This is a genomic window from Oceanimonas sp. MB9 (assembly GCF_011319775.1).
Lineage (GTDB): Bacteria > Pseudomonadota > Gammaproteobacteria > Enterobacterales > Aeromonadaceae > Oceanimonas > Oceanimonas doudoroffii.
The window spans coordinates 1,241,593-1,297,974 of the sequence record NZ_VFBE01000005.1; the positions used below are offsets into that span (position 1 = coordinate 1,241,593).

A 56,382-nucleotide genomic window follows, 5' to 3' on the forward strand; every position below is an offset into this window, starting at 1 on the left:
TTTTTCTGTCTGGCAATTTCTACGGTTTCAATCAAATAATCGGAGTGAGGATTTGCCCGGCGACCAAAACTGCCCCCCGCCAGCAGCATGTGTATGGTCACCTGCTCTGGCTTTATGCCCAGCAACTGAGCGATGTTCATCTGATCCACGGTCTGGAATTGTTCACCATTCCAGATTTCGCAGCCTTGTTCGGTGACCTGTGCAACACAGTTCATTGGCTCCAACGCCGAATGGGACAAAAAAGGAAACTCGTAGTGGTTGTCGATGACGGTTGCCGCTTGTTGCAAGGCAGACACCACGTCTCCTTCACTGCGGGCAGAGAGGCCATTATTTTTAGCCAGCTCTTTGTATTCCGCCATAATTTGCGTCGAGCTTTTGGTAAAAGCGTCACTTTCATCCCAGGTCACGGCGAGCTGCTCTCGCCCTTTTTTGGCACTCCAGTAATCCCTGGCCAGTACCGCCACCCCCGTTGAGATAGTCAATACGTCCACTACTCCGGTAGATGCTTTCGCTTGGGCGGCATCCAGCGTTTTCAGCCTGGCGCCAAATTTTGGTGCGTGTAACACCACGGCCGTTAACATGCCCGGCAACTTGATGTCCTGGGTGAATATGGCCGTACCATTGTTCTTGCCGATGTCCTTGCGACTCAGTGTTTGCTTGCCGATAAATACAAACTGCTCTGGCGATTTCAGTGTCACGCTGGCTTCATCGGGTATCGCTTGGCCGGCCGCCGCTTCTGCCAGCTCTCCGAAGGTGGCTTGCTGGTCTCCGTGACTAACAATGCCTGCCTTCACCTGAATTTGGCTGGCATCCACATTCCAGCGTTGGGCTGCAGCGGCAACCAGCATGGCTTTGGCAACCGCGCCTGCGGTACGCATCTGAAGATAGGAGTTGGCAATTGCCGTGCTGCCGCCCGTTCCTTGCATCGGCCCCCAGAAGGTATTGTTGTAACGATTGGCGTCCGCAGGCGCCCCTTCTGCGACCATTTGATCCCAGTCGGCATCCAGCTCTTCGGCGACTAAGGTGGTCAACCCGGTATAGGTTCCTTGACCCATCTCAACGTGTTTGATCATGACGGTTACCTTGTTATCGGTACCGATACGTACAAAGGCATTGGGTTCAAATAATGCCGTCGCAGGGGCGGCTTCCGTCGCCCGGGCACTTAGTGATACAGGTAAAGAAAATCCCAAGGTGAGTCCAGCGCCTATGCTACCTATGATTTTGAGAAACTTGCGGCGGTCGAGCGCGATGTTTGTGGCCTCACTCGGTAAAGAGATTCTACGCATGATTGATCACTCCTTAATCAAACAATTTACAGCTGTGCAGCGGCATTCTTGATCGCTTTACGAATACGCACATAGGTGGCGCAGCGGCAGATATTGCCGGACATGGCCGCATCGATGTCGTCATCGGTCGGGGCCGGGTTATTCTCCAGCAGCGCAATCGCAGACATGATCTGCCCAGACTGGCAATATCCACACTGTGGCACCTGCACGTCGTCCCAGGCTTGCTGCACCGCTTTCGCAACCTGACTTTGTACGCCTTCAATGGTCGTAATTTTCTTGCCGACGGCGGATTGAATGGGAGTGACACAAGAACGAATCGGTTGGCCGTCCAGGTGCACGGTACAGGCACCACACTGCGACAGGCCGCACCCGAACTTGGTGCCGGTCATTTCCAGATGATCACGCACTGCCCAGAGGATGGGCGTATCCGGCGATGCATCAATGTCATGGTCAACACCGTTTACATTCAAGCTTACTGGCATGTGGCTTCTCCTGCGTTTTGGATGTTGCTAGCGGCTCCTCTCTCCGAAGAGAAAAAGAGCCATGATTCTCTCTTGGTGAATCATCTTGAGGGCCAATAATTATAACAAACATGAAGTTTGTGTGTGGAATGACTCTTAGAGACTGCTTGTGTAAAAATGTAACTTGTTGACGTGAATGAATAAATCTGTTGGGTGTTGGAGGATGCCACTGTTTATCAATGCTTTATTCAATTTTCGCCCGCTTTAAGGTAATTCCAAATATTCATAAGGAAACAGAGCTTGTTTAAAATGAATGACATTAAAGGCATGGTTAGGGAGTTGGCTTCATGTTTTTGTGGGGTTAATGCCAATGAGCTTTAATAAAGTTGTAATTGAACCTGGTGGCGTTACATTTAGTTGCGCTCAAATTACTTTATGAAGATGGCGTTCCGCGAAGGTGGTAGAACCTGTCTATACAGTCTGTTGGCAACCCAGGCCAGCCTGACGAAAGGGCCTTTAAGGCATATAGAATGCTATCATAATACACCTGATTGAAATGGTGGCTAAGCAGAGGTGTATCGTGGGTTTTCCTTGTATTTCATGTTTCTATGCCATTTTTTGAGTTATGCTGCAGGGCTCATCAGAACTGCTATTTATATGAAAAATCCCCCCGAAATAGCCAGCAACCCAGGGGGTAATCGTTATTTTTGTTCATTAACCTCAAAATAGGTATTGGAATGACTGATGAAAAACTAAAGCATGAGGCTAACCTTGCCATCCTTATGGTCTGCATGGGCAATATTTGCCGCTCACCCACCGCCGAGGCGGTGTTTCGTCACAAGGCGACCCAAGCCGGACTGAATCTCACCATCGATTCGGCGGGCACCATCGGCTACCACGCCGGCTCCGGACCCGATGCTCGAGCCCGGGCGGCGGGAGAGGCGAGGGGCTATGACTTTTCCGGCATGCGGGCTCGGCAGGTGACGGTGGAGGATTTTGCCCGTTTTGACCTGGTGCTGGCGGCGGATCGCAGTAACCTGGAAGATCTATTGCGGCTATGTCCGCTGGAGCACCAACACAAGGTGAAACTGCTGCCGAGCTATGCGAACGGCCCCGAGCAGGAAGTTCCGGACCCCTACTATGGCGGTGAACAGGGCTTTGAGCATGTGCTGGATCTGGTGGAAGCGGCGTGTGACGGGGTATTGAAGACGTTGCGGGTGCCGTAGGCCAAGCTGCGGCGTTAAGTGATGCAATAAAAAAGGCTCCCGAAGGAGCCTTTTTACGTTTGCGCCGTAATCAGGGCTTGGCCATGGGAGCCGAGGCCTGGTTGCGGGCGTTGACGGAGCCTCCCTGACGGCCGCTGGTGGCGATCGGCTGGCGCACCAGGGGCGGGTAGTCCGGTTTCACATAGGGCACGGCTTCCACGACCTCAGGCTTGGCCATGGGGGCTGATGCCTTGCGGGCGGCAAGGTAACGGCCGGCAGCGGCCTCGGGTTGGGCTTTGGCAACCACTTCCGGCTGTTTGGGCTCCTCGGCCTTGGCTGCAACGGCCACTTCCGGCTGCTTGGGCTCCTCGGCTGTGGTTGCTACGGGCACTTCCGGTTGCTTGGGCTCCTCGGCCTTGGCTGCAACGGCCACTTCCGGTTGCTTAGGCTCCTCGGCCTTGGCTTCGACGGCCACGTCCGGCTGCTTGGGCTCCTCGGCCTTGGCTTCGACGGCCACTTCCGGTTGCTTAGGCTCCTCGGCCTTGGCTTCGACGGCCACGTCCGGCTGCTTGGGCTCCTCGGCCTTGGCTTCGACGGCCACTTCCGGCTGCTTGGGCTCCTCGACCTTGGCTGCAACGGTCACTTCCGGCTGCTTGGGCTCCTCGGCCTTGGCTTCAACGGCCATTTCCGGCTGCTTTGGCTTGGCTTCGGGCTGCGGCTCGCTGGCCACCCACTTTTCGGCGCCCTGCTCGGCGATCAGGGCCGCAATGCTTTCCTCACGACGCTGACGACGGCTGTCTTCATTGATGCGCTTGCGCTTGGGGGCACGCTGGTGTGTACGGGGCTGCTCCTTGCGCGTCGGGGCCTCGGCCTGTTCGGTAGCCTGGCTTTCTGCCGGAGCGGCAGCCTGCTCCTGAGGGCGGCCTTCGCTGTCCAGGCGTACCTTTTTACGCAGCTGACGACGCTGGCGGCGCTCGGCCACGGCCTGTTCGCGAGCCTGCTCTTTTTGGGCTTCCGGCTGGGTGGTCACCTCGGCGGGGCGGGGCGTTTCAACCTCGCGGACCGGCTGGGATTGCTCCTGCTGCTGGCGGGCGGCGCGCTCGGGTTGTTGCTGCTCGCGACGGGGCTTGCGACGCTCACGACGCGGGCGCTCAGGCTTCTGCTCACTGCTTTCCTGAGTGGCGGCGACCGGGGCCGGCTTCTGGCTGCGCTCTTCGTCGCGGGGCTTGCGGTTACGGTTGTTGGAGCGGCGATCGCCACGCTCGCGGCGATCCCGACGTTCGCCGGAACGCTGGTTGCGGTTGCCACGCTCGGGCTTGGCCGGGGCCGGCTCAGACGCGGTGGTCTCGGCCTGCTCCGGGGCCTTGAACCAGCCGGCAATGGCACAGAACAGGCGGCTCAGCAGACCGGGCTGACGAACCTGAGGCTGGGCTTGCTGCGGCTCGGGACGGCTGGGGGCCACCGGTGCCGGGGCCGGGGCAGAAAAGCCCTGCAGGGCCGGCTGTTCGCTCTTGGGCTTGGCCTGATGCTGGCGGGGCTGGTAAACCGGCTGCTCCACCTCGGTCTTCAGCTCAAAACTGGTGACCTCTTCCACGTCGCTGCTGCGTACTCGGGTCACGTCGAAGTGCGGCGTTTCCAGCTGCTCGTTGGGAATGATGAAGATGTCGACCTTGTAGCGGTTCTCCAGATTGGCAATGGACTTGCGCTTTTCGTTGAGCAGGTAGGCGGCCACGTCCACCGGCACCTGGGCGTGGATCTGCCCGGTGTTGTCCTTGAGGGCTTCTTCCTCGATCAGGCGCAGAATGGCGAGGGCAAGGGATTCGTTGTCACGAATGGTGCCCTGACCCAGACAACGGGGGCACACATGGGTGCTGGACTCGCCCAGCGACGGACGCAGGCGCTGACGGGACATTTCCAGCAGGCCGAAGCGGGAGATACGGCCCAGCTGAATGCGGGCACGGTCCTGGCGCACGGCGTCGCGCAGGCGGTTTTCCACTTCGCGCTGGTGGCGCACCGGGGTCATGTCGATAAAGTCGATGACCACCAGGCCGCCCAGGTCGCGCAGGCGCAGCTGACGGGCAATTTCCTCGGCCGCTTCCAGGTTGGTCTGCAGCGCGGTTTCTTCAATGTCGCCGCCCTTGGTGGCGCGGGCGGAGTTGATGTCGATGGAGGTCAGTGCCTCGGTGGGATCGATGACAATGCTGCCGCCGGAGGGCAGGCGCACTTCCCGCTGAAAGGCTGACTCGATCTGGCTCTCAATCTGGTAGTGGCTGAACATGGGCACGTCGCCCTCATACAGCTTGACCCGGTTGATAAAGTCGGGACGTACCAGCTGAATGTGCTGTTTGGCACGTTCAAACACGGTGGGGTTGTCGATCAGGATCTCGCCGATGTCCCGGCGCAGGTAGTCGCGAATGGCGCGCACGATCACGTTGCTTTCCTGATGGATCAGGAAAGGAGCGGGGCGGCTTTCTGCAGCCTCCTGAATGGTGGTCCAGTGGGTCTTGAGTACGTTCAAATCCCACTCCAGCTCTTCGCCGGACTTGCCCACACCGGCGGTGCGCACAATCAGGCCCATGCCGTCGGGCAGCTTGAGGCGGGACAGGGCTTCCTTCAGTTCGGTACGTTCGTCACCCTCGATGCGGCGGGAGATGCCACCGGCGCGGGGGTTGTTGGGCATCAGTACCAGGTAGGAGCCGGCCAGGCTGATAAAGGTGGTGAGGGCTGCGCCCTTGTTGCCACGTTCTTCCTTGTCGATCTGGACGATGACTTCCTGACCTTCCTTGACCACTTCCTTGATATTGGGGCGGCCCTGATAGGTGTAACCGGAGGGAAAATAGTTGCGGGCGATTTCCTTGAGGGGCAGAAAGCCGTGGCGTTCGGCGCCGTAGTCAACAAAGGCGGCTTCCAGACTGGGTTCGACCCGAGTGATTTTGCCTTTGTAGATGTTGGCTTTTTTCTGCTCGTGGCCGGGGCTTTCAATATCGAGATCATACAGCCTTTGCCCGTCCACCAGGGCAACGCGCAACTCCTCTTCCTGGGTTGCGTTAATCAACATTCTTTTCATTGAGTACTCTTTTTATATGTTTTTACTGTTTTTTACAGTGGTCGTGTTACCCGGATTGACCATCCGGCTCCGACTGACACCGGCCTCGAGTCTGTCAGCGTAGTCATTACAGCCTCCCGGCTGGCTACGCATGAGGCGCATTTTTCAGGTGTATCACGTCATAAGGGAGAGAGCCCAAAGGTCGCGAACCAAACGGTTATACCGGGGTTTGGGTGTGTGTCCCCCCAACCGGGAAGACACGAAAAACTCACGCATTATCACACTTTACCCACAGCCTTAGCAAGGCACCATTTTTGCAGCAAAAACACCGGCTTCGGTGGTAGAATCACCGCCATGAAACAAGACCATCAAAGCGTGCGGCTGCTCACCATCGAGGCTGAGCATGAAGGGCAGCGCATCGACAACTTTTTACGGACTCAGCTCAAAGGCGTTCCCAAAAGCCTGATTTATCGTATTTTGCGCAAGGGTGAGGTTAGGGTTAACAAAAAGCGCATCAAACCGGAATACAAATTGCTGGCCGGCGACGTGATCCGCGTGCCGCCGGTGCGGGTGGCCGAGCGGGAAGACGTGCTGCCTTCGGCCAAGCTCGACTCCGTGCAGGGGCTGGAAAACGCCATTATCTATGAGGATGACGCCCTGCTGGTGCTTAACAAGCCCTCGGGCATGGCGGTGCATGGCGGCAGCGGGCTCAACTTTGGCGTGATTGAAGGGCTGCGCTCCCTGCGGCCCCAGGCCAGGTTCCTCGAGCTGGTGCACCGACTCGACCGCGACACCTCCGGGATTTTGCTGGTGGCCAAAAAACGCAGCATGCTGCGCAGTCTGCATGAGCAGCTGCGGGAAAAGACCATGGACAAGCACTACCTGGCGCTGGTGCGCGGCCAGTGGCAGCCGCATCAGAAGGTGGTGAAGGCGCCGCTCAAGAAAAACGAGCTGGCTTCGGGCGAACGCATCGTCAAGGTGGATCGGGAAGGCAAGCCGTCGGAAACCCGTTTTCGCATCGTGCAGAAGTTTGATGGCGCCACCCTGGTGGAATGCAGCCCGGTGACCGGTCGTACCCACCAGATTCGGGTGCATACCCTGCATGCGGGCCACCCCATCGCCGGCGACGACAAATACGGCGATCGCCAGTTTGACGAAAAAATGAAGGGCGAGGGGCTGGGGCGGTTGTTCCTGCACGCCTGCCGCATTCATTTTTATCATCCGGGCAGGGAAGAAGCCATGACGCTGGAGGCGCCCCTGGAGCCGGCCCTGAAAAAACTGCTGACGAGAATGGCGACCTCATGAAATACGAGCTGGTGATCTTTGACTGGGACGGCACCCTGATGGATTCGGTGGCACGCATTGTCTCCTGTATGCAGGCGGCGGCCCTTGACTGCGAGCAGCCGGTGCCCACGGACGAGGCGGTGCGCCATATTATCGGCTTGAGCCTGTACAAGGCATTTCCCATTCTCTTTGGTGAGCTGTCCCAGGCCGAGAGCGATGCGTTGTTGCTGGCCTACCGCCGCCATTATCTGGAGCTGAACACCACGCCCTCACCGCTGTTTGCGGGGGCCGCCGACACCCTGGCCGGCCTGCACCAGGGCGGTTATCGGCTGGCGGTGGCCACCGGCAAACAGCGTGTGGGGCTGGACCGGGTACTGGATGAAACCGGCCTCGGCCATTTGTTCCATGCCCTGCGGGGCTCGGATCAGGCCCGTTCAAAGCCGGATCCGCTGATGCTGGCCCAAATTCTGGACGAGCTCAGCCTGGCCCCGGAGCAGGCGGTAATGGTGGGAGATTCCAGTTACGATCTGGCCATGGCCGAAGCCATCGGCATGGACCGCATCGGCGTTACCTACGGCGTGCATAACCGCGACCAGCTCGGCGCCCACGCGCCGGTGGCGCTGATCGATGATATTCGTCATTTGCCGAAGTGGCTGTGAAGTAACAACGCCATGTTTGGCATCAACCCTGGTAGGTTGTGATGAGCGCAGCAAACCACAACAAGAAGCCGCCGGCGGGTTGTTGGAATTCGCTGCGCTCATTGCCAACCTACGGCCCAAAATGTGGCTTGGTGATGATTCAGTCGAACAATTATGACTCCGCGTTATTCTCCGTATTGGCGGGTTGCTTGCTCTGCCGACAACCCCGCCCAGTCTTCCGGTAACAGCCCGGCCCGCACATAACGGTGAAAACTGGAGTAGGGCCAGTCTTTTACCGCATTCACATAACCGTGTTTTACCGGGTTATAGTGAATGTAATCCACGTGATGGCGGAAATCCCTTTCGTTACGGATCAGATGTTCCCAGTAACGACGTTGCCAGATCCCCCGTTCCCTCCTGCGCTGGCGGCTGTCACTGCGCCATTCCGTGGTGGGCAGGCGACGGGAAAAACCAGACTTGATCAGGTGCCAGCGCTTGGCGTAATCGGTGTCGCCCTCGGGCAGCGTCATAAGGGCGTGCAGGTGCTCCGGCAACACGACGATGGCGTCAAGTTCAAAGGGGTGGCGGCGTTTCACCTGGCGAAAGGCTTCGCGTAATAGCGTGATGTGCTCGGTCAGCAAGGCCCGGCGCCGATCCGCCAGAGTAACGGTAAAGAAAAAGGTGCCACCTTGTCGCCACATGCGCCGGTACTGCATATCCAGACCTCAGGATGGGGTCAGACAAGCATAGTTGGTTGAAGCGAACCACAACATGAAGTCGCTGGCGGGTCGTTGGAATTCGCTGCGCTCATTGCCAGCCTGCGGTTCACCTCCGGCGAATATTCCTTTGTGCAAGTGTAGGTTGTGATGAGCGAAGCGAACCACAACAAGAAGCCGCCGGCGGGCTGTTGGAATTCGCTGCGCTCATTGCCAACCTACGGTTTACCTCTGGAGAATATTCCTTTGTGCAAGCGTAGGTTGTGATGAGCGAAGCGAACCACAACATGAAGCCGCCGGCGGGCTGTTGGAATTCGCTGCGCTTATTGCCAACCTGGCCCTTCCGGCGTTAAGGCACTTCCACTCCGAATTCCGCCAGCGCATCCACCAGGGCGATCAATGGCAGTCCCACCAGGCTGTTGGGGTCACGGCCGTCCATGCGCTCAAACAGGCTGATGCCAAGGCCTTCGCATTTGAAGGCACCGGCGCAGTCCAGGGCCGGCTCCTGCTCGAGGTAACGATCAATCTGTGCGGCGGTGAGTGGGCGAAAGTGCACGTGAAAGGGCTCAACCAATGCGCGGCTTTGGCCCGAGCCGATGTCGTGCAGACACAGGCCGGTATAAAAAGACACGCGCTTGCCGGCGGCGGCCAGCAGTTGCTCCCGGGCCTTTTCGATGGTGCCGGGCTTGCCCAGTAATTTGTCGCCATTCACACAAACCTGATCCGAGCCAATCACCAGGCCGTGCTGATAGTGGGCGGCCACCGCAGCCGCCTTTTGTTGTGCCAGGCGCAGGGCAAGGGCGTCGCCGCGTTCGCCGGGCAGGGGGGACTCATCGATGTCCGGGCTGTGACAGTCAAAGGTGAGCCCCAGACGTGTCAGCAGGGCGCGGCGATAAGGGGAGGAAGAGGCGAGGATCAGGGGCGGCATGGTAGCACTCCGCAGTAAATTAAAGGAAAGCGCCGATTCTAGCCCCGCAGGGCCCGGTGAGACAAATCACGGGCGGGGGAATGGCCACATTTTCCCTTTGACTCCGGGAGAGTGGCGCTATAATATGCGCGCCTTATGGAAAAGGTAAAGTTGCCCATCAAGGTAGACCCCGCTCGCTGCGCCAATAAACGCCTGGATTATCAGGGTGTTTATGCCGCAGAACTGATGCCCAGACTGGCGGAGTCGACCCAAGGTATCCATGGTGATATCGACGCATCTCTGAGCTTTGGCACCGATGCCCAGGGGCTTCGTGTGATGACGGGTCATGCCCGCGCACAGGTCGCCCTTCAGTGCCAGCGCTGTAACGAGCTGTTCGACACCACCATAGAGTCCGAGTTTACGTACACGCCTTTGCGTCGAGACGCCGAGGCGCCGGAGCTGCCGGAAGCGTACGAGACGTTCGAGGCAGATGAATTCGGGGAAGTTAACCTGGTTGAGATCATTGAGGATGAACTCATTCTCGCCCTGCCGCTGGTGCCGGCTCATGAAAATGAGCACTGTGCCGAAGGCAAGTATGATCTGAGTTATGGCGACATTCCCGAAGCCGAAGAACGTCCGAATCCTTTCGCGATTCTGGAAGAATTAAAACGCAAGTAACTGATTTAGGAGTAGGTCAAATGGCCGTACAACAGAACCGTAAAACCCGTTCCAAGCGTGGTATGCGTCGTTCACACGATGCCCTGAGCACTGCCAACCTGTCTGTAGACCAGACCACTGGCGAAACTCATCGTCGTCACCACGTGACTGCCGATGGTTTCTACCGTGGCCAGAAGGTAATCGCCAAGTAAGGGTTGCCTCTTGCCGCAGCTGACCGTTGCGCTTGATATGATGGGGGGCGATTTCGGCCCTTCAGTTACAGTGCCTGCCGCCGCGCAGGCACTGTCGCTTCTGCCCGACCTCAAGCTGATGTTGTTCGGGTCCCGGACGGCGCTTTCCCCCTGGCTTGAACGCCACCATCTGAGCTCCCATCCTCGAGTGCAGGTGCACTATTGCACCCAACAGGTCACCAATGAGCACAAGGCCGGTTACGCCCTGCGTCACCTGACCGATTCGTCCATGCGACAGGCCCTTGAGGCCCTGGCCCGGGGCGAGGCCCAGGCGTGCGTGAGCGGCGGCAATACCGGCGCCCTAATGGCGCTGGCGTTGCGGGTGGTGCACACCCTGCCGGGCGTGGCCCGGCCGGCCCTGATCACCCGTCTGCCCCAGGCCGGCGGCGGTCATGCGTTGTTGCTCGATCTGGGCGCCAACGTGTGCTGTGATGCCGGTCAGCTGGTGCAGTTCGCGCTGATGGGCGATGCGGTGGCACGCCATGTGCTGTCGCAGTCGCGTCCTCGCGTGGCGCTGCTGAATGTGGGCGCCGAGGCGAACAAGGGCAACGATGCCGTGCGCCAGGCGGCCCGCCGCCTGAAGGAGTTGCCCGAGCTGCACTATACCGGTTATGTGGAAGGGGATGATCTCTTTACCGGCAAGGCCGATGTCATTGTCTGTGACGGTTTCGTCGGTAATGTGGCGCTCAAAACCAGCGAGGGTGTGGCCCGGCTGCTGCTGGGGGCGGGTAAAAAGCGGGGCTTCTGGTGGAAACTGCTCGCTTTCTGGGTAAAACGGCGACTTTCTCATCTGAACCCAGACCAGTATAATGGCGCCAGTCTGATAGGATTGCGTTCCAGTGTGGTAAAAAGCCACGGGAGTGCAGGATCACCCGCCTTCTTGAATGCGATTCTGCAGGCCGTTGCCGAGATCGAGCACGGGCTACCTGCCAGAATTGCGCATCGTTTCGATACTGCCCCTCAGGACAGTCACGCAAGATAACGCCTATGAACAGTAAAATTTTGGGAACCGGCAGCTACCTGCCACAGGATGTGCGTACCAACGCCGACCTGGAACGCATGGTTGAAACCAGCGACCAGTGGATTGTAGAGCGCACCGGCATTCGCGAGCGCCGCATTGCCGGTGCCGAAGAAACCGTGGCCACCATGTCTTACGGCGCCGCCCTGCGCGCCCTGGAAGCCGCCGGTATCGAAGCCGGCCAGCTCGACATGATAGTGCTGGCCACCACCAGTGCCGACAATGCCTTTCCGGCCGCCGCCTGTGAAGTGCAGGCCATGCTGAATGTGCCCGGTATTCCGGCCTTTGACCTTGCCGCCGCCTGCGCCGGCTTCAGCTACGCCCTGAGCGTGGCGGATCAGTTCATCAAGAGCGGTCAGGCCCGTCACGTGCTGGTGATCGGTGCCGACGCCCTGTCGCGCATGTGCGATCCGGAAGACCGCTCCACCATTATTCTCTTTGGCGACGGCGCCGGTGCCGTGGTGCTGGGTGCCAGCGAAGAGCCGGGCATTCTGTCCACCCACCTGCATGCCGACGGCGCCTACGGTGAGCTGCTCAAGCTGCCGCACCGTCAGCGTGGCGTGACCGGCACCGAAATGGATGCCTACATGCACATGAAGGGCAACGAAGTGTTCAAGGTGGCAGTAAGCCGTTTGAGCGACATCGTGACCCAGACCCTCGCAGCCAACGGCATCGACAAGTCGGAACTCGACTGGCTGGTTCCACATCAGGCCAACTACCGTATTATCAACGCCACCGCCCGCAAGCTGAACATGCCCATCGAGCGCGTCATACTGACCCTCGACAAGCACGGCAACACCTCGGCGGCCAGTGTGCCCATCGCCCTGGATGAAGGGGTGCGCGACGGTCGCATTCAACGCGGCCAGCTGGTGCTGCTGGAAGCCTTTGGCGGCGGTTTTGCCTGGGGCTCCGCCCTGGTACGTTTTTAAGAGGAATTACCATGTCTTTTGCCATTACCTTTCCCGGTCAGGGCTCCCAGACCGTGGGCATGCTGGACGATGTGCTGGCCAATCACGACATCGTGAAAGCCACCTTTGCCGAGGCCTCCGATGCCCTGGGCTATGATCTGGCCGCCCTGGTGCTGAACGGCCCGGCGGAAGAGCTGAACAAAACCTGGCGCACCCAGCCGGCACTGCTGACGTCCTCCGTGGCCCTGTACCGCCTGTGGCAACAACAGGGTGGGGCAGAGCCCGCCATGATGGCCGGGCACAGCCTGGGCGAATATTCCGCCCTGGTGTGCGCCGGTGTGCTGAGCCTGGCCGACGGCGTCAAGCTGGTTGAGCTGCGCGGCAAACTGATGCAGGACGCCGTGCCCGAAGGCACCGGTGCCATGTCCGCCATTATCGGTCTCGACAATGACACTATTATTGCCAACTGCGAAAAGGCCGCCGAGGGCGACGTGGTGTCTGCGGTCAACTTCAACTCCCCGGGCCAGGTGGTGATCGCCGGCAACAAGGCCGCGGTAGAGCGGGCCAATGCCCTGATGAAGGAAAGCGGTGCCAAGCGTGCACTGCCGCTGCCGGTGAGCGTGCCCTCGCACTGCGCGCTGATGAAGCCCGCCGCCGACAAGCTGGCCGAGACGCTTGGCGCCATGAGCTTTAACGCCCCGGCCGTGCCCGTGATCAACAACGTGGATGTCAAGCCCGAGACCGATCCCGCCGCCATTAAAGACGCCCTGGTGCGTCAGCTGTACAGCCCGGTGCGCTGGACCGAAACCGTGGAAACCATGGCCGAGCAGGGCGTGACCCTGGCGCTGGAAGTGGGGCCGGGCAAGGTGCTTACCGGCCTGGCCAAGCGCATCGACAAGCGGGTGGAAGGCCTGGCGGTCAACGACGACGCCAGCCTGGAAAAGGCCCTGACCGCAGTTAACGGTTAATCGCTTTATGACGTGAAGCACGGCTTCATGTAAAACCCCTGGTAAAGAGTGGCGGGCGTCACTAACCTGACCCATCGTTAATGCCCGCCCTGTTTGCAGTCTAAGGAGTGAATATGAGTTTTTCCGGTAAAGTAGTCCTGGTGACCGGTGCCAGCCGTGGCATCGGCCGGGCCACCGCCGAACTGTTTGCTGAGCGTGGCGCCACCGTGATCGGCACCGCCACCAGCGAAAAGGGTGCCGAGGCGATCAGCGCCTATCTGGGCGACAAGGGTGCCGGCCTGGTGCTGAACGTGACCGATTCTGCGTCCCTCGAAGCCACTCTGGCCACCATCAAGGAGCGCTTTGGTGACATCGACGTGCTGGTCAACAACGCCGGCATCACCCGGGACAACCTGATGATGCGCATGAAGGACGAGGAGTGGCAGGACATTATCGACACCAACCTCACCTCGGTATTCCGCCTGTCCAAGGCGGTGCTGCGCACCATGATGAAAAAGCGTTTTGGCCGCATTGTGACCATCGGCTCAGTAGTGGGCACCATGGGCAATGCCGGCCAGGCCAACTACGCCGCCGCCAAGGCGGGCCTGATTGGCTTCAGCAAGTCCCTGGGCCGCGAAGTGGCTTCCCGTGGCATTACCGTGAACGTGGTGGCCCCCGGTTTTATTGAAACCGACATGACGCGCGCATTGAATGACGAGCAACGAGCCGGTATCTTGTCACAGGTTCCGGCTCAGCGCCTGGGCGACCCCAAAGAGATTGCATCCGCCGTTGCCTTTTTGGCGTCGGATGAAGCCGGCTATATTACCGGCGAAACGCTGCACGTTAACGGCGGCATGTACATGGTGTGATGAAAATCACGGCAGTTGGCACCTGTTTGGCGGAAAATGCGGCGTTTTTCGTATGAATTCTGGTTAGACCAGCCCCAAACAGGCTTGCAAACCACCGTTATTTTAATACACTACCGCAACGACACGCACTTGCGTATTTCTAAAGGAAAATACTGGTCATGAGCAACATCGAAGAACGCGTAAAGAAAATCATCGTAGAACAACTGGGCGTTAAGGAAGAAGAAGTAAAGTCTGAAGCTTCCTTCGTTGATGATCTGGGCGCGGATTCCCTGGACACCGTTGAACTGGTAATGGCTCTGGAAGAAGAGTTCGATACCGAGATTCCTGACGAAGAAGCGGAAAAGATCACCACCGTTCAGGCTGCGATCGACTACATCAACGCCAACCAGGAATAACAAACCTGTACCGGAGTGGCGCCCGCCACTTCGGTTTTTTTCTTGTTTCAAATCCCATTCGGAGGCGCTCCTGTGTCCAAACGCAGAGTCGTGGTGACTGGCCTCGGTATGCTCTCTCCTGTTGGAAACTCGGTCGATGCCAGCTGGCAGGCCCTGCTGGCAGGTCAAAGCGGCATTTCCAATATCGAGCACTTTGATACGACCGATTACACCACCAAGTTTGCCGGCCTGGTCAAGGATTTTGACCCGGAAGCGCATGGCATTGCCAAGAAAGAAGCCCGCAAGATGGACCTGTTCATTCAGTATGGTATCGCGGCAGGCCTGCAGGCCTTTGCCGACTCCGGACTGGAGATCAACGACACCAACGCCGATCGCGTGGGTGTATCCATCGGCTCCGGCATTGGCGGCCTCGGTCTTATCGAGCAGAACCACACCAGCCTGATGAACAGCGGCCCGCGCAAGCTGAGCCCGTTCTTTGTGCCGTCCACCATCATCAACATGGTGTCTGGCCATCTGTCGATCATGAAGGGACTGCGTGGTCCCAACATCGCGGCCACCACTGCCTGTACCACGGGTACGCACAGCATTGGTCTGGCGGCACGCATGATCGCCTACGGCGACGCCGACGCCATGCTGGCCGGCGGCACCGAAAAGGCCTCCACGCCCATGGGCATGGGTGGCTTTGCCGCCGCCCGCGCGCTCTCTACCCGCAACGACGATCCGCAAAAGGCCAGTCGTCCGTGGGACAAGGAGCGTGATGGCTTTGTGCTGGGTGATGGTGCCGGTGTGGTGATGCTGGAAGAATACGAGCACGCCAAGGCCCGTGGCGCCACCATTTATGCCGAGCTGGTCGGTTTTGGCATGAGTGGCGATGCGCACCACATGACTGCGCCGCCCGACGACGGCAGCGGTGCCGCCGCCGCCATGGCCAACGCCCTGCGCGATGCCCAGCTCGATCCGGCACTGGTGGGTTACATCAACGCCCACGGCACTTCCACCCCCCTGGGGGATGTAGCCGAGCTGAAGGCGGTGAAGAAGGTGTTTGGCGAGCACGCCGGCAAGGTGCTGGTGAGCTCCACCAAATCGATGACCGGTCACCTGTTGGGTGCCGCCGGTGCCATTGAAGCCATCATTACCGTGCTGGCCCTGCGTGATCAGGTTGCGCCGCCCACCATCAACCTGGACAACCCGGATGATGAGTGCGATCTGGATCTGGTTCCGCACCAGGCCAGAAAGGCCGACTTTGAGTATGCGCTGTCCAACTCCTTCGGGTTTGGCGGCACCAATGGCTCATTGATCTTCAAACGCATATAATGGCCTTTTGGTCAGACAAAGCCCGGCCATGTGCCGGGCTTTTTTTTATGAAATAACCATGCACTACATTCATCATTCACAGGAGCCGGCGCTGGCCCGGGGCTGGCAGCTCGGCGACGGCCACTTCACCACCATGCATGCGCGGCGGGGCCGCGTACGCTTGTGGTCGCTGCACAAGGCGCGGCTGGTGGAGGCCTGCCGCCGGCTGCACATGGCCGAGCCCGACTGGGCCGCCATTGACGCCGAGCTGGCGGCGCTGCCGGACGAGGGCGATCGCGTGGTGCGCCTGACCCTGTTGCGCGGACCCGGCGGCCGGGGTTACGGTATTGCCGGCTGCGGCGCCACCACGGTGGCGCTGAATGTGTCGCCCTTTCCCGCCCACTATGTCACCTGGCGCGAGCAGGGCATTGCCCTCGGCCTGTGTGAGGGACGCCTGGGCAGCTCACCACTGCTGGCGGGGCTGAAAACCGTTAACCGGCTGGAGCAGGTGCTGCTCAAGGCCGAGCTTGACGCCCAAGGGCTGGCCGAGGGGGTGGTGCTGAACGAGGCGGGCAGGGTGATGGAGGCGGTGACCGCCAACCTGTTCTGGCGCCGAGGCGACGATATTTATACCCCCGAGCTGGCCATTGGCGGTGTGCACGGCACCCTGCGCCGCTGGGTGATGACCGAACTGGGCGAGCGGGTACAGCAGACAAGTGCGCCCCTTGCGGCGCTGCAACAGGCCGACGAAGTGTGGCTGACCAATGCCCTGATGGGCCTGGTGCCGGCACGCTCGGTGGCCGGGCACGACCTGGGCGGCGACTTTTCCATGACGAGAGCACTGCAACAACGATATGAGCAAATTGATTAAAGGGCTGAAGGCCGCCGTGCTGGCGGCCACCCTGGCGGGTGTTGGGCTGGCCGGATATGGCTACCACCAGTGGCAACGGCTGGAAAGCCTGACCATCACGCCGGGGGAGCACCCGCTGTTTGTGGTGCACCGCGGCGAAACCGCGCTGCAACTGACCGGCCGGCTCAGCCCGGAGCTGCCCCTGCTGCACCGCCGGCTGTGGCTGAAGCTGCACCCGGAGCTGGCGGCGGTGCGTCAGGGTACCTACAAGCTGGATGAAGACACCAGCCTGCGTGAGGCGCTGACCAAATTCGTGAACGGCGACGTTTATCGCCTGAACGTGACCCTGGTGGAAGGCCTGCGTCTGTCCGACTGGCAGGCCCGTCTCGCCGGGGCGGAATATCTGGAGCAGACCCTTGAGGGCGTGAGCGAGGCGGAGCTGGCCGAACGGCTGGGCGCCAAGCGCGACAAGCTCGAAGGCCTGTTCCTGCCCGAAACCTACAACTACACCCCCGGCGACAGCGACCTGGACGTGCTCGAGCGCGCCTATGGCCATATGCAGGATTTTCTGACCGAGGCCTGGGAAAACCGTGAGCCCAATCTGCCCATCGACACGCCCTATGAGGCGCTGATCCTGGCCTCCATTATTGAAAAGGAAACCGGTGTGGCCGACGAGCGGCCCATGATCGCCTCTGTGTTTGTCAACCGGTTGCGCCGGGGCATGCGGCTGCAGACCGATCCCACGGTGATTTACGGCATGGGGGAGGACTATGACGGCAATATTCGCAAACGCGATCTGCAGACCCACACGCCCTACAACACCTATGTGATCAGCGGCCTGCCGCCCACGCCCATTGCCATGCCCAGCAAGGAGGCGATTCGTGCGGCGCTGAACCCGGCCGAGAGCAAATATTACTATTTTGTGGCCATGGGCGAAGACGGCCGCCATTACTTTTCCAAAACGCTGCGCGAGCACAACAACGCGGTGCGTCGCTACATATTGAACAGATAAGGTAAGCCATGAGCCGTTTTATTGTGATTGAAGGCCTGGAAGGCGCCGGCAAAAGCACGGTGCAGCGCCACGTGGTGAGCTGGCTCGAGGCGCGCGGCCATACCGTGATGACCACCCGTGAGCCGGGCGGCACCCCACTGGCGGAGAAAATGCGCGCCCTGGTGAAGGAAGTGCATGACGAGCCGCTGACCATGGAAGCCGAACTGCTGCTGATGTATGCCGCCCGGGTGCAGCTGGTGAAAAACCGCATTCAGCCGGCGCTGGCGGACGGCATCTGGGTGGTGGGAGACCGGCACGATCTGTCTTCCCAGGCTTATCAGGGTGGCGGCCGGGGCATTGATGCCGGCCTGATTGCCCAGATCAAGCAGGCGGTGCTGGGGGAGTTTAAACCGGATCTTACCCTGTATCTCGACATCGACCCCGCCCAGGGGCTGACTCGGGCCCGTAGCCGAGGCGAGCTGGACCGCATTGAGCTGGAAAACCTCGACTTTTTCGAGCGCACCCGCGCCCGTTACCTCGAACTGGCCAAGGCCGATCCCAACTGCGCGTTGATTGACGCTTCCGGCAATGAGCAGGAAGTGAAAGACCGCGTGCTGGCCTGCCTGGAGCAGCGACTGTGCACCACTGGCTGATCCCGATGTGGCAACCGTTGCTGCAGGGCGTGCGTGAGCGTCGGCTTGGCCATGCGCTGCTCATAAAGGGCATGGCCGGGCTGGGCAAGCGCGAGCTGGCCGGCAAACTGGCCACCGCCTTGTTATGCCAACATACAAATAATGCCCCTTGTGGCATGTGCCACGCCTGTGAGCTGACCGCCGCCGGCAGCCATTCCGATCTGCATGTAGTGGGCCGGGAAGGGCGCAGCATTGGCATTGACGCCATTCGCGAACTCGGCCGCATCATGAGCGAAAGCGCCCGCCTGGGCCACGGCAAGGTCGCCATTATCGAGCGGGCCGAGCTGATGACCGAGGCCGCCGCCAATGCCCTGCTGAAAACCCTGGAAGAGCCGGCGGGGCAGGCCACGCTGATTCTGGTGTCGTCCCAGCCCGAGCGGTTGCTGCCGACGCTGACCAGCCGCTGCCAACAGTGGCTGGTGCCGCTGCCCGACACGCACTCCGCCCTTTCCTGGCTTAATGAGCAGGGAGTAACCGCCACCCCGGCGGCGCTGAGCGTGAACCAGGGCTCGCCGCTGCAAACCCTGGAATACCTACAGGCCGGTGCCGACGACAAGCGCCTGACCCTGCTGGGTGAGCTGGTAAGCCTGGGCGAAGCGCCTGCCGGCTTGCCTCAAGTGCAGGCCCGCCTGTTGGAGCAGCCGGTGCACCTGGTGTGGGTGCAACTGTTGTTGCAGGATGCCCTGCAAACCGCCCTGGCGGTACACGCGCCGCTCAAGCTGGATGATTGCCGCGAGCAAAGTGTACGCCTGGCGCGGCTGGGGCCGATTGCACTGCATGAGCTCGGTAGTGAATTGCTGGAGCTGCGCCGGCGGTTGCAGCCGGCGCAGGGCAGGCCGATGAATGCCGGGCTGCAACTGGGCCAGTGGCTGCGTCGCCTGCAGCAGGCCTTAACCCATTCCTGACATGACTGAACACGTTTTACTGGAGCCGATTTTGCTGGTTGATTCCCATTGCCACCTCGACAAACTTGATTACGGCAAGAAACACAAGAACATGGACGAGGCCATTGCCAAGGCCGCCAACCGTGGCGTAAACCACATGCTGTGCATTGGCGTGGGGCTGTCGTCCTTTCCCGACATGCTGAAGGCCGTTGCGCCTTACCCTCAGGTGTTTGCATCCTGCGGCGTGCATCCGCTGCATCAGGGCGACGAGCAAAACGATCCGGCGTTGCTGCGGGAACTGGCATCGCACCCGTCCGTGGTGGCCATCGGTGAAACCGGGCTGGACTACTTCTACGCCCCGGAAAGCGCCGAGCTGCAAAAGCGCTCCTTTGAGCAACATGTGCAGGTGGCGGTAGAGCTGAACAAGCCGTTGATCATTCACACCCGCAGTGCCCAGGAAGACACCCTGGAGATTTTGCGTAAGGGTGGCGCCGACAAGGTGGGTGGTGTGCTGCACTGCTTTACCGAATCCCTGGAGATGGCCGAGGCCGCCATGGAGCTGGGCTTTTACATTTCCATCTCCGGCATTGTGACCTTTCGCAGCGCCGACGCCCTGCGGGAAGTGGTCAAGGCCCTGCCGCTGGAGCGTCTGCTGGTGGAAACCGACTCTCCCTGGCTGGCCCCGGTGCCGTTTCGTGGCGAAGAAAACGAGCCCGCCTACACCCGCACCGTGGCCGAATTTGTGGCCGAGCTCAAGGGCGTGCCCTATGAAGACGTAGCCCGGCAAACCACCGCCAACTTCTTTGAGCTGTTTAAGCTGGCAAAGCCGGTGAAGTGAAGGGTAAGGTATTCCCCGTTCCCATGCCCAGCGTGTGAACGCATACCGCCAAACGGGCATAACGGCGGTTTGACCGTAGGTTGTGATGAGCGAAGCGAACCACAACATCAAGCCGCCGGCGGATTGTTGCAATTCGCTGCGCTCATTGGCAACCTACTGCCGCTTCTAATCCCCGAGCCTACGCTTCCAGCTTCACTCCCGCTCTTCTATAGTAAGCTCTGTTCCATTTGTATCTGAGGTGAAACACGTGCTTGCCTGGCATCTTTGGCTGATTGCCGCCCTAATTCTGTTACTTGCCGAGCTGCTTGGCACCGGTTTCTTCGCCTTTGCCATGGGGCTGGCTGCCCTTGCCGCCATGGTGGCGGCCCTGTTAGAGGTGGGCGCCACCGGCCAGTGGTTTGCCTTTGCCCTGGCCACCGCCGTGCTGGCCCCGCTGCTGAAAAAAGTCTTTCGTGAATTTGCCCCGTCACGCCGGCAAAGTGGCCTGGCCGGGGAAAGCCGTCATCAAACCGGCACCCTGGTGCGCCATCATACCGGTGAGCTGCGCCTGAAGCTGGAAGGGGATCTGTTTATGGTGCGCAGCCAGAACGGTGCCGAGCTGAAAGAAGGCGAGCAGGTCGAGATTGTCCGTTTCGACGGCATTACCGCCATCGTCAAACGGCCGGAATAACGCCAACCAACAAGTTTCAAAAACCATAAGGGGAGTGTGCTCATGGATGTGATGTTGATAATTGCCCTGGTGTTTACCGTGCTGGTACTGGCACTGGTGATAAAGGGCCTGATGATAGTGCAGCAGTCGGAAGCGGTGGTGATTGAGCGTCTGGGCAGCTACCAGAAAACCCTGAGCCCGGGCATCAACTGGATTATTCCCTTTGTCGACAAGCCCCGCTCGATCAAGGTGCGCCGTTACCAGCCCATTGACGGCGAGAATGTGGCGGTAGTGATGGAAGAAACCCGCATCGATCGCCGTGAAACCGTGCTCGACTTTCCCGGCCAGTCGGTGATCACCGCCGACAACGTGAGTGTGACCGTGAACGGCGCGCTGTATTTTCAGGTGATTGACCCGGAGCGGGCCGTGTATCAGACCGAGAACCTGATCCAGGCCATTGAAATTCTGGCCAAGACCTCGCTGCGCTCCGAGGTGGGCAAGATGGAGCTCGACAAGCTGTTTGAATCCCGTCAGGAGATCAACGACAAGCTGCAGATCGTGATGGATGAAGCCGGCAACAAGTGGGGGGTAAAGGTGACCCGGGTCGAGATCCAGGACATCATGATCCCCGCCGAAGTGGAAGACGCCATGCGCAAGCAAATGGCCGCCGAGCGGGAGCGCCGTGCCCTGGTGCTGCAGGCCAACGGTGAGCGGGAAGCCGCCATCGCCCGGGCGGAAGGGGAAAAGCGTTCCAACATTCTGGTGGCGGAAGGCGAAAAGGAAGCCGCCATTCTCATGGCCGACGGCCAGCGCCAGGCCATTGATCAGGTGCTTGCCGCCGGCGGCGACCGGCTCGACCCGCAAATGGTGGTGGGCTACCTGCTCGGTCTGGAATACCTGAAAACCCTGCCCGAGATCGGCAAAGAAGGTGATCGCATCTTCCTGCCCTATGAGGCCAGCAGCGTGCTCGGCGCCGTGGGCAGCATAGAGGCCCTGCTCAAGGGCAAGGTGCAGTAAGGAGAGGTGATCATCATCACCCCCGCGAAGGCTTCTGAATACGTCCCCCCCGCGAAGGCGGGGGGCCATGGCAGATGGCACGGTTGCGCGATGGCGTAAGGGACCACAAACAAGGCAAGAAATTGTCTGCACGATATAACAGCAGTTTTTCTCCACACGGCAGGGAGAGAGACCATGAAATGGGCATTTATCGATTACGAAAATGTCGGCTGCCTGAGTAAGGTGGACTTGTCAAACGGGTGCCGCGAGTGAGCTGAACTGGCCCCTGAGCCGAATAATTCGCATATTCGGCTCACAACCTGAGCCGATTAGTACGTTTTATTCGGCTCAGCCACTCGCTTTCTTCAATTCGTCATTCAAACTTTACCTGCCTTTCACTTTTGTTTTCTACAGTGGACCTTTTTCAATGGAATGCAGAGGGTGGAATGAAACGACGCGACTTTCTTCAGGGCATGGCGGTACTGGGTGGTGGCCTGCTGCTGAGCAAAACCCCGGCCATGGCGGCCGGCGGTCGGCCCAGCCAGCAAAGCGGCATTCAAATTGGCGACGTGCTTGCCAACAGCGCCATTGTGTGGGGCCGCAGCGATCGGCCGGCGCGTATGTGGGTGGAGTGGAGCACCGCCCCGGGCTTTGACCAGGCCAACCGGGTGCGCGGGCCCTGGGCGCTGTCGCCCAGCGACTTTACCAGCCGGGTGGAGCTTACCGGTTTGCCCGCCGGCCGCCGCATTCATGTGCGGGTGGGCTACAGCGACGCCGGCAATGGCGAGTTCTCGGAGTGGGTAACGGGTAGCTTTATGACCGCTCCCGTGGCCGCCGGGCCGGTGCGCTTTTTGTGGTCCGGCGACACCGCCGGCCAGGGCTATGGCATTAACCCCGAGATGGGCGGCATGAAAATCTACCGCACCATGGCCGAGCAGCAGCCCGACTTCTTTGTTCACAGCGGCGACAACATCTATGCCGACGGCGCCATTCCCGAGCAAATTGAGGTGGAAGACGGCAAGATCTGGAAAAACCTGGTTACCCCCGAGGTGAGCAAGGTGGCTGAAACCCTCAACGAATTCCGTGGCCGTTACCGCTATAACCTGATGGACGAGAACGTGCGGTTGTTTAACAGCCAAGTGGCGCAAATATGGCAGTGGGACGATCACGAAGTGGTGAACAACTATTCCGCTGCAAAGGATCTGAGCGGCGACGCCCGCTACCAGGTTAAAAGCACCACGCTGTTGCAGGCCCGTGCCACCCGCGCCTTTTTCGATTACGCCCCCATCCGTCGCAGTGGCCCCGAAGGCAGCGAGCAGATCTATCGCAGCCTGCCCTTTGGCCCGCTGCTCGACCGCTTTGTGCTCGACATGCGCTCTTACCGTGGCCCCAACAGCGCCAACCTGCAAACCCGGGAAGGGGAAGACACCGCTATTCTCGGCGGCACTCAGGTAGACTGGCTGCTGGCCCGGCTCAAGGCCTCCAACGCCACCTGGAAGGCGGTGTTCTGCGACATGCCCCTGGGCCTGCAGGTGGCCGACGGCGATAAGTGGGAAGCGGTAGCCAATGGCGATCACGGCCCTGCCAAAGGCAGGGAGCTGGAGATTGCCCGGCTGCTCAAGGGCATTAAAGATGCCGGTATTAACAACGTGGTGTGGTTTACCGCCGATGTGCACTACACCGCCGCCCACTATTACGACCCGGCCAAGGCCAGCTTTAACGACTTTGCGCCCTTCTGGGAGTTTGTATCCGGCCCGCTGAACGCCGGCAGCTTTGGCCCCGGCAAGCCGGACGACACCTTTGGCCTGCAGGTGGTATACGAGAAATCACCCACCACCCAGAACCAGTCGCCCCTGGCCGGCCTGCAGTTCTTTGGCCAGGCAGACATAGACCCTCAAAGCCGCGCCATGACCGTTACCCTTAAGGATCTCAATAACCAAACCTTGTTCACCAAGGTGCTGCAACCCGCCTGATGCTACCTTGAAACACACCGGCCCATATAGTGGGCCGGTGTCCTGCATAAAGTCGTTCGCGCTGCTGACCGGGACGTGAAACACTATCCTTGTCTGGCCCTGTAACACCGTCAGCAAGGAGGACGACATGCATATCGGGTTGCTGAGCACCACCTTTTCTCTGCCGGGCTGTGGCTCGTTAAAGGAAAAACGCCAGCGCATGGGCGGCATGCACGAACGGTTCGGGCGCAACCCGTCGGTGGCCGTGTGCGAAAGTGGCGAACACAACAGTCACGATGTCAGTGAATGGTCATTTGTGGTGGTGGCGGCCTCACGCCGGGAGGTGGAGTCGCTGTGCAGCCGCATTGAAGACAAGATACAGTGCACCGTGGAAGCGCGCATCATCAGCGTTACCCGCGAATTCCTGTAGGAGCCTTATGAAAAAGATACAAATAGATATTGTTTCCGATATTGCCTGCCCCTGGTGTGCCATTGGCTATGCCCGGCTGGCGCAGGCCATGGAACGGCTGGCGCCCGCGTATGAATTCAGCGTGCAGTGGAAGGCATTTGAACTGAACCCGGATCACACCGGGCAAGGGGAGCCCATTTTGCCTGCCCTGGCCAGAAAATACGGTCGCAGCGAGCAGGAGATGCGAGACAACCAGCAGCGCATGCAGGCCATTGCCACCGATCTTGGCCTTAACTTTGAAAAAATACAGGAACGGTTAACCTGCAATACCTTTGATGCCCACCGGCTAGTGAAGTGGGCAGGGGAGCTGGGCCGGCAAACCGCCATGAAACAGGCGCTGTTTGAGGTGTATTTTGGCAAGGCGATGGATGTGTCTGATCACGCCGTGCTGCTGAGTTGCGTGCAAGCACTGGGGCTGGACCCGGCAACAGCCAGACAGGTGCTGGACTCGGATCAATACGCCGACCTGGTGCGGGAAGAAGAAGCAACTTACCGGCAGGCAGGGGTAACTTCCGTGCCCGCCTTTATTATCAATAACCAGTATCTGATTGCCGGCGCCCAGGAGCCCGATGCCCTGGTGCAGGCCCTGCAAGAGATTGGCGCCGAATTCGCCTGAATACGCTCGTTATACAAAAACGGCCCGCACTGCGGGCCGTTTTTGTATAGGTCTCAATTGAAATAATCTGCCAACGCGTCAAAATAGGTCGCAAATTTACAGAGCTGCAATCAGGATGACCGCCTGCAAGGTCCGGCGGTAGCGTGGATGCCGTTCGGAGTGTGTATCTGGTTACTGTTTATCTGCACCGGCAAGAAAGTCGAGCGGGCTGTGTGTGCCGGCAAAGTGCTGACCGATCACATGGGTGTAAATCTGAGTGGTACGCACATCGCTGTGGCCAAGCAGCTCCTGTTAGCCAGCCCCGGTAACGGGATGTTTGCACAGGCTGACGGATGGGAAAACAAACATCCAGGCCGGTTGACGATAGGCATTGGGGTATTTTTTGCCAATGGCGTAAGGCAGTGACGGGCCAACACCTTTCAGGTTATCTGCTTGTTGAATCGACAAGGCACTTTCTATCTGCCGGTGCAGCATGCCGTGAAGCCGCTGGCTTAACATGGTTTTTCTGTCTTTGTTGCCCTTGCCATTACGCACGGTAACAGAGCCGTCGTTAAAGCCAATGTCCTGCACTCTGAGCCGCAGGCACTCGGTGATTCTGAGGCCGCTGCCATACAGCAATGAAAAGATCAGCCGGTTGCGTTCATCCAGTTGTTTGAGGATTAAGGCGACTTCAGCCTGAGTAAGCACAACGGGAAGGCGGCGATACTGATTGGCGCGATGAAAATCCAGCTCGCCAAGCTCGATGTTCAGTACCTTGTGATACATAAAGGCCAGAGCATGGAGAGCGGTTTTCTGCGTGTTGACGGCAACATGATAATCGGCGGCCAGCCAGGTAAGAAAGCGGCGCACTTCTGGTGCACCCATGTCGGCTGGATGTCGCAATCGATGAAAGCGAATAAACCGTTTGATCCAGTGCAGGTAGGTTTTTTCGGTGCGCAAGCTGTAGCCACCCAGGCTCAGCTCCCGGCGAATGCGATTCAAAAACGGACTGGTAGCCATGCTGTTACCTATCCCATGTTTACTGTGTAAACATGGCTCTGTTCGTGTTCATTGTTGGTGATCTAGTCTTAAAGAGGTTCCGCTGTAAGAGAGCCTGAACATGGACAACAACAACTTCTTCGATTTACTTCGTTCTTTGACACATCTGACTCCTCCACAACTGGAGCGAGCGAATGAGCATATTGCCAGCCACCTTCGGCGTGATCTGCTGATACAAGTGCTTGCCGAGAGACACGAACGGATCCCAGAGTGCCCTCATTGTTGCTCTAAGAAAGTCATTCATTGGGGACATTACAAGAACATACCGCGTTATCGTTGCAAAGAATGCTTACGTACTTTCAATCAGTTACACAATACATCCTTGGTAAGACTGAAGCATATGCTGAGTAAAGGCTCCGTTCTTTGTACTGATGGCAACCCGAGCTATATACGCATCGCCAAGAAGTCGACGGGTATTAACCACAAGAGGTTGATCTCACTTGATAAGTGCCGAGTGATAGATGGTGTTTTCCACATTCAAACACTGAATAGTTACGTAAGCCGATGGCGCCTCTGGATGGGACGTTTTTATGGTGTTGGAACGGCTTACCTACAGAACTACTTGGCGTGGTTCAGAATCATCGAGCATCAACAGAGTTCTTGTTCATCTTGATTGAGAGGAGGAGTAACTCCATTGACCAACAGCCAATAAGAACAGAGCCGTAAACATACAGTATGTTTCAGACTGTGAGATTTGCATGCGCGTTATCAACAGAGCGTGCGCGTGTATAGCAGAAAGATGGACTAAAGGTTATTAAAATCAATGAATTATATCGCGGTGACGAAGATAACGAGCAAAGCTGTGTAGATATTGAGCATGCTTAGTTTGATCACGGAGTAATTGCTCTAAGAGAGATAAAATGATTGTATAGTCAGGATTTTATAAAGTTTACTGAGAGTGGGTGTCTGAACATATATGAGCACGCTCACTATTAAAATGTTAGGCAGATAGAATATCGACTGGGGATTTTGATGTCGAATGAAATAGAAAGTTATGCAAAAGAGCTAAAGGTACCTTGTTTGCTGCATTTTACGCAGCTTTCCAATTTGGAAAGCATATTGACTGAAGGCTTGTTATCCCGGGATAGGATTGCGGGCTTAGCAAACTCGCCAGCAATTAATGATGAGCTAAGATTGGATAATCATACGAATACTATCTCGTTATCTATCGCTCATCCAAACAGTCAGATGTTTTATAAATATAGAATGGAAAAAGGTGGAGATTGGTGTGTGATCGGTATCCACCCCAGAGTCCTTTGGAGTCAAGATAGCCTGTTCTGTAAACACAATGCCGCGGATGCCCGAATAAGTGGAATACCGATTAGTGATCTAGCCGGAATATCTGCTTTTAGGGGGATGTATGATGAGATTCCGGGGCATGAATCAAGATCTGATCAGTGTTTAAAGGCCTATGATCCGACAGATGTACAGGCAGAAGTTTTAGTAATCGATTCTATCGATTTGTCAAATTTTATCGGCGTAGTATTTCCCAGTCGTCAAGCCAAGAAAAATTATTCAGAACTATTCGGTGATATGCAGGCAAAAATTCATGCCGAAAATAAAGGATACTACGCTGCAAGATCTTACAAACGGAAATATCAGTAATGGCTGTTCGACCTCTTTTCATTCCGAATGAAGACTTTGTCGGAGTCACTGAAAAATCAATTGATTTTCAGTGGTTTCCAGGTCTCTCCGCTTCACAGAAGAAAAGGTCAATTGAATCCCTGCATTCTGTAGTTCAGAAGTTGGGCTACGAGAGAATACTCGAAATATCAAGCAAGTCCGAAATAGATCTGGGTGTTAACCTAAGTGCCTTTAACCTGAAAATAAAGACTAAAAAATATGGAAACGAGTTCACCGTGGAAACCGCTTTCCAGGGGAGCAAAGTGTTTGAGCGAGGAGGTCCATATAAAGATCTCTTTGGCCTAGACTCACTCGCTGCGAAAAAAGACATCCGGCTTAAGGAATCTGGAAACTTAGTTGAGTTTGAGTTTTTTGGTAAGAAATTTCCGTTGGTTCCTCGAACATATTTTTATGATTGGATATATATTAATGCTCTTCACCAGAATGTATCACTATCAGATGGGGTTAAAAGCTATCAGTGTTTTACGGACATCGAGTTTAATCCAAAAAAATCAATAAACTGCCAAGCTCACGCAGTTGCTTTGTACCTAAGCCTTCTTAAACTTGGATTGCTAGAGGATGCATTGGAATCACCAAAGTCTTTTTTAAAGTTCACTAAAGAGCACTATGATAATCAACGAAGAAATATAGGTGTTCAAGATAGTCTTGTATAAACTGCCTAACAATTTGCAGCAGTTCGCGCCTACGGCGCCGGACGCTCGTACCTCGCGCCGCTGTGCAAGGCGTTATGCAATTGTAACTAAGGAGGATATCTAAATGGAACAATCATGTCTTTTCGGGCCCAATTTTTTAGAAAAGCTCGTTGGAAAAGCGATCTTGCATGACCCAAAGATTGCGATAGTTGAATTGGTTGCAAATGCTTGGGATGCAGGTGCAAGTGAAGTAAGAATCACCTGGCCAACTAAAGAGAATGAGCAATTCTTCTCTATCGAAGACGATGGCTGTGGATTAACTGAGAAAGAATTCAGCTCTAGATGGCGGACGCTTGCTTACGACAGAATCGACAACCAAGGCAGTACTGTTATCGTAAATAGCAGAAAACGAACAGTATTTGGTAGAAATGGTGTTGGTAGATTTGCCGGCTTTTGCTTTGGTGGCTCATATTATGTTTCCTCCAATAAAGATGGAGAGCATATTGAATATGAGATAAAACCGGGAAGTGGCGAATCGCCGTTTTCATTAGTAAAGCACCCTCCAGTCACATATATTAGAGAGAGAGGTACAAAAATATTTTTGCGGGAAAGTTCATCGACTCGGATAGGCGAAGAAGCGGTGCGGTCTGAGATTGGCATGCGCTTCCTGACAGATCCGTCATTTACTTGTTTTGTAAATGGTACAGCCGTAAATTTCTCTCATATCCCAGAGGAAAATATTGCACGACATAGCATTTATTTGGATTCAGGTGATGTAATTGAAATTGTAATAATAGATACCAACGAAGCAGATAAAACAACTAAGCAACATGGTATCGCGTGGCATGTTAATGGTCGATTGGTTGGGGAAGCTGATTGGAAAAGCTACGGTTTTGATCAAATCATCGATGGCAGATCGTCTGAGGCTAAGCGCCATACCTTCATAGTTAATGTAGATTTTCTGGCCAACACTGATTCGGTTAAGAAAGATTGGACTGGCTTCAATATGACGCCTGAATTTGAATTGGCTAGGGGTAAAGTATTCGAGTTTGTAAGGTCTCATATACTTGGACAGACGAAGCAAAAGCGAGAGCGTATGTTTTTAAATGTTAAGAAGGCCCATGAAGGAGAATTAGGTAAACTGACGCCTCTCCGAGTGGAACGTTGGGAAGAGTTTGTAGCTGAGATACAGCGTGAATGTACGGGCTTAAATGAGAAAGACCTTCTTAAACTCTCGGGTGTCTTAATAAAGATGGAGCAGTCGGACACCAAGTATTCACTTATTAATAAACTACACGAGCTCAATCCGGATCAGATCGATAATCTTCATAATATTTTGTCTGATTGGAGCTTAGATCTTGCAAAGGAAGTGCTGGATGAACTTCAAATGAGGTTGAAGCTTCTAGACGAGCTAAGGGAACGTGTTTTAGATGTTAATACGAGGGAGGTCCAAGATCTTCAGCCGCTTTTTTATCAGGGGCTATGGATATTTGGTCCAGAATACGAAACTATCGAATTTACTTCGAATGAAGGGATGACCAAGGTAATTCAAGGGCTCTTTAAATCTGATATTAAAGGAACTAGGAATAGGCCCGATTTCGCAATATTGCCTGATAGCACAGTTGGCAGTTACTCGTACCACCGATATGACGATGATGGGGGTGAAATTGGGATTGATAGACTTGTCGTAGTAGAACTCAAAAAACCTGGAATACCGATTAGCACTGATGAAAAAGGCCAGTGCTGGAGGTATGTCAGCGAGTTGCTTAGAAAAGGCTTGATTAGCCGGGATACTAAAGTAACGTGCTTTGTATTAGGCAGCGAAATTGATCCGTTTGAACGTGATGCTAGAAAAGAGAATAATGATAGATGCACTATTCAACCTTTGGATTATCAGGTGGTGATATCTAGAGCGAAAAGCCGCCTTCTTAAGCTATATGATCGCGTCAAAGGAGCCCCTTTTTTAGAAGAGCAGCGGCGAGAGAATGAACTCAGAAAGCAGAATGTGCTTGAATTTGAGAGGAAGGCATAACAAAACGTTCCACCGGATCAACCGGTGAACGCAGCGTTATACCTACGGTCATAATTCTGGCATTTAATCGCAGGAATGAAATGAATACAAGACAATTGAGAGTTGATTATAATAACAAGTGGCCTGAAAAATTCGAATTTCCAATCGAAAAAGAATTCTTAGCTCTTCTTGAAAAGAATGGAATTAAACAGGCATTAACTCCTGTAAGATTAGATTTATCTGAAGAGTATCAGTTTCAATTTTATTTAGGCTATCTATTAGATGCTATCGACATGCTTCCTCTCAGACCTGATTTGGCTTTTGATCATGTGTGGAAGGCATTGGACTCAGAGTTTTTTATTGTGCAGGAAGAGTTAGGAGATAAAAACTGTTCACGGTTCGATGGGTTTGTCGATAAGGTATTGAATGATCAAAATACCGCTGCAACCTTTTTACAATACTTAAAGCTTATTCCTTATCAAACATGTGAATATGCTGCAAAGAGAATCATAGAAGCTTCAGCTGAAGTTGATGACCACGCCACGACGCTTTTTAAGCGAGCAAAGAATTCATTAGGAAATGACTTCATATTGAAGTTTGTTAAAAAGTATCAGCCTGGTAGCAATGGAAAACCAAGCCCTTCGGATCAGAGAAAAGCAGGAAGGTTACTGAAATTAATTTTCTCTGGGAAAGAAGTAGAGCTAGATAGCGTTAAATTCCAAATGTCTGAAAATCAATTAGCAATATTTCTAGTTAAAGTCGTTCTAGCCAATTCAAGAAATGAACGCTTTCACGGCGGTGTTTTCCCTCCTTTTAGGAGTAGCGCGGCAAAAATAGACACTTATGCGCATGCATATTTTTTACTTCATATATCTTATGGTTTGCTATTGGATGTATTCCTTTACCGTGAGTATGGAGTAACTAGCTTATCAAGTGTTAATGGCGTAATGAACGATAATGCAGGCTTTTTCAGTCAACTATTTGGAAATTTAAAGTAGGTATAACAAGTTGCTTAAACGGAAAAATAATAGTTGGCTATCGCTTCGCGATTTTGGTCAACCATTGTTTTCCGCTTAGCAAAGCGTTACACAGAGGGAAATATGGATTTTTTCGAAAAGATTTTCACATGGCAAAACATTATTACATCAGTGGTCATTCCGTTTTTGCTTTATATGATGTCGCCAATTTTAGATCGTCTACGTAACATTATTATTCGCTTGGTCAGTCGAATGCCTAGTGTGATTCGAGCGACATGGAGATCAAAGCGAGCAAAAGAACTTAATAAAATAAAAAAGCAACGACAGAATGGCGATCTGGTGACATATGTGTCAATTCGGTCTCATGCATATCTTATCCTGTTTTTTGGTTCATTGGCTGCGTACTGGTGGCTGACAATGTCGGGAGCTCTACAACGTTTCAATGAAATGCCCGATACTGTGCAAATTATAATAGGACTCCCAATTTTTATATTTGAAGTTCTATGGCTAATTTACAATGAAAAAGCTAAAATCTTGGTTTCTTATCGAGGAAAGCTTCGTGTAACAAGTCAATCAACTTCGCGTCTTCGGCGCCGGACAGCCTAGCAGCTGCCGGTTATTGAGGTGTTATGTGATCAAAATCGGAGTTCAACATCATGGAGTGGTTTAAAAAATATAAAGAGTTAGTTTTTTCTGAGAGAACATCAGTAGATAAAATAGATAAAGCCATTTCTTTGAAGTATGAGCATCTTCCAAGAAAGCTTTATAAATACCGCTCTGTTAATGAATATTCTCTGAAGAATTTAGAAGAAGGCTCGATTTGGTTATCTGATCCAAAAAGCTTCAATGATCCTTATGATTGCTCATTTCATCATGAGGTAGAACTAGACTCTGATAATGCCGATTCAGTTTTATCAAGGGCCCATGAGCATAGTCTGATTAGTGAGTTAACCACAGAACAAATTCAATCTATCAGGGAAAGTGACAACCCTACAGTTAAGTTGCTTGAACTTAGTTACCCTGATAGACCTGATTACGGTCGCACTTGTGGGAAAGCTCTAAGTCATGTAATGAAAGAACGTGCGAATGCGTTAGTTCGAGAAACATCTGAGGGTTTCAAACAGATGTTCAAAATCTGTTGCTTCTCTGAAAATCCTAAATCTATACTAATGTGGTCACACTACGCTGATTATCATAAAGGATTTTGCATCGGCTATAACTTTCACGAGTTAGGTAATGGAGATGTAAGGACTAGATCTATTTATCCTGTAATTTATTCTGATGAAATGTTTGATGCTACAGGTGTTTTTGGGCCGCATAAAAGTGTGGATAATATACTCTATCTCAATCAAGCGGCACTAATGAAAAGTACCGAATGGTCTTATGAAAAAGAGTGGAGGCTTGTATTTGGTAATATGCTCATACAAAAAGAAATGTCTTACCGTATGCCAAAGCCTAAACACGTAATTTTAGGTGCAAGAATATCTGCAGATAACGAATATACTATCCGTAAAATATGTGAAAGAAAAAACATAGAAGTCCTCAAGCTGCAAATGAAACATAATCAGTTCGTTCTAGATATTCAGCAATGATCACATAACAAGTTGCAGCACTCGGACGGCGCTACTCGCCGCCGGTGTGCAAAACGTTATGTGTGCGTCATATGCAGGCCATAGAAGGAATCCAATGACTAAGCATGCTGGTTCTTGCCTGTGTGGCATAGTGACATTTGAGGTCCATGGGGACTTTGATAGTTTTTACCTGTGTCATTGTAAGCATTGCCAAAAAGATACGGGGTCGGCTCATGCAGCAAATCTATTCTCACATTCAGCTAAATTGGTCTGGCGGTCGGGTGCAGATGCTGTGACGACCTTTACGTTTCCAGGCACTAGTCATAACAAGAGCTTTTGCAAATTGTGTGGGTCTGCATTGCCAAGTACTCAGATCCCAGGTTTACTTGTCGTTCCAGCAGGATGCTTGAATACTGAAATACCTATGGCACCAACAGCGCATATCTTTTTATCCAGCAAAGCTAATTGGGACGAGGGGTTAGGGAACGCTCCAGAATTCGAGGGGCTGCCAGAGTGAACAGCTATCACATAACAAACCGTGGCTCGCTACGCTTGCCGCTGCACAGGGGCGTTAGACCTCAAAATAAAGGTGAATTATGAAACCCAAATTCACATCTGAGGTAACATGCCCAAAGTGCGGTCACAGGGAAACGGAGACCATGCCAGAGGATGCTTGTCAGTATTTTTATGAATGTAAAAACTGCAAAACCATGCTTAAACCCAGGCATGGCGATTGCTGTGTATTTTGTTCTTATGGAGATACGCCCTGTCCTCCGGTACAGCGGGGCCAATCATGCCATTAATTGGAAATCAGCTGCGTGATAACATGCTTATCTGAGTTTACCTCAGCGTACGTTGCGCTTTGTCAGCCCTGTTTGCACCAGATAGAGTGCCCGAAAGCATGGATTACCCGGAGGCATCACATGAATACCTATCCCATTGGTACGCCCGGCCAGCCCTGGGGCGAGGCGGAGCGCGCCGCATGGCTGGCACTGCAACACCGCCAGCGCAGTTATCAAGCGGATGTGCTGAGTGTCATCGAGCGCCTGGCTTCGCGCTTTGATGTGCAGCAGTACAGCGAGCTGAATTATGGCGATGAGCGTTTTCCGCTGATTGCCATTCGCAACCACTGGCGGAACGATTTGCCGGTGGTGCTGGTGACCGGCGGGGTGCATGGTTATGAAACCAGTGGTGTGCACGGGGCCTTGCAGTTTGTGGAGCAGCACGGCGAGCATTATGCCGGCCGGGTGAATCTGCTGGTGGCACCCTGCGTCAGCCCCTGGGCCTATGAGCGCATTCACCGCTGGAATGCCAACGCAGTGGATCCTAACCGTTCTTTTCGGGAAAACAGCCCGGCGCATGAGTCGGCGGCGCTGATGCAACTGGTGGAGCCGGTGCGTGGGCAAGTGTTGCTGCATATCGATCTGCACGAGACCACGAATACCGATGAAAGCGAGTTTCGCCCGGCGCTGGCGGCGCGAGACGGCCAGCCATTCGAACCTTGCGGCATTCCCGATGGCTTTTATCTGGTAGATGACAGCGAGCATCCGCAACCCGGGTTTCAGCAGGCGGTGATCGCGGCGGTGGAAAAGGTCACGCACATTGCTCCCGCTGATGATAACAGTGAGATCATCGGCTCACCGGTGGTGGCCAAAGGCGTGATTGAATATCCGCTGACGATGCTTGGCCTGTGCGCCGGCATCACGCCCGCTCGTTACAAGACCACCACGGAAGTGTACCCCGACAGCCCCCGCGCCACGCCCGAGCAGTGCAATGCCGCCCAGGTGGCAGCGGTGTGTGCGGCCATCGATTATGCGCTGGCGCATCGCTAGGTGACCCGGGTGAACGTGAAGGTTGAAGTGCTTACGGTAGAGGAGGTGCTGCCGCTGCGTCATGCGGTGTTATGGCCGAATGAGCCGGTGGCGTTTTCCAGAGTGGCGGAGGACGACGCCGGTGCGCACTTTGGCATTCGGCAACACGGCGAGGTGGTGTGCGTGGCCTCGGTGTTTTTCAGCGGCGACACGGCAAGGCTGCGCAAGTTCGCTACCAAAATGGCCTGTCAGGGGCAGGGCATGGGCTCAGTGATGCTGCAGTTTTTGATTGAGCATTTACGTGAGCGCGGCGTGCGGAAGCTCTGGTTTGATGCCAGGGCGTCGGCCACGGCTTTTTATGGCAAGTTTGGTTTTGCGGTGGAAGGGGAGCGGTTTTACAAGCACGGAGTGGCGTATTACCGCATGAGCCGAGTGTTGTAAGAGTTTTGAGTTTGTATTTTACATAATGATTTGTGGTGCGAATTTTTATCTGATGCACCGGGTGAGCCTGAGGAATGGATTCCCGCCTTCGTGGGAATGACGCACTTTACCGGGCATGATGGCCGGAACTCCCTCTTTCTATAATTATTGAACAGGATCGCGCTCATTCCTTGGGGAAAACGGCGTTGTGCCGAGAAGAGATTCGGCTCAAGGAGGCAGTCATGGTGGATGAAGCGGTACGTAAAGGATGTGAAGCGTTTTCTGAAGGTCGGCTTGAACCCTGTCTGCCACACCTCGATGCTAACGTCAGGTGGGAGGTAGTCGGGCAGAAAACCATTGCCGGGGTCGGTTCCGTACAGGCGTTCTGCGCTCAGATGACGGAGCAGGGGTGCCCCAACTTTCGGAATGAACACATTACCGTCGGAGCACACTCGGTCGTGGTCGAGGGGCGGGAAGTCGATGGTGATGTGAGATACTGCGATGTTTACCACATTGAGAAGGGAAAGATCGTTTACATCAATTCGTATTGTATTCGCTCAGGCAAGGATATCTGAACTGGTATGCATTCCCACGCGGAGCGTGGGAATGAATTGAAGTTGCCGCGTTGCGGCAATATGCAGGCGAGCCGCCTGCGCTCCAGTGATTGGGGTCGCTGGAGTGGCTTGTTGTGCGACGAAGTTACACGTTCCTGCAGGCGGGTTGCGATGGTTCAGGCGGTGGGGTGGCCGGGGGAAGTGTTGGGATTCGCTGCGCTCATCGCCAACCTACGGCTAATTCGTTGATTTTGCACAGGCCGCCCCAATAAATTGGGGCCTACAAGCGTACTAAAAAGCCGGGCGTGAAACCCGGCTTTTGAAAGTTACTTGCTGTGGCGCTCTTTGAGTTTGGCCATAATGTCGGCGAGTTCGAGGCCTTCCTGTTGCAGCAGCACGGTGAGGTGGTAGAGCAGGTCGGCGGATTCATTCACCAGCTCGTCCTTGTCGTGCACGGTGGCGGCCAGCGCCGTTTCCACGCCTTCTTCACCCACTTTCTGGGCAATGCGCTTGGTGCCCTTGGCATATAGGCTGGCGGTGTAGCTGGAGGCAGGGTCCGCGCCCTTGCGACTGGCGATCACCGCTTCAAGCTCTGCCAAAAAGGTCAGCGCCGGCGCCTGTTGCTCGTTAAAGCAGGACACATTGCCCAAATGGCAGGTGGGGCCCACCGGTTCGGCCATTACCAGCAGGGTGTCGCTGTCGCAATCGGTGCTGATGTCTTTCAGCTTGAGCACATGGCCGGAGCTTTCGCCCTTGGTCCACAGCCGGCTCTTGGTGCGGCTGAAAAAGGTCACATGGCCGGTTTCCAGGGTTTTGGTCAGGGCGTCGCCGTTCATATAGCCCAGCATCAGCACGCGGCCGGTGTGGCTGTCCTGCACAATCGCAGGCATCATGCCGTCTACCTTGTCCCAGTCCAGCTTGCTTGCATCAATCACGGATCACCACTCCTTCCTGCTTGAGATACTGCTTGAGCTCACCCATGTTGATGATGCCCTTGTGAAACACCGAGGCTGCGAGCGCCCCGTCTACGTCCGCTTCCAGAAACGCATCGCGGAAATGCACCATTTCGCCGGCACCGCCTGAAGCGATCAGCGGCACATCACAAATGGCCCGTACCTTCAGCAGTTGCTCAATGTCATAGCCCTGGCGCACGCCGTCCTGGTTCATCACGTTGAGCACAATTTCACCGGCGCCGCGCTTCTGCACTTCTTCCACCCAGTCAAAGGTGCTCCAGCGGGTCACCTGGGTGCGGCTTTCGTCACCGGTGAACTGGTGCACCTGATACTGGCCGGTGGCCTCGTCATAGTAGGAGTCGATGCCCACCACGATGCACTGCACGCCAAAGGTGTCGGCCAGCTCGGTGATGAGCTCGGGGTTGGCCAGGGCCGGGGAGTTGATGGAAATCTTGTCGGCGCCAAATTCCAGAATGCGCGCTGCGTCTTCCACCGACTTGATGCCGCCGGCCACGCAGAAGGGAATGTCGATCACTTCCGCCACTCGGCTCACCCAGCTCTTGTCTACCACCCGGTCCTGGCTGGAGGCGGTAATGTCGTAAAACACCAGCTCGTCGGCGCCCTCGGCGGCGTAACGCTCCGCCAGTGGCACGATGTCGCCGATGATCTCGTGGTTGCGGAATTTCACGCCTTTAACGACCTGGCCGTCTTTCACGTCCAGGCAGGGAATTATGCGTCTTGCCAGCATGCGATGGCCTCCTTGACGGTGAATTTGCCTTCCAGCAGCGAGCGGCCGAGGATCACGCCGGCCACGCCGGTGCCCTTGAGGGCGTCGATGTCGTCGATGTTGCCAATGCCGCCCGACGCCTGCCACAAAATGGTGGGATAGCGTGCGGCCAGCTCACGATACAGCGCCACGTTGGAGCCCGACAGGGTGCCGTCCTTGGAGATGTCGGTGCACAGCACATGGCACAGGCCCGCGGGCAGGTAGTGCTCGAGCAGGGATTCAATGGTAATGCCACTGTCTTCCTGCCAGCCGGCAATGGCGATTTTCTTTTCGCCGTCGGCGGTAATGTTGATGTCGAGCGCCAGCACAATGCGATCGGGGCCATAGTGCTTGATCCAGCCGGCCACCATTTCCGGGTTTTTCACCGCGGTGGAGCCAATCACCACCCGCTGGGCGCCGATGTCGAGCAGATCCCTGACGTCCTGCTCGGTGCGAATGCCGCCGCCAATCTGCACCGGCACCGGCGTGTTTTCAATCAGGCTTTTGATAACCGACAGCTGGCGCTCGCTGCTGTTCTTGGCGCCGTCCAGATCCACCAGGTGCAGCTGGGTGGCACCTTCGGCCACATAGAGGTCAAAGCGCTCCTGGGGTGAGGCGGTGTATTCGGTTTTTTGCTGGTAGTCGCCCTGATACAGGCGCACCACTTTTCCACCGATCAAATCTATTGCAGGGATAATCATGTGTTACGGCTCCAAGAAAATTTCTGCTGCTGGGCACTTTTCCTCTTACGATCAATCAGGTCAATGGCGGGAATAATCATTACAGCTCCAGAAAGTTTTTCAGCAGTTGGGCGCCGGCGGCACCGGAGCGCTCCGGATGGAATTGCACGCCAAAGAAGTTTTCCTGGCCAATGGCGGCACTGAAGCTTTGGCCATGCTGGCAGGTGGCCAGGGTATATTCACCCACGGGCACCGCGTAGGAGTGCACGAAATAGAAGAAGCTGCCTTCGGGAATGTCCTTGAACAGCGGGTGCTCCGGCATGGGGGTAATGCGGTTCCAGCCCATGTGGGGCAGGCGCACGCCGTCGCCGCCTTCCATGTGCAGGCACTCGGCATCCACCTTGCCCAGGCAGGCCACGTCGCCTTCCTGGGAGCGGTTCACCAGCATCTGCATGCCGAGGCAAATGCCCAGCACCGGCTTTTGCACCTGATCCAGCAGTTCAATCAGGTCGCGGTCGGCCAGGTTTTTCATGGCTTCCTTGGCGGTGCCCACGCCGGGCAGCAGCAGCTTGTCGGCTGCCAACACCACCTCGGGGTCGCGGCTCACGGTGACCTCATAGCCCAGACGCTCAATGGCGTAGCGCACGGAGGACAGGTTGGCGCAGCCGGTGTCGATAATGACTGTTTTCACAAAACCCCCTTGCTGGACGGCAGCTCATTGCCTTCCACGCGAATGGCCTGGCGCAGGGCGCGGCCAAAGCTCTTGAACACGCTTTCCACCATGTGGTGGGTGTTGTCGCCGGTCACCTTGAGGTGAATGTTGGCGGCCAGGCTGTCGCTCAGGGAGCGGAAGAAGTGCGGCACCATTTCCACGGTGAGATCACCCGCCTTGGGTTGCTTGAATTCGCCTTCAAACTTCATGAAGGGGCGGCCGGACAAGTCCAGGGTGACCGCCGCTTCACATTCGTCCATGGGCAGCACAAAGCCAAAGCGGCCAATGCCGCGTTTGTTGCCCAGGGCCTTGCGCAGGGCTTCGCCCAGGGCCAGGGCGGTGTCTTCCACGGTGTGGTGATCGTCAATATGCAGATCGCCGTCCACCTTGACGTTCAGGCGAAAGCCGCCATGGGTGGCGATTTGATCCAGCATGTGGTCGAAAAAGTGCAGGCCGGTGCTGATTTGGCTGCCACCGGTCTGGTCGAGATCCAGCCCCACGTGAATGTCGGTTTCCTTGGTGGTGCGGGTCACTTCGGCGGTGCGGCCCCGGCTGGTGAGCTTTTCTACGATCTGATCCCAGCCCAGGTTGTTGTGGCCGTAGTGCAAACCGGGCAGGCCCATGTTTTCGGCCAGCTGCATGTCGGTGTGGCGATCACCGATCACCCAGGAGTCGGTAAAGTCGATTTTGCCCTGCTGCAGGTAGTCTTTCACCAGCCCCAGGCGCGGCTTGCGGCAGGCGCAGTCGTCGTGCTGAAAGTGCGGGCAAATCAGCACCTCGTCAAAACGCACGCCCTGAGAGCTGAAAATCTGCATCATCAGGTTGTGGGGGGCGTCGAAGTCTTCCTGGGGAAAGCTGTCGGTGCCCAGGCCGTCCTGGTTGGTGACCATCACCAGCCGGTAGCCGGCGTTTTGCAGGGTCAGCAGCGCCGGAATGGCGTTGGGCAGAAACGCCAGTTTGTCGAGGCGGTCCAGCTGTTTGTCGACCGGCGGCTCTTCCACCAGGGTGCCGTCGCGGTCAATAAAAAGAATGCGTTCCTTAGACACTTATTGCTCCTCTTGCAGTACGTTCAGTACCGCGTCCATCTCGGCAGGGTTGCCGATGGTAATGCGAATGCAGTCGGCCAGTCCCGGCTTGCTTGCAAAGTCGCGCAATATGATACCGGCCCGGCTCATGCGGGCAAACATTTCGCTGCCCGGGGCAAAGCGCACCAGCAGGTAGTTGCCATTGGGGGCGAACACCTGTTTCACCTGGTCGTGCTGCTCCAGCCGGCCGGCCAGCTCGGTTTTCAGCCGGTTAATCTCATCCACCCGCTTGCGCATCAGCACCAGGCCCTGGTCGCTCAGCGCCTGGGCGGCAATTTGCGCCACCGGATCCGGCACCGGGTAGGGGGCGATGACCTTCAGCAGCAGGCCAATCACCTCGGGGCTGGCCAGCGTAAAGCCGCAGCGAATGCCTGCCAGGCCAAAGGCCTTGGACAGGGTGCGAATGATCACCAGGCCGTCGTAGTCGTTCAGCAGGTCCGCCTGGCTGTGCTCGGGGCAGAACTCGATATAGGCCTCGTCCACCACCACCAGGGCACGGCCCCTGGCGGCGTTCAGCAACCGCACCAGACCGGCTTCGTCCACCAGATCCCCGGTGGGGTTGTTGGGGGAACAGAGAAAGACAATTTTCACCTCGTCGAGGCGGGCGATAATGCCGTCGAAGTCCGGCTGGCGGGTGTTGGTGAGGGGCACTTCCACCACCTCCACGCCGTTGGTCTCGGCGCTGATGGCATACATGCCGTAGGTGGGCGGGCAGATCAGAATGCGATCCTGCCCCGGCTCGCAAAAGGTGCGGATCAGCAGCTCAATGCCTTCGTCGCCGCCCCGGCTCACCAGTACCTGCTCCGGGCTCACGCCGGCATAGGCGGCGTAGGCGTTGATCACCTGGGGCGGCTGGCATTCCGGATAGCGGTTCAGCCGCTCGCAGTTCAGGCTGAACTCGCCGCTGTCGGCCGCCTCGTTGGCGTTCAGCCACACATGACCCTGACCACCAATGCGCCGGGCGGACTGGTAGGGAGTCAGTTGCTGCACTTTGGCCCGGGCCAGTTTGGTTAGGCTCATGCTTGTTTCTCCAGTTTCGCCAGGCGCAGGGTCACGGCGTTTTTGTGGGCATCCAGGGTTTCGGTGGCGGCCAGCAGCTCGACCGCCGGGCCAATGGCGCGCAGGCCTTCGGGGCTGAGCTCCTGCACCGTATAGCGGCGCTGGTAGTCGGCCAGCCCCAGGCTGGAATAGGTGCGCGCATAGCCATAGGTGGGCAGGGTGTGGTTGGTGCCGCTGGCATAGTCACCCACCGACTCCGGGGTCCAGGCCCCGAGAAAGATGGATCCGGCATTTTTAAGCGCCGGCAACAGGGCACGCGGATCCTCGGTCTGTACGATCAGGTGCTCGGGGGCATAGGCATTGGAAATGCGCGCCGCCTCTGCCAGGTCGGCACAGATAAAGGTGCGGCTTTCCCCCAGTGCCTGGCGGGCAATGTCGGCACGGGAGAGCTCGGCCAGCTGGCGCTCCAGGGCGTCGTCCACTCGTGCCGCCAGTGCCCGGCTCGGGGTCACCAGGATCACCTGGGAGTCGGGGCCGTGTTCGGCCTGAGACAGCAGATCCGAGGCGATAAAGTCGGCATCGGCACTGTCATCCGCAATCACCAGCACTTCCGACGGGCCGGCGGGCATGTCGATGGCGGCGCCGTCGACATCGGAAGACACCTGCTGCTTGGCCTCGGTGACCCAGGCGTTGCCCGGGCCGAAGATTTTGTCCACCTTGGTGACGGTCTCGCTGCCATAGGCCATGGCGGCAATGGCCTGGGCGCCCCCAAGGGTGTAGATGGCGTCGACGCCGCAGCGTTTGGCGGTGTAGACAATGGCGTCGTTGATGGGGGGCGGCGAGCACAGCACCACCCGTTCGCAACCGGCCAGGCGGGCCGGAATGGCCAGCATCATCACGGTAGACACCAAGGGGGCGCTGCCGCCGGGCACGTACAGGCCTACCTTGCTAATGGGCTGAAAGTGCAGCTCGCAGCGCACGCCCGGGGTGGTGTCCTGAATGACGGAGGCGGGCAGCTGGGCGCGGTGAAAGGCCTCGATATTGCCGATGGCCAGTTCAATGGCGGCCTTCAGCTCGTCGCTGACCCGCTCGCCGGCGGCGGCGATGTCCGCGTCGGCAAGCTCAAGGCAATCGCGCTCGGCGCGGTCCAGGGTGCGGGTGAGATCCAGCAGGTCGATGTCGCCGCCTTTACGCACTCGGCTGATAATGTCGGCCACCTGTGCCTCGCGGCCGCTCTGCGCGAGAGCCGGCCGGCGCAGAGCGGCGGCCTGCTCGGCCGCGCTCAGTTGGTTCCAGTCCAGGGTTTTCATGGCTTACTCCATCATCTTCTCAATGGGCAGCACCAGAATGGATGACGCGCCCAGGGCCTTGAGGCCTTCCATGGTTTCCCAGAACATGTCTTCGCTGCTCACCATGTGAATGGCCACCTGGTTGGTCTCGCCAGCCAGCTGCATGATGGTGGGGCGCTCGGCACCGGGCAGCAGATCGATCACCTGCTCGAGCTTGTCTTTGGGGGCGTGCAGCATGATGTATTTGCTTTCCCGCGCCTGTTGCAGGCCCTGAATACGGGGCAGCAGCTTGTCGACGATTTGCTGCTTGCCGGCGGCCAGGGCGTTGCCGCTCTGGATCAGGACCGCCTTGGAGCGGAAGATGACATCGGCTTCCACCAGGCCGTTGGCTTCCAGGGTGGCGCCGGTAGACACCAGATCGCAGATGGCGTCGGCCACGCCGGCGCGGGGCGCCACTTCCACCGAGCCGTTCAGCATTACGCTTTTGAACTTCACGCCCTGCTCATCCATAAAGCGCTTCAGCAGCCAGGGGTAGGAGGTGGCGATGCGCTTGCCTTCCAGGCTTTGCGGGCCCTGGTAGTCGAAGTCGTCGGCCACCGCCAGCGACAGCCGGCAGCCGCCGAAGTCGAGGCGCTTGAGCACGCTGTAATCGGCGGCCTCGCCCTGGGCCTGGCGATCCATCAGGGTCTCTTCCAGCACGTTTTCACCTACCACGCCGAGATCCACCACGCCGTCCATCACCAGGCCGGGAATGTCGTCGTCCCGCACCAGCAGCAGGTCGATGGGCATGTTCTCGGCGTGGGCGATCAGGCGCTGTTCACGCAGGTTGAGCTTGACGCCGCAGCCCTTGAGCAGCTGCTGACATTCCTTGCTCAGACGACCGGATTTCTGAATCGCAATACGAAGGCGGGTTTTATCCAAAGTCATAATCGGTATTCCTTGTTACTGATGTGAGTCCTGAAACGAAAAACCCCCGAAAGCCAAGCTTCCGGGGGTCGATAATTCTGTCCTGCTGGAAGCCGCCAAGCGCAAGGTCTTCCAGAAAAAGCATTCTGAAAGACTAGTGTCGATGATGATGGTGATGCTTGGCGGTGTGCAGGAAGTTCATGATGCTGTATTCGGCTCGTTCAAATCGTTGAAAACGGATTCACCTTAACAAGTCGGGCTGGTTTTGCCAACCCTGAATCACAAGAAAGTTCCGGCCGGGATCACAAAGCGTGTTGGGCGTTGCTCAACGGGGTGGTGCGCCATGTGGTGACTTGCTCATTTTGCGGAATAAATGAATATAAATTCACTCATCGCTAAAGGAATCTGTTGTGGTGCCGGCGGCAAGGTTCAGCAAATAATCCGCGAACACACGCACCTTTTCCACCTCGCCCAGGCGCTCCGGATAAACCAGGTAATAGCTGTTGGCGCTGGTGATGCCATGGGACCAGGGCATCACCAGCTGACCCGATGCCAGCTCGTCTTCGATCAGGAAACGGGGTAGCAGGGCGATGCCGCAGCCGGCCATGGTGGCGCGGATCAGCATGTGAAAGGTCTCAAAGCGGTTGCCCTGATAACTGTGCTCCGTGGTCAGATCCTGCGCCGCAAACCAGTCGTGCCAGGAACGGGGGCGGGTGGACAGGTGCAACAGCCGGTAACGGGTCAGCTCCAGGGGCGACGCAGGTGCATGATTATTCAGCAGGCCGGGCGCGCACACGGGCACCACCTCTTCACCGAACAGCCGGTGGCATTCCAGTCCGGGCCAGCTGCCGTGGCCGTAGAAAAAAGCGATATCAATGCCTTCCTGATCCAGGTCAAACGACTCCACCTTCTCGCTGCAGTCCAGGTTGATATGCGGGTGGCGGTCGAGAAAGGCGCTGAGCCGGGGGGCCAGCCAGCGACTGCCAAAGGTGGGCAGGGTTGCCACCCTGAGCACGTCCCGCTGGTTGTTGTAGGACATGACGTACTGGGATGACATTTCCAGCTGGGCGAGGATCTTGCGTACTTCGCCGATGTAAATGGCCCCTTCCGGGGTCAGGCACAGGGAGCGGCGCACCCGGCGAAACAGCTTGCGGTTGAGGAACGACTCAAGCTGGGCTACCTGCTTGCTCACCGCGCTCTGGGTCAGGCTGAGTTCGTCCGCCGCGCGGGTAAAGCTCAGGTGTCTGGCCGAGGCGTCGAAACATTGCATGGCCGTAATGGAAGGTAGGTAACGCATGAATTCGTATATGGCTGTGGAAGCAAGCCGCCAGTATACCTCGTCTGGCGGCCTGAGTACCGGCTGGCGCCGGTGAGGGAGTGTGATCTCCCTCCAGTGTTATGAGGCTTGTTACTGAGTGGCAACCAGAGCGGGGCGCTGGCGCTGCAGCCAGTAACAGGCGGCAATCAGCACCAGGCCCGAGCCGGAGCTGACCATGCCGGGCATGATCATGGCCAGGCCGGCCGCCAGCAGCAGGGCTCGTTCGGGCAGCGACGACGGGCGAATGAAATAGCCGATCAGCGCACTGCTGATGGCCATCATGCCGAGCAGGGCGAACACCAGCGCCATGACCAGCTCCGGCAGGTTTACATCCACCAGTACCAGTATGGGGTGGTAGATAAACACATAGGGAATGATAAAGGCACCAATGGCAAGCTTGACCGCGGTGACCCCGGTTTTCATCGGGTTGGCCCGGGCAATGCCGGCGCCGGCATAGGCGGCCAGACACACCGGCGGGGTGATGTCGGCGACGATACCGAAATAGAACACGAACAGGTGCACGGCAATGGGCGCCAGGCCGAACTCGTTGATCAGTGCCGGCGCCGCTATGGTGGCGGTCACCACATAGTTGGCGGTGGTGGGCAGCCCCATGCCCAGCACGATGCAGGCGATCATGGTAAAGATAAGCGCCAGGATCAAAGTGCCGTCGGCCAGGTTGATAATGCCGGCGGCAAACTTGGCGCCCAGTCCGGTCATGCCGACCACTCCGGCAATAATGCCGGCGGTGGCCACGGCGGCGATCACCGGCAGGGCCACGCGGGCACCCTGCTCCAGCAGGGACAGCAGCGACTTCGGTGTCAGCCGGGATTCTTTTCTTACCATGCTGACCAGCAGGGCGGCGCCAATGCCGAGCAGGGCGGCGCGCTGTGCGGTAAAGCCGGCGATGATGGTGCCAACCACCACCAGCAGCGGCAACAGCATATAACCCTGGCGTTTGAGCAGATCGAGCTTGCTGGGCAGCTGCTCTTTCGGGATCCCGAGAATGCCCTGTTTCTTGGCTTCGAAGTGGGCGCCGATGAAGATGCCGCTGAAGTAGAGCACGGCGGGAATGACGGCGGCCATCATGATTTCGGCGTAGGAGACACCGATGTATTCCACCATGATAAAGGCGGCGGCGCCCATCAGGGGAGGCATGATCTGCCCGCCGGTAGACGCGGCAGCCTCGCCGGCGGCGGCGAATTCGGGCTTGAAGCCGGCCTTTTTCATCATCGGAATGGTAAAGGAGCCCGAGGCCACGGTATTGCCGACCGAGCTGCCCGAGATCATGCCCTGAAAGGCACTGGCGATCACCGCCGCCTTGGCGCTGCCGCCGGTATAGCGGCCGGTGCAGGCAAAGGCCAGATCATTGAAAAACTGGCCGACGCCGGTGCGGGTCAGCACCACGCCAAAAAACAGGAACAGAAAGATAAATTTGGCAGAGATCTGAATCGGGGTGCCAAAAATGCCGCTCTCCCTAAACCACAGGCTGACCGACACATCGGTCAGCTCAAAGCCGGGATGAGACAGAATGCGGGTGGGAATGAAATTGCCAAACAGGGCGTAGGCAATGGCCAGTGAGGCCACGATGACGATGGGCATGCCCACGGTGCGGCGGGTTGCTTCCAGTACGAACAGCACCCCCAGCACCGCCACAATCAGGTCGATGGTGGAGTAGCCGGTCACACGGCCACGCAAAATTTCGTTAAAGAACAGTATTTTGTAATAGGCCACAAAGGTGGCGACAAAGGCCAGTATGACGTCGTACCAGGCCACGCCAGGGCGATTTACCCCTCGGCGGCTGGCCGGATACAGCAGAAATATCATGCCCAGGGCCAGGCCCAGGTGAACGGCCCCCTGCTTCTGGGTTGGCAGGGTACCGAAATAACCGGTGTAGAGGTGAAAGCCGGTCAGGGTGACCGCAAACAGGGTCACTACCCAGCCCCAGCGGCCGATATTTTTTCTGAAGGCCGACTCTTTGTCGTATTTTTCGAGCAGGGTGTCCTGTGTGTGAGTGTTATTCATTGCAGCTATCCATGAACCAAATAAAAAGAGGCGGGCAACAAGGCCCACCTCTGTTCGAACCGGGATCGGTTACTTTGCCTTGATGTTGTCGAAGGAAGAAACCTTGTTGCCGGCGCGGCTGACGATTTGTACGACTTCCGGATAGATCTGGCCGATAAAGGCGGCGTTGTCCACGGGGGAGCCTTCAAACTCGGCCTTGCCTTCGAGCGCATTGCGGGCCGGCACATGCACAGACATGCCCAGATCCATTTTGCCGTCACGAATGCTCACCAGGTTTTCTATGGAGGCGCTGGTTTCCACGTTGGTGAAGTTGGCACCGGGAATGTTGTTGTTCCAGTTGGTGGCGATTTCGCCGCCCAGCGGATAATAGGTGCCCCCCTGGCTGCCGGTGCCGAGAATGAACTCGCTCTTGTCCGCCTGCTCGCCAAGTTCGGCCACGGGCAGGGTAACGGTCAGGCCCTTTTCTTCATAGAAGCGCTTGGCGCCCGGATGGATTTTGAGGGCGTCCCCTCCATTCAGGGCGTGCTCCAGGGTCAGGAACTTGGCCTGGGAATGGGTCACCTGATCGGCCTGGTCGTACATGACCTTGGCCAGTTGATACCCCATTTCTTCGCTGATGGTATTGGTGTTGGCCATCAGCACCGCAAAGGCCGCAATGGTTTGTACGTCTTTATCCAGGAACTGGTAGCTGGCCTTGTCGATGATGAAACGACGGTAATCGCTGCTGCCTTCGATTTTTTCGACGACGTCGTCGGACAGGCTCAGCATGACCACGTCTCCGGAGGCCGCCTGCAGGCTTTCGATGCTGCCGGCGGGCAGGCCCATGATCCCCATGGAGATATCGATGTTGCCATCCTGAACGCCGTCGAGGGCATCGCCAAAACGTTCCTGATAGGCATTGAAATCGCCCTCTTCAACGCCATAGGCGTTCAGGATCATGTGGGATACTTTCTGCGTGGTGCTGGCGGCGGGACCGATGGCGATGTTGGCCTTGCTGGCTGCATTATCGCAGCCGCTCAGCACGGCGGTCAGGGAAAGCAGGGTGGTGGCCAGTATTGTCTTTTTCATGAGTTCAATATCCTTATCAGCCGGAACGTGTCCATTGCCTCGTCAGGGTTGATGGCTGGCGTGCTCCGGCCTTGCTGTGGGCGAGAGAGTGCACGGAGGTTCCATTATTTTCATATTGAGATAAAACGAAAAATAGTTGTGGTTTCATTCCATTTTTTCGTTTTTCTGTGGTTTTTTATGTCAGCTTTTTTCCTTTTTATGAAAGTTGTAACAGGGCGGGCATAAAAATGAAGACCTTTGTATTGCATTGCCTTTGAGTCTATGAGCGGGTGGCAAAATTTGAGTCCTCATGCATCGACCGACGGCGCGTCGTTCGCACAGGGCATGGTCATTCGTGGTGGTGTGTCGGCGTGGGAATGTGTGGTTTCGGTCGTCGAGTCGTGACCATATGCCCCCCAGGCCGCGCTGCGGGCAACGGCCTGGGGAGAAGTGACGGCCGCTATCAGGCGCTGAGCACCTGACGAACCCGTTGAATGGAGGCGTCCTGCATGTCGGCGTAAAGGCCGAACTCATCGATCACCGGGCATCCCAGGGCGCGTTCAAACGCGGCCTTGCTGGCATTCTGACGGTAGGCCTGGTGGCTGGCGCTACCCAGGTTGGACTGAAAAATGCCTGCAGCGCTGACCGGCAGGAAATCTTCATAGGTGATGGGACTGGCCTGTACCAGTCCGGCCTCGATCAGTGTTTCCATGTCGCTGACATCGGCGCCCCGGGCCGCGGGTTGCCGGCCGGCATCGGTCAGTTCATAACGGAAATAACCCAGCCGCTGCTGGCGCAGGCTGGCCTCATCATCGGGAAAGTCGGCAAAAATATCGACCAGCTGGCGCTGATGGCCGTCGTTGTCGGGCTGAGCCGGGGCCTGGCGCGAGCGGGCGAGCAGTTCATCATAAAGGGCACGCCCCTTCGGAGTGAGCGCCATGCCCCGCTGTTCGATTTCGCCAAAACGGGCGGTGTGGGTACCGGCCTGCTCGCCGGCAAACAGCACCGGCTCTTCCAGGGCGGTAAAGCTGGTCTGGCGCAGCAGTATGGGGCAACGGCGACGGGGGGGGCCTTCAATGACCGCCTTCGGACTGATGCCCGCCGCGGGCATGTGTTGCTGCACGGCGTCGATGTCCAGGGTGCGGGGAGTCAGGTGATTGATATGGGGGCCATGAAAGCAGACCACGTCGGCAATCAGCCGGTGGGAGTCCTGCAGCGCCTGGTAGCTGGCGTGGTCAACGGTGGCGTGGCGGTGCCAGCGAAAGGTTTCCAGTACCTCGGCCACGAATTCCTGCGCCTGGGCGTCGGTCAGGCCGCCCTGGGCCTCGGCGACATCCACCAGGGCTCTGGCCTTGGGCGTGAAGATGTCCCGCCGGGCCAGAATGGCCTCAGCCTGCTGGCGCAGGGCGTCATCTTCGATAAGCTCCAGCCGCAGCAGCGAAGTGAAAATGCGAAACGGATTGCGCTGCAGCGACGCCGGATCAACGGGACGAAACGCGGTGGAATGCACCGGCACGCCGGCTTCGGACAGATCGTAATAGCTGACCGGCTGCATGCCCATGATGGCGAAGATGCGGCGCAGCATGTGCAGCTCGTCGGCGGTTCCAACCCGAATGGCGCCATGACGCTCCAGGCTCAGCCGTTCCAGCTCTCCCTGTTGTTGCAATTGCTCGTGCAAGGCCGGCTCGCGGGCCAGCACTTGCTCGTTGATGTCGGCAACCAGTCGTACCAGGGTGCCGTATTGCGGCACCTCCTGCTGATACATGCGCGACATGGCATCGGAAAACAGGGTGCGGATGTTATCCGCAGAAACGTAGGCAGTGTGCACCATGGTGGCAATGTCCTTTGACCTGTGAAACGGTGAATCTACCGAACCTTAATACCCCTTCATAAAGGATGACAAACGGCGATTGCTCGTGAACGCATTCCACAATGGAATTGGATGCTGCATACGTTTATCACGCCGTGAAAATGGTGCTTTAAGGCGGCCTTGACTAAGTTTAACAGGCAAGATGTTGTTCAAAAAACAACCGATCCAGGGAGGGAGGTTAACCACTAAAGGAAGAATCACTCTGCTGTCTGGTACCAGCGGCACTCATATTACCCCGGCGGGCCAGTGGTTTGCCGTGATGAGGCCGGTATTCGGTGCCAGGCAAAGGGAGAATCATCATGGCCTATCAAAAAACCTTGTTGGCAACGGCCATTGTTTGTGCAATGGCCAGCGCTTCCCCTTCGGCGCTGGCCGATACTCAGGAGCTGGAGCAACTCAAGCGCCAGCTGGGCACCCTGCTCGATCGAGTAGAGCAACTTGAAGTCAAAACCCGCAATGCAGAGGCGCGGGCGGAGGCTGCGGAAGCCAGGGCCGCCAGTGCCATGCCGGCGGCAAAACCGACGGCGGTGCACTCCGGTAACGACAAGATTCGAGTGTCGGTGTCCGGGCATGTTAACCGGGCGCTGCTGGCGGTGGACGATGGCGAAGAGACCGAGCTCTACCATGTGGACAACGACAGCTCTTCAACCCGGTTAAGGGTGATCGGGGAAGGGGATGTCAGCCCCGAGCTGACCGTGGGTACCGCCATTGAGGTGCAGCTTGAGTCCAACTCCTCCTTTGCGGTGAGTCAGGATAATGAATCCCCCAGTGGCGACACCATTTCCGACCGACGGCTGGAGGTGTATTTCGATCATGACCGGCTGGGCAAACTCTGGGTCGGTAAGGGCTGGACCGCCAGTGAAGACAGCTCTGAAATGGATCTGTCGGGTACTGCCCTCGCGGGTTACTCCTCTACCGCCGATATTGCCGGTGGCATCAAGTTTCGGGATGACGATGGCAACCTGAGCAGCATCACGGTGGGTGACAGTTTCACCAACCTGGATGGCCTGGGCCGCCGGGATCGCCTGCGTTACGATACGCCTACCTTTGGCGGCGTCAGGCTGGCGGTGAGCGCCGTGGAAGACAGCGCCTGGGATGCGGCCCTGAATTACTCCGCCGACTACAACCTGGGCAAGCTGGCCGCCGCCGTGGCCTACTCGGATCAGGAAAGCAACGACGGTCAGGTGAATGGCTCGGCGTCGTTTCTGCATACCAGTGGCGTCAGTCTGACCCTGGCCGCGGGTGAGCGGGACAGCGGTGGACAGGATCCCAACTTTGTCTACGGCAAGCTGGGTTATCAGAACCAGTGGTTCAGTGCCGGTAAAACCGCCATGTCGGTGGATTATCATGTGGCCAACCATGCCGATGAACGCAGTGACAAGGCCACCTCGGTCGGGGTGCAGATGGTGCAGAATGTCGATGACTGGGCCACCGAGCTCTATGTGGGCTACCGCAACTATGATCTCGAGCGCGCCGACGAGAACCTGGACGATGCCAATGCGCTGATCGCCGGTGCCCGTATCAAGTTTTAGGAGCCGACATGAAAACAGGCATTTTGCTGATGGTGCTGTGGTTGAGTGGCTGCGGTGGTACGCCGTCCAGCTATCACAGTGAGCGGGAAATTCCCGAAGGTCCCGGCCTGCTGACCGGTGAGGATGGCGCCTACCTGTATCAGCGCTGAGGACGCGGAAGGCCGGGGCACATCATGGCAATTGAAGTGAGGCTGTGCTAACAAGGGTGACCGAATTGGATTCATACGGGAGCCTTTGTCTTGGACATTCTCATTATGCTGGTGCTGACCCTGGTGGCGGGCATGGCCATGCCCGCCGGTGCCCTGCTGGCGCGGGTAGAGCGTATTCATCCCCACTGGCTGGAAAACGAGTTTCGTCACGCCGTGGTAGCCTTTGGTGGCGGTGCCTTGTTGTCGGCGGTGGCCCTGGTGCTGGTGCCGCAAGGGGCGGCCCGGTTGCAGGCCGGCACCGCGGCGCTGTGCTTTGCCGGCGGCGGCCTGGCCTTTATGGCCCTCGACATGCTGTTGTATCGCCTGAAAACGCAGGCCGGTCAGCTGGCGGCCATGCTGTCGGACTTTATTCCCGAATCGCTGGCACTGGGGGCTGCCTTTGCCTTTGGCAGTCAGGGCGGCGCTTTGTTGCTGGCCGGGTTGATGGCGCTGCAGAATTTGCCTGAAGGTTTTAACGCCTTTCGTGAGTTGAATGGCGACCGTGGCCGCAGGGCGGGGCAGGCGATTCGCGCCTTTACCCTGATGGCCCTGCTGGGGCCGGTGGCGGCCCTGACTGGCTATTTCTGGTTGTCGGCCTACCCCGAGCTGGTGTCGGGCATCATGCTGTTCGCTGCCGGTGGCATTCTCTATTCGGTGTTTCAGGATATCGCTCCCCAGGCGGTACTGAAGCGCCACTGGGCACCGCCCATGGGGGCGGTGCTGGGCTTTTTGCTGGGAATCATCGGGCATATGCTCACCGGCCATGGCGCCTGAACAGCTATCGATGGCAGGGGTCAGGGAAGGTGAATCGCCAGGCTGAGCAATACACGGCGGCCCTGCTCAATACGGCTGACACTGTGATCATACAGATCCGGGCGGAACAAAATGACGCGATCGAACAGGCTAAAAATCACCTTGTCGGCGTGGAACCGTCCCCCTTTTTCGGGCTTTTTCAGCACCATATTCAACTTGTAATAGCGGCCCCCACCCATGGGGTCATGGTGACGCATCACCCTATGTCCCTGCGGATAGGTCACCAAGTTGAGTGCAAATCGGCGGCCATGAAATAACGTGCGATTTTTAACCATTCTGTCTCCTTGCCGGTAAAAGGCTCATTGCAGCACCTTTTGAGCGATCGTTCAAACTTCGGCAGTGGGCGATGCCACGGTAATGGAGATGCATTGCCGGCTTCGGCGGATGGGTCGTTCGCCCAGCCTGCCGTGTTGGTTTATCGTGCAAGTCGGTCATGCGATCTCACCCAGGTTTTGAATAAGGCCGAATAGCGCCTGCCGCCCCGGCCCGGCTTTTGGTATTATTTGCGTTTTAGCAATGGATACACCGCCGTGGACCCCATCGACAGCAGCGCACTCTTTGACCCTGACGGGCCCCTGGCTCAAGCGATTGAGGGCTTCAGCCCCCGCGCCGCCCAGGTGGACATGTCGGCGGCGGTGGCCCAGGCGCTGACCGATCGCATTCCCCTGGTGGTGGAGGCGGGCACCGGCACCGGCAAAACCTTTGCCTACCTGGCGCCGGCCCTGGCCGCCGGCAAGAAGGTGGTGGTCAGCACCGGTTCGCGCAACCTGCAGGAGCAGCTTTATCACCGTGATCTGCCCACCCTGATCAAGGCCCTGGGCTACAGTCAGCCGGTGGCCCTGCTCAAGGGGCGGGCCAACTATCTGTGCATTGAGCGGTTGGGCCGGTTGAACGACGCCGTGCCCGGACTGTCGGCGGAGGCGTTGACCGATCTGCAACGGGTCAGGCGCTTTGCGCCGCTCACCACTACCGGCGATGTGGGCGATATTCCCGGCCTGCCCGAGCGCAGCGAGATCCTGCCCCTGGTGACCAGCACCAACGACAACTGTGCCGGCCGTGACTGCGCCCACTATCAGGACTGCCACCTGGTCAAGGCCCGTAACCGAGCCATGGAGGCCCAGGTGGTGGTGGTGAATCATCACCTGTTTTTTGCCGACATGGCCGTGCGCGATACCGGTTTTGGCCAGCTGATCCCCGACGCCGAGATGTATATTCTCGACGAGGCCCACCAGCTGCCCGACATTGCCGGCCAGTATTTCGGTCAAAGCCAGTCCAGCCGGCAGTTTCTGGAATTTGCCCGGGATCTGCGGCTGGCGCAAAAGAGCGAGGCCAAGGACATGGCTCAGCTCGGCAAGGCGGCGGATCAGCTGGAGCGCAATGCCCAGGATTTTCGGCTGGCGTTCGACCTCGATACCGGCCGGGGACAGCTTCGACCGGCCCTGGCACGGCCGGCGGTGGCCCAGACGCTGTCCCGGCTGGGCGACAGCCTCGGCTTTACCCATGAGGTGTTAAAGCTCTGTTTGGGACGGGGCGAGCAGCTCGATCAGTGTTTTGAACGGCTGATTGGCCTGCGCACCCAACTGGACGAGCTCACCCGGGTCGAGGAGCACGGCTATTCCTTCTGGTATGACTGCAGCCGGCTGCATGTGGCCCTGCACAAGACCCCGCTGTCGGTGGCCGAGCGTTTTGCCGCCGAGCTGGCCCGGGAAGAAACCAGCTGGGTGTTTACCTCCGCCACCCTGGCGGTGGGCGCCAGTTTTGCGCATTTTTGCGCCGATCTGGGACTCACCGAATGCCGTACCTTGCAATTGGACAGCCCTTTTGATTACCCTCGCCAGTCTCGCCTGTGTGTGCCCCGTTATTTGCCCGAAACCAGCGGCGCGGGCCGCGGCCACCGGCTGGCCAACAGCCTGCTTGAGACCATAGCCCGAGTGCCCGGCGGCACCTTCTTTTTGTGCACCAGCTATCAGGTGATGCGGGAAGTGGCCGAGGTGTTGCGCGCCCGCCTGGATCGCACCGTGCTGATGCAGGGGGAGGACAACAAGGTACGGCTGCTGGAGCAGTTCAGCCAGGATGGCCGGGCGGTATTGGTGGCCACCGGCAGTTTCTGGGAAGGCATAGACGTGCGTGGCCGTGCCCTGCAGTGTGTGGTGATCGACAAGCTGCCCTTTGCCGCCCCCGATGATCCGCTGCTCAGCGCCCGGCTGGAAGACTGCCGACGCCGGGGCGAAGACGGCTTTGCCCGAGTGCAGCTGCCCAGGGCCATTATTACCCTCAAGCAGGGGGTGGGGCGGCTAATTCGCGACGTGGAAGACAAGGGCGTACTGTTGATCACCGATGCCCGCCTGGTGAACCGGGCCTACGGCGCCGACTTTATTGCCAGCCTGCCGGCAATGCCACGCACCCGCAGCCTGCCGGCGCTGAATGAATTTCTGTCAAATCTGGAGTAATCACCCATGAGCCTGTTACTGGCCATTGATACCGCCACCGAAGCCTGCTCCGCCGCCCTCTGGCAGGACGGCGCCATACTGAGCCGCTATCAGGTGGCGCCCCGGGGTCACACCGAGTTGATCCTGCCCATGGTGCAGGAGTTGCTGGCCGAGGCCGGGGTCACCCTGGCTCAGCTTGACGGCCTGGCCTTTGGCCGAGGCCCCGGCTCCTTTACCGGCGTGCGCATCACCCTGGGCGTGGCCCAGGGGCTGGCCTTTGGCGCCGATCTGCCACTGGTGGGCGTATCCAACCTGCAGGCCCTGGCCCAGGGCGCCCATCGCCACGGCGGTTGCGAGCGCGTGCTGGCCGCTATTGATGCCCGCATGGACGAAATTTATGTGGGCGGCTTTGCCCTGGAGCAGGGGGTGATGATAGAAACCCTGCCGGAGCAGGTGCTGGCGCCGAAGGACTTCTTGGCCGCCGGCGACGAACGCTGGCAGCAGGGCGCCGGCAGTGGTTTTGTCACCTATCCTGATCTCACCGGCCGGGTGGATGTGTTGTGCGAGGCGGTGCCCTTTCCCGAGGCGCGCGACATGCTGCCCGCCGCCCTGCAGGATCTGGCCGCCGGCAAGGGCGTCAGCGCCGCCGAGGCTCGGCCGGTATACTTGAGAGACAAGGTAACCTGGCAGAAGCTGCCCGGTCGCTAAGGAGTCGGGGTGACCATTTTTTATTCGTTTACCCGGGAAGAGGCGCCGCTGATGTTTCCCCAGCGGCCCTATCATCGAACCCGTCAGTGTACGCGCCGCCGCAAACGCCAGCGTCAACGCCTGTTGCGCCAGTGGCATCGGCAGCGGCGCCGGTAAGCGGTATTTATTTTTTCAGGCCCGGCATGGTTCGGGCCATGCCAGACAGAGCCCGCATGACTTATACCATTATTTCCGACAACCAGGCCCTGGCGGATTTCTGCCAGACCAACGCCACCGTGCTGGCGGTAGACACCGAGTTTGTCCGCACGCGCACCTATTACGCCCGTCCCGGCCTGTATCAGATCAACGACGGCGAGCACACCGCCCTGGTGGATCCGCTGGCGGTAACCGACATGAGTCCGCTGTGGCGGTTGCTGCATGATGGCAACCGGCTGTGCCTGCTGCACGCCGGGGGAGAGGATCTGGAGCTGTTTCAGCATCAGAGTGGTGCGCTGCCGGCTCGGGTGCATGACACTCAGCTGGCCGCGGCCTTTCTTGGCCTGGGCGCTCAGCTGGGCTTTGCCCCCCTAGTGGAGCAACTGCTCGGGGTCAGCCTCGACAAGGCCCATGCCCGCACCGACTGGCTGGCCCGGCCGCTGTCGCCTGCCCAGCTCAGCTATGCCGCCGATGATGTCATTTATCTCTACCCGCTGTATCGAACACTGCATGAGCGGCTGGCGCAAAAAGGACTGCTGGACTGGTTTGAGCAGGAATGTGAGTGGACGGTAAAACGCCGGGCGGTCAATGTCAGACCGGAGCTGGCCTACCTGGAGGTGAAAAACGCCTGGACCCTGGACAGGCAGGCCCTGGGTATTTTGCAGCGGCTGTGTGCATGGCGCCTGAACGAGGCCCGCAAACGGGATCTGGCGGTGAACTTTGTGGTGCGTGAGGCCCACCTGTTGCGAGTGGCCGAGCGCGCGCCGGGCAGCCTGAGTGATCTCAACCGGCTGGGGCTGGAGCCCATGGAAATCAAGCGTCACGGCCAGACCTTGCTGGCGCTGGTGCAGCAGGCCCTGGCGGCGCCGGATAGCTGGCCCGAGCCGGTGAAACGGCTGGTGGACTTTCCCGGTTACAAGGCCGAGCTTAAACGTATCCGTGAGTTGGTGGAGCAGGCCGGTGAGGCTTCTGGCGTGCCGGCCGAGCTGATTGCCTCTAAACGGCTGATTCACCAGTATCTGAGCTGGAAGTGGCGACTGGAGGAAAGCGAAGACGCTATGCCGGCGCTGCTGCAGGGTTGGCGCGGCGAGCTGATGCAAAGTCGACTGTAATGCAGTAAGCGAGAGCCATTAAAAACGGCGCTGTGTTTCCACGGCGCCGTTATTGTTTTTAACATTTTGCGTCTCAAGAGGCGGGCTTGTCATCCTGATCGGGCAACATGATATTCAGCTCCAGCACAGAGAGGTTTTCCCCCTTCTGATCAAGCTGCACCGAGATCTGCTCCAGATCGATATTTACATATTTGCGAATGACTTCCAGAATATCCTGTTTCATTTGCGGCAGGTAGTCGGGGGTATCCCGTTGGCTGCGCTCGTGAGCCACGATAATTTGCA

Annotated in this window: 59 protein-coding genes (2 of these 59 cut by a window edge); 39 read left to right on the top strand and 20 right to left on the bottom strand. The window is 57.5% G+C overall.

Annotation, left to right across the window (positions count from 1 at the left end):
- Together OJHNALOF_RS09105 and OJHNALOF_RS09110 are read right to left on the bottom strand one after the other, a co-directional pair.
- Window positions 1-1,286 carry the 5' portion of a xanthine dehydrogenase family protein molybdopterin-binding subunit gene (locus OJHNALOF_RS09105; protein ID WP_165661806.1) on the bottom strand. 910 nt of this gene lie to the left of the window's left edge, so 1,286 of the gene's 2,196 nt are visible here — the first part of the coding sequence; its start codon is at window positions 1,284-1,286; the stop codon falls past the left edge of the window.
- A gap of 26 nt (window positions 1,287-1,312) precedes the next feature.
- Window positions 1,313-1,768: a (2Fe-2S)-binding protein gene (locus tag OJHNALOF_RS09110; protein ID WP_165661807.1), complete on the bottom strand. Its 456-nt coding sequence runs from the start codon at window positions 1,766-1,768 to the stop codon at window positions 1,313-1,315.
- Between the two features lie 716 nt (window positions 1,769-2,484).
- Here OJHNALOF_RS09110 and OJHNALOF_RS09115 point away from each other — a divergent pair.
- Window positions 2,485-2,973, top strand: coding sequence for a low molecular weight protein-tyrosine-phosphatase (locus OJHNALOF_RS09115; protein WP_165661808.1), 489 nt, complete (start codon window positions 2,485-2,487; stop codon window positions 2,971-2,973).
- A 70-nt stretch (window positions 2,974-3,043) separates the two neighbouring features.
- Here the strand turns inward: OJHNALOF_RS09115 and rne are convergent, their stop codons facing one another.
- Window positions 3,044-6,019: a ribonuclease E gene (gene rne / locus OJHNALOF_RS09120; RefSeq protein ID WP_165661809.1), complete on the bottom strand. Its 2,976-nt coding sequence runs from the start codon at window positions 6,017-6,019 to the stop codon at window positions 3,044-3,046.
- Window positions 6,020-6,352: 333 nt separating this feature from the next.
- Here rne and rluC point away from each other — a divergent pair, with 333 nt between their 5' ends.
- Both rluC and OJHNALOF_RS09130 read left to right on the top strand, forming a co-directional pair.
- Entirely contained in the window at window positions 6,353-7,303 is a 951-nt protein-coding gene (gene rluC / locus OJHNALOF_RS09125) for a 23S rRNA pseudouridine(955/2504/2580) synthase RluC (RefSeq protein WP_165661810.1), read from the top strand.
- Window positions 7,300-7,941 carry an HAD family hydrolase gene (locus tag OJHNALOF_RS09130; protein WP_165661811.1) on the top strand — a complete coding sequence of 214 codons (642 nt, stop codon included), beginning with the start codon at window positions 7,300-7,302 and terminating at the stop codon, window positions 7,939-7,941. The genes rluC and OJHNALOF_RS09130 overlap by 4 nt, the downstream gene beginning before the upstream one ends.
- Window positions 7,942-8,105: 164 nt before the next feature.
- Here OJHNALOF_RS09130 and OJHNALOF_RS09135 read toward each other — a convergent pair whose 3' ends face one another.
- The gene (locus OJHNALOF_RS09135; protein ID WP_165661812.1) at window positions 8,106-8,636 is read right to left on the bottom strand and encodes a transposase; all 531 of its coding nucleotides are present in this window, start codon (window positions 8,634-8,636) and stop codon (window positions 8,106-8,108) included.
- Between the two features lie 349 nt (window positions 8,637-8,985).
- On the bottom strand, window positions 8,986-9,564 hold the full coding sequence (locus OJHNALOF_RS09140; RefSeq protein WP_165661813.1) for a nucleoside triphosphate pyrophosphatase: 579 nt from the start codon (window positions 9,562-9,564) through the stop codon (window positions 8,986-8,988).
- A 135-nt stretch (window positions 9,565-9,699) separates the two neighbouring features.
- On the opposite strand from OJHNALOF_RS09140, the gene yceD reads away from it, so the two are divergent.
- From yceD to OJHNALOF_RS09230, 18 genes are all read left to right on the top strand, one after another.
- On the top strand, window positions 9,700-10,221 hold the full coding sequence (gene yceD / locus OJHNALOF_RS09145; RefSeq protein ID WP_165661814.1) for a 23S rRNA accumulation protein YceD: 522 nt from the start codon (window positions 9,700-9,702) through the stop codon (window positions 10,219-10,221).
- A gap of 20 nt (window positions 10,222-10,241) precedes the next feature.
- Window positions 10,242-10,412 carry a 50S ribosomal protein L32 gene (gene rpmF, locus OJHNALOF_RS09150; protein WP_014292445.1) on the top strand — a complete coding sequence of 57 codons (171 nt, stop codon included), beginning with the start codon at window positions 10,242-10,244 and terminating at the stop codon, window positions 10,410-10,412.
- Window positions 10,413-10,422: 10 nt separating this feature from the next.
- Window positions 10,423-11,433, top strand: a complete 1,011-nt coding sequence (plsX, locus tag OJHNALOF_RS09155; protein WP_094199369.1) for a phosphate acyltransferase PlsX — start codon at window positions 10,423-10,425, stop codon at window positions 11,431-11,433.
- A 5-nt stretch (window positions 11,434-11,438) separates the two neighbouring features.
- Complete coding sequence (locus tag OJHNALOF_RS09160; RefSeq protein ID WP_094199368.1) at window positions 11,439-12,398, top strand: beta-ketoacyl-ACP synthase III; 960 nt, start codon at window positions 11,439-11,441, stop codon at window positions 12,396-12,398.
- A gap of 11 nt (window positions 12,399-12,409) precedes the next feature.
- On the top strand, window positions 12,410-13,345 hold the full coding sequence (gene fabD, locus OJHNALOF_RS09165; protein WP_165661815.1) for an ACP S-malonyltransferase: 936 nt from the start codon (window positions 12,410-12,412) through the stop codon (window positions 13,343-13,345).
- A gap of 113 nt (window positions 13,346-13,458) precedes the next feature.
- A complete protein-coding gene (fabG, locus tag OJHNALOF_RS09170) occupies window positions 13,459-14,193 on the top strand; it encodes a 3-oxoacyl-ACP reductase FabG (protein WP_094199366.1) in 735 nt (244 codons plus the stop codon).
- Between the two features lie 158 nt (window positions 14,194-14,351).
- Window positions 14,352-14,588, top strand: coding sequence for an acyl carrier protein (gene acpP / locus OJHNALOF_RS09175; RefSeq protein ID WP_014292450.1), 237 nt, complete (start codon window positions 14,352-14,354; stop codon window positions 14,586-14,588).
- 72 nt (window positions 14,589-14,660) lie between these two features.
- Entirely contained in the window at window positions 14,661-15,902 is a 1,242-nt protein-coding gene (gene fabF, locus OJHNALOF_RS09180) for a beta-ketoacyl-ACP synthase II (protein WP_094199365.1), read from the top strand.
- 58 nt (window positions 15,903-15,960) lie between these two features.
- Window positions 15,961-16,752, top strand: a complete 792-nt coding sequence (gene pabC, locus OJHNALOF_RS09185) for an aminodeoxychorismate lyase (protein ID WP_165661816.1) — start codon at window positions 15,961-15,963, stop codon at window positions 16,750-16,752.
- A complete protein-coding gene (gene mltG, locus OJHNALOF_RS09190) occupies window positions 16,736-17,743 on the top strand; it encodes an endolytic transglycosylase MltG (protein WP_094199364.1) in 1,008 nt (335 codons plus the stop codon). Before pabC ends, mltG begins: the two co-directional genes overlap by 17 nt.
- 8 nt (window positions 17,744-17,751) lie before the next feature.
- On the top strand, window positions 17,752-18,375 hold the full coding sequence (gene tmk, locus OJHNALOF_RS09195) for a dTMP kinase (RefSeq protein ID WP_165661817.1): 624 nt from the start codon (window positions 17,752-17,754) through the stop codon (window positions 18,373-18,375).
- Window positions 18,360-19,319 carry a DNA polymerase III subunit delta' gene (gene holB, locus OJHNALOF_RS09200; protein ID WP_165661818.1) on the top strand — a complete coding sequence of 320 codons (960 nt, stop codon included), beginning with the start codon at window positions 18,360-18,362 and terminating at the stop codon, window positions 19,317-19,319. The genes tmk and holB overlap by 16 nt, the downstream gene beginning before the upstream one ends.
- A gap of 28 nt (window positions 19,320-19,347) precedes the next feature.
- Window positions 19,348-20,136 carry a TatD family hydrolase gene (locus tag OJHNALOF_RS09205; protein ID WP_370462311.1) on the top strand — a complete coding sequence of 263 codons (789 nt, stop codon included), beginning with the start codon at window positions 19,348-19,350 and terminating at the stop codon, window positions 20,134-20,136.
- Window positions 20,137-20,383: 247 nt separating this feature from the next.
- On the top strand, window positions 20,384-20,806 hold the full coding sequence (locus OJHNALOF_RS09210; protein WP_094199360.1) for an NfeD family protein: 423 nt from the start codon (window positions 20,384-20,386) through the stop codon (window positions 20,804-20,806).
- Between the two features lie 42 nt (window positions 20,807-20,848).
- The gene (locus OJHNALOF_RS09215; protein ID WP_165661820.1) at window positions 20,849-21,802 is read left to right on the top strand and encodes an SPFH domain-containing protein; all 954 of its coding nucleotides are present in this window, start codon (window positions 20,849-20,851) and stop codon (window positions 21,800-21,802) included.
- Window positions 21,803-22,227: 425 nt separating this feature from the next.
- Window positions 22,228-23,754: an alkaline phosphatase gene (locus tag OJHNALOF_RS09220; RefSeq protein ID WP_165661821.1), complete on the top strand. Its 1,527-nt coding sequence runs from the start codon at window positions 22,228-22,230 to the stop codon at window positions 23,752-23,754.
- Between the two features lie 127 nt (window positions 23,755-23,881).
- A complete protein-coding gene (locus tag OJHNALOF_RS09225; RefSeq protein WP_165661822.1) occupies window positions 23,882-24,163 on the top strand; it encodes a DUF503 domain-containing protein in 282 nt (93 codons plus the stop codon).
- 7 nt (window positions 24,164-24,170) lie between these two features.
- Window positions 24,171-24,818 (top strand): DsbA family oxidoreductase, encoded by a 648-nt coding sequence (locus tag OJHNALOF_RS09230; RefSeq protein ID WP_165661823.1) that lies wholly within the window; start codon window positions 24,171-24,173, stop codon window positions 24,816-24,818.
- A gap of 291 nt (window positions 24,819-25,109) precedes the next feature.
- On the opposite strand, the gene OJHNALOF_RS09235 is transcribed toward OJHNALOF_RS09230, so the two are convergent.
- Complete coding sequence (locus OJHNALOF_RS09235) at window positions 25,110-25,817, bottom strand: phage integrase N-terminal SAM-like domain-containing protein (RefSeq protein ID WP_305081007.1); 708 nt, start codon at window positions 25,815-25,817, stop codon at window positions 25,110-25,112.
- Window positions 25,818-26,828: 1,011 nt separating this feature from the next.
- Between OJHNALOF_RS09235 and OJHNALOF_RS09245 the strand changes: the two genes are divergently transcribed.
- The 11 genes from OJHNALOF_RS09245 to OJHNALOF_RS09295 all read left to right on the top strand — a co-directional run bounded on the left by OJHNALOF_RS09245 (window position 26,829) and on the right by OJHNALOF_RS09295 (window position 35,497).
- A complete protein-coding gene (locus OJHNALOF_RS09245; RefSeq protein WP_165661825.1) occupies window positions 26,829-27,461 on the top strand; it encodes a DarT ssDNA thymidine ADP-ribosyltransferase family protein in 633 nt (210 codons plus the stop codon).
- Window positions 27,461-28,153, top strand: coding sequence for a hypothetical protein (locus OJHNALOF_RS09250; RefSeq protein ID WP_165661826.1), 693 nt, complete (start codon window positions 27,461-27,463; stop codon window positions 28,151-28,153). The genes OJHNALOF_RS09245 and OJHNALOF_RS09250 overlap by 1 nt, the downstream gene beginning before the upstream one ends.
- Window positions 28,154-28,256: 103 nt before the next feature.
- Window positions 28,257-30,164: an ATP-binding protein gene (locus OJHNALOF_RS09255; protein ID WP_165661827.1), complete on the top strand. Its 1,908-nt coding sequence runs from the start codon at window positions 28,257-28,259 to the stop codon at window positions 30,162-30,164.
- An 80-nt stretch (window positions 30,165-30,244) separates the two neighbouring features.
- Window positions 30,245-31,141: a hypothetical protein gene (locus OJHNALOF_RS09260; protein ID WP_165661828.1), complete on the top strand. Its 897-nt coding sequence runs from the start codon at window positions 30,245-30,247 to the stop codon at window positions 31,139-31,141.
- A 102-nt stretch (window positions 31,142-31,243) separates the two neighbouring features.
- Entirely contained in the window at window positions 31,244-31,726 is a 483-nt protein-coding gene (locus OJHNALOF_RS09265) for a hypothetical protein (RefSeq protein ID WP_165661829.1), read from the top strand.
- Window positions 31,727-31,776: 50 nt separating this feature from the next.
- Complete coding sequence (locus tag OJHNALOF_RS09270) at window positions 31,777-32,712, top strand: DUF2971 domain-containing protein (RefSeq protein ID WP_165661830.1); 936 nt, start codon at window positions 31,777-31,779, stop codon at window positions 32,710-32,712.
- Between the two features lie 94 nt (window positions 32,713-32,806).
- The gene (locus OJHNALOF_RS09275; protein WP_094199349.1) at window positions 32,807-33,208 is read left to right on the top strand and encodes a GFA family protein; all 402 of its coding nucleotides are present in this window, start codon (window positions 32,807-32,809) and stop codon (window positions 33,206-33,208) included.
- 79 nt (window positions 33,209-33,287) lie between these two features.
- Window positions 33,288-33,494 (top strand): GDCCVxC domain-containing (seleno)protein, encoded by a 207-nt coding sequence (locus OJHNALOF_RS17115; protein ID WP_094199348.1) that lies wholly within the window; start codon window positions 33,288-33,290, stop codon window positions 33,492-33,494.
- Window positions 33,495-33,614: 120 nt separating this feature from the next.
- Complete coding sequence (locus OJHNALOF_RS09285; protein WP_165661831.1) at window positions 33,615-34,523, top strand: M14 family metallocarboxypeptidase; 909 nt, start codon at window positions 33,615-33,617, stop codon at window positions 34,521-34,523.
- 9 nt (window positions 34,524-34,532) lie between these two features.
- Window positions 34,533-34,943, top strand: a complete 411-nt coding sequence (locus OJHNALOF_RS09290) for a GNAT family N-acetyltransferase (RefSeq protein WP_370462306.1) — start codon at window positions 34,533-34,535, stop codon at window positions 34,941-34,943.
- A 221-nt stretch (window positions 34,944-35,164) separates the two neighbouring features.
- On the top strand, window positions 35,165-35,497 hold the full coding sequence (locus OJHNALOF_RS09295; RefSeq protein WP_165661832.1) for a nuclear transport factor 2 family protein: 333 nt from the start codon (window positions 35,165-35,167) through the stop codon (window positions 35,495-35,497).
- Between the two features lie 305 nt (window positions 35,498-35,802).
- Here the strand turns inward: OJHNALOF_RS09295 and hisIE are convergent, their stop codons facing one another.
- The 12 genes from hisIE to OJHNALOF_RS09355 form a co-directional block, all read right to left on the bottom strand.
- The gene (hisIE, locus tag OJHNALOF_RS09300; RefSeq protein WP_165661833.1) at window positions 35,803-36,411 is read right to left on the bottom strand and encodes a bifunctional phosphoribosyl-AMP cyclohydrolase/phosphoribosyl-ATP diphosphatase HisIE; all 609 of its coding nucleotides are present in this window, start codon (window positions 36,409-36,411) and stop codon (window positions 35,803-35,805) included.
- A complete protein-coding gene (hisF, locus tag OJHNALOF_RS09305; protein WP_165661834.1) occupies window positions 36,404-37,177 on the bottom strand; it encodes an imidazole glycerol phosphate synthase subunit HisF in 774 nt (257 codons plus the stop codon). Before hisF ends, hisIE begins: the two co-directional genes overlap by 8 nt.
- Window positions 37,159-37,896 (bottom strand): 1-(5-phosphoribosyl)-5-[(5-phosphoribosylamino)methylideneamino]imidazole-4-carboxamide isomerase, encoded by a 738-nt coding sequence (gene hisA, locus OJHNALOF_RS09310; protein ID WP_094199343.1) that lies wholly within the window; start codon window positions 37,894-37,896, stop codon window positions 37,159-37,161. The genes hisF and hisA overlap by 19 nt, the downstream gene beginning before the upstream one ends.
- A gap of 79 nt (window positions 37,897-37,975) precedes the next feature.
- A complete protein-coding gene (hisH, locus tag OJHNALOF_RS09315; RefSeq protein WP_094199342.1) occupies window positions 37,976-38,566 on the bottom strand; it encodes an imidazole glycerol phosphate synthase subunit HisH in 591 nt (196 codons plus the stop codon).
- Window positions 38,563-39,633 (bottom strand): bifunctional histidinol-phosphatase/imidazoleglycerol-phosphate dehydratase HisB, encoded by a 1,071-nt coding sequence (gene hisB, locus OJHNALOF_RS09320; RefSeq protein WP_094199341.1) that lies wholly within the window; start codon window positions 39,631-39,633, stop codon window positions 38,563-38,565. The genes hisH and hisB overlap by 4 nt, the downstream gene beginning before the upstream one ends.
- Window positions 39,634-40,692, bottom strand: a complete 1,059-nt coding sequence (hisC, locus tag OJHNALOF_RS09325; RefSeq protein ID WP_165661835.1) for a histidinol-phosphate transaminase — start codon at window positions 40,690-40,692, stop codon at window positions 39,634-39,636.
- Window positions 40,689-41,981 (bottom strand): histidinol dehydrogenase, encoded by a 1,293-nt coding sequence (hisD, locus tag OJHNALOF_RS09330; RefSeq protein ID WP_165661836.1) that lies wholly within the window; start codon window positions 41,979-41,981, stop codon window positions 40,689-40,691. Before hisD ends, hisC begins: the two co-directional genes overlap by 4 nt.
- A gap of 3 nt (window positions 41,982-41,984) precedes the next feature.
- The gene (gene hisG, locus OJHNALOF_RS09335; protein ID WP_165661923.1) at window positions 41,985-42,881 is read right to left on the bottom strand and encodes an ATP phosphoribosyltransferase; all 897 of its coding nucleotides are present in this window, start codon (window positions 42,879-42,881) and stop codon (window positions 41,985-41,987) included.
- 370 nt (window positions 42,882-43,251) lie between these two features.
- Window positions 43,252-44,163 carry a transcriptional regulator GcvA gene (gene gcvA, locus OJHNALOF_RS09340; protein WP_165661837.1) on the bottom strand — a complete coding sequence of 304 codons (912 nt, stop codon included), beginning with the start codon at window positions 44,161-44,163 and terminating at the stop codon, window positions 43,252-43,254.
- Between the two features lie 111 nt (window positions 44,164-44,274).
- Window positions 44,275-46,206 carry a TRAP transporter permease gene (locus OJHNALOF_RS09345; protein ID WP_165661838.1) on the bottom strand — a complete coding sequence of 644 codons (1,932 nt, stop codon included), beginning with the start codon at window positions 46,204-46,206 and terminating at the stop codon, window positions 44,275-44,277.
- A 69-nt stretch (window positions 46,207-46,275) separates the two neighbouring features.
- The gene (locus OJHNALOF_RS09350; protein WP_165661839.1) at window positions 46,276-47,274 is read right to left on the bottom strand and encodes a TAXI family TRAP transporter solute-binding subunit; all 999 of its coding nucleotides are present in this window, start codon (window positions 47,272-47,274) and stop codon (window positions 46,276-46,278) included.
- 442 nt (window positions 47,275-47,716) lie between these two features.
- Entirely contained in the window at window positions 47,717-49,084 is a 1,368-nt protein-coding gene (locus OJHNALOF_RS09355; protein WP_165661840.1) for a VOC family protein, read from the bottom strand.
- Window positions 49,085-49,422: 338 nt separating this feature from the next.
- Here OJHNALOF_RS09355 and OJHNALOF_RS09360 point away from each other — a divergent pair, with 338 nt between their 5' ends.
- From OJHNALOF_RS09360 to OJHNALOF_RS09370, 3 genes are all read left to right on the top strand, one after another.
- Window positions 49,423-50,655, top strand: a complete 1,233-nt coding sequence (locus OJHNALOF_RS09360; protein WP_165661841.1) for a porin — start codon at window positions 49,423-49,425, stop codon at window positions 50,653-50,655.
- Window positions 50,656-50,663: 8 nt separating this feature from the next.
- Window positions 50,664-50,804 (top strand): hypothetical protein, encoded by a 141-nt coding sequence (locus OJHNALOF_RS09365; protein WP_165661842.1) that lies wholly within the window; start codon window positions 50,664-50,666, stop codon window positions 50,802-50,804.
- A gap of 90 nt (window positions 50,805-50,894) precedes the next feature.
- Window positions 50,895-51,617, top strand: coding sequence for a divalent cation transporter (locus OJHNALOF_RS09370; protein WP_240919658.1), 723 nt, complete (start codon window positions 50,895-50,897; stop codon window positions 51,615-51,617).
- 20 nt (window positions 51,618-51,637) lie between these two features.
- Here OJHNALOF_RS09370 and OJHNALOF_RS09375 read toward each other — a convergent pair whose 3' ends face one another.
- Window positions 51,638-51,931, bottom strand: a complete 294-nt coding sequence (locus OJHNALOF_RS09375; RefSeq protein WP_094199333.1) for a 2OG-Fe(II) oxygenase — start codon at window positions 51,929-51,931, stop codon at window positions 51,638-51,640.
- A gap of 264 nt (window positions 51,932-52,195) precedes the next feature.
- Here OJHNALOF_RS09375 and OJHNALOF_RS09380 point away from each other — a divergent pair, with 264 nt between their 5' ends.
- Genes OJHNALOF_RS09380 through rnd form a run of 4 tightly spaced genes read left to right on the top strand, consistent with a single transcriptional unit; the run spans window position 52,196 to window position 56,100 of the window.
- Entirely contained in the window at window positions 52,196-54,106 is a 1,911-nt protein-coding gene (locus tag OJHNALOF_RS09380) for an ATP-dependent DNA helicase (protein WP_370462312.1), read from the top strand.
- A 6-nt stretch (window positions 54,107-54,112) separates the two neighbouring features.
- Entirely contained in the window at window positions 54,113-54,793 is a 681-nt protein-coding gene (gene tsaB, locus OJHNALOF_RS09385; protein ID WP_094199331.1) for a tRNA (adenosine(37)-N6)-threonylcarbamoyltransferase complex dimerization subunit type 1 TsaB, read from the top strand.
- A gap of 9 nt (window positions 54,794-54,802) precedes the next feature.
- Window positions 54,803-54,949, top strand: coding sequence for a hypothetical protein (locus OJHNALOF_RS09390; RefSeq protein WP_165661844.1), 147 nt, complete (start codon window positions 54,803-54,805; stop codon window positions 54,947-54,949).
- Between the two features lie 56 nt (window positions 54,950-55,005).
- Entirely contained in the window at window positions 55,006-56,100 is a 1,095-nt protein-coding gene (gene rnd / locus OJHNALOF_RS09395) for a ribonuclease D (RefSeq protein WP_165661845.1), read from the top strand.
- A 73-nt stretch (window positions 56,101-56,173) separates the two neighbouring features.
- On the opposite strand, the gene minE is transcribed toward rnd, so the two are convergent.
- Window positions 56,174-56,382 carry the 3' portion of a cell division topological specificity factor MinE gene (gene minE, locus OJHNALOF_RS09400; protein ID WP_094199329.1) on the bottom strand. 70 nt of this gene lie beyond the right edge of the window, so the window shows 209 of its 279 coding nt (coding positions 71-279); its start codon lies beyond the right edge, outside the window; the stop codon is at window positions 56,174-56,176.

Bases quoted from the DNA above. Each gene is read 5' to 3' on its own strand.
- OJHNALOF_RS09140 (WP_165661813.1), bottom strand. From the start codon at position 9,564: ATGCCGCCCCTGATCCTCGCCTCTTCCTCCCCTTATCGCCGCGCCCTG.
- hisD (WP_165661836.1), bottom strand. From the start codon at position 41,981: ATGAAAACCCTGGACTGGAACCAACTGAGCGCGGCCGAGCAGGCCGCC.
- OJHNALOF_RS09345 (WP_165661838.1), bottom strand. From the start codon at position 46,206: ATGAATAACACTCACACACAGGACACCCTGCTCGAAAAATACGACAAA.
- OJHNALOF_RS09365 (WP_165661842.1), top strand. From the start codon at position 50,664: ATGAAAACAGGCATTTTGCTGATGGTGCTGTGGTTGAGTGGCTGCGGT.
- OJHNALOF_RS09230 (WP_165661823.1), top strand. From the start codon at position 24,171: ATGAAAAAGATACAAATAGATATTGTTTCCGATATTGCCTGCCCCTGG.
- OJHNALOF_RS09225 (WP_165661822.1), top strand. From the start codon at position 23,882: ATGCATATCGGGTTGCTGAGCACCACCTTTTCTCTGCCGGGCTGTGGC.
- OJHNALOF_RS09295 (WP_165661832.1), top strand. From the start codon at position 35,165: ATGGTGGATGAAGCGGTACGTAAAGGATGTGAAGCGTTTTCTGAAGGT.
- pabC (WP_165661816.1), top strand. From the start codon at position 15,961: ATGCACTACATTCATCATTCACAGGAGCCGGCGCTGGCCCGGGGCTGG.
- OJHNALOF_RS09215 (WP_165661820.1), top strand. From the start codon at position 20,849: ATGGATGTGATGTTGATAATTGCCCTGGTGTTTACCGTGCTGGTACTG.
- OJHNALOF_RS09250 (WP_165661826.1), top strand. From the start codon at position 27,461: ATGGCTGTTCGACCTCTTTTCATTCCGAATGAAGACTTTGTCGGAGTC.
- OJHNALOF_RS09135 (WP_165661812.1), bottom strand. From the start codon at position 8,636: ATGCAGTACCGGCGCATGTGGCGACAAGGTGGCACCTTTTTCTTTACC.
- yceD (WP_165661814.1), top strand. From the start codon at position 9,700: ATGGAAAAGGTAAAGTTGCCCATCAAGGTAGACCCCGCTCGCTGCGCC.
- OJHNALOF_RS17115 (WP_094199348.1), top strand. From the start codon at position 33,288: ATGAAACCCAAATTCACATCTGAGGTAACATGCCCAAAGTGCGGTCAC.
- rne (WP_165661809.1), bottom strand. From the start codon at position 6,019: ATGAAAAGAATGTTGATTAACGCAACCCAGGAAGAGGAGTTGCGCGTT.
- gcvA (WP_165661837.1), bottom strand. From the start codon at position 44,163: ATGCGTTACCTACCTTCCATTACGGCCATGCAATGTTTCGACGCCTCG.
- rnd (WP_165661845.1), top strand. From the start codon at position 55,006: ATGACTTATACCATTATTTCCGACAACCAGGCCCTGGCGGATTTCTGC.
- OJHNALOF_RS09270 (WP_165661830.1), top strand. From the start codon at position 31,777: ATGGAGTGGTTTAAAAAATATAAAGAGTTAGTTTTTTCTGAGAGAACA.
- OJHNALOF_RS09255 (WP_165661827.1), top strand. From the start codon at position 28,257: ATGGAACAATCATGTCTTTTCGGGCCCAATTTTTTAGAAAAGCTCGTT.
- OJHNALOF_RS09245 (WP_165661825.1), top strand. From the start codon at position 26,829: ATGTCGAATGAAATAGAAAGTTATGCAAAAGAGCTAAAGGTACCTTGT.
- OJHNALOF_RS09275 (WP_094199349.1), top strand. From the start codon at position 32,807: ATGACTAAGCATGCTGGTTCTTGCCTGTGTGGCATAGTGACATTTGAG.
- OJHNALOF_RS09260 (WP_165661828.1), top strand. From the start codon at position 30,245: ATGAATACAAGACAATTGAGAGTTGATTATAATAACAAGTGGCCTGAA.
- OJHNALOF_RS09130 (WP_165661811.1), top strand. From the start codon at position 7,300: ATGAAATACGAGCTGGTGATCTTTGACTGGGACGGCACCCTGATGGAT.
- OJHNALOF_RS09375 (WP_094199333.1), bottom strand. From the start codon at position 51,931: ATGGTTAAAAATCGCACGTTATTTCATGGCCGCCGATTTGCACTCAAC.
- OJHNALOF_RS09220 (WP_165661821.1), top strand. From the start codon at position 22,228: ATGAAACGACGCGACTTTCTTCAGGGCATGGCGGTACTGGGTGGTGGC.
- OJHNALOF_RS09235 (WP_305081007.1), bottom strand. From the start codon at position 25,817: ATGGCTACCAGTCCGTTTTTGAATCGCATTCGCCGGGAGCTGAGCCTG.
- OJHNALOF_RS09360 (WP_165661841.1), top strand. From the start codon at position 49,423: ATGGCCTATCAAAAAACCTTGTTGGCAACGGCCATTGTTTGTGCAATG.
- OJHNALOF_RS09355 (WP_165661840.1), bottom strand. From the start codon at position 49,084: ATGGTGCACACTGCCTACGTTTCTGCGGATAACATCCGCACCCTGTTT.
- hisF (WP_165661834.1), bottom strand. From the start codon at position 37,177: ATGCTGGCAAGACGCATAATTCCCTGCCTGGACGTGAAAGACGGCCAG.
- tmk (WP_165661817.1), top strand. From the start codon at position 17,752: ATGAGCCGTTTTATTGTGATTGAAGGCCTGGAAGGCGCCGGCAAAAGC.
- hisA (WP_094199343.1), bottom strand. From the start codon at position 37,896: ATGATTATCCCTGCAATAGATTTGATCGGTGGAAAAGTGGTGCGCCTG.
- hisC (WP_165661835.1), bottom strand. From the start codon at position 40,692: ATGAGCCTAACCAAACTGGCCCGGGCCAAAGTGCAGCAACTGACTCCC.
- OJHNALOF_RS09115 (WP_165661808.1), top strand. From the start codon at position 2,485: ATGACTGATGAAAAACTAAAGCATGAGGCTAACCTTGCCATCCTTATG.
- fabG (WP_094199366.1), top strand. From the start codon at position 13,459: ATGAGTTTTTCCGGTAAAGTAGTCCTGGTGACCGGTGCCAGCCGTGGC.
- acpP (WP_014292450.1), top strand. From the start codon at position 14,352: ATGAGCAACATCGAAGAACGCGTAAAGAAAATCATCGTAGAACAACTG.
- OJHNALOF_RS09350 (WP_165661839.1), bottom strand. From the start codon at position 47,274: ATGAAAAAGACAATACTGGCCACCACCCTGCTTTCCCTGACCGCCGTG.
- mltG (WP_094199364.1), top strand. From the start codon at position 16,736: ATGAGCAAATTGATTAAAGGGCTGAAGGCCGCCGTGCTGGCGGCCACC.
- OJHNALOF_RS09285 (WP_165661831.1), top strand. From the start codon at position 33,615: ATGAATACCTATCCCATTGGTACGCCCGGCCAGCCCTGGGGCGAGGCG.
- OJHNALOF_RS09110 (WP_165661807.1), bottom strand. From the start codon at position 1,768: ATGCCAGTAAGCTTGAATGTAAACGGTGTTGACCATGACATTGATGCA.
- tsaB (WP_094199331.1), top strand. From the start codon at position 54,113: ATGAGCCTGTTACTGGCCATTGATACCGCCACCGAAGCCTGCTCCGCC.
- OJHNALOF_RS09265 (WP_165661829.1), top strand. From the start codon at position 31,244: ATGGATTTTTTCGAAAAGATTTTCACATGGCAAAACATTATTACATCA.
- rpmF (WP_014292445.1), top strand. From the start codon at position 10,242: ATGGCCGTACAACAGAACCGTAAAACCCGTTCCAAGCGTGGTATGCGT.
- rluC (WP_165661810.1), top strand. From the start codon at position 6,353: ATGAAACAAGACCATCAAAGCGTGCGGCTGCTCACCATCGAGGCTGAG.
- fabD (WP_165661815.1), top strand. From the start codon at position 12,410: ATGTCTTTTGCCATTACCTTTCCCGGTCAGGGCTCCCAGACCGTGGGC.
- OJHNALOF_RS09160 (WP_094199368.1), top strand. From the start codon at position 11,439: ATGAACAGTAAAATTTTGGGAACCGGCAGCTACCTGCCACAGGATGTG.